This is a genomic window from Niallia sp. M35, from assembly GCF_050971705.1.
Lineage (GTDB): Bacteria > Bacillota > Bacilli > Bacillales > Cytobacillaceae > Niallia > Niallia circulans_A.
In genome coordinates, this window is the sequence record NZ_JBPCEP010000020.1 from 1 (window position 1) to 57,671 (window position 57,671).

A 57,671-nucleotide genomic window follows, 5' to 3' on the forward strand; every position below is an offset into this window, starting at 1 on the left:
TCTCGTAAGAGACAACTTTTAAATGATAACATATTTCTAGTTGTTTAGTCAATATATTTTTTAAAATCATTTAATGTTCTCTTGCTGACTTGTATTATTATAGCAACGTTTATATTTATATGCAATAGTTTTTTAAAATTTATTTTATAAAAAAATAATATTTTTATTACAATTGGTTATTTGCTGTCTATCTTCTTACTTACTATCATTCCTCTAAAATTTCCTCAATAAACAAATGTCTATTTTTCTCTAAATCAAGAATCATTTCACTTTCCACTATTTTCACTAACGGTCTAGTGGAAGCATTCCCTTCCTTAAATAAAACCTCAGCTTTTTCGCCATTGGATAATCTAATTTTACTCCCAATTGTATATTGAGTAATAGCATTACTTAATGCTTGTAATATCGTTAAATCAAATTTACCAAAGTGATCTTGCCGCATTTGTTCGATTACTCGAAAAGGAGATTGTTTCTTTCTATACAAACGTTCTGATGTCATTGCATGAAAAGTATCGGCAACTCCAATTATTTTAGCAAACGCATGTATCTTCGTATCTATATTTCCCAGCGGATATCCACTTCCGTCAATTCTTTCATGATGTTGGTAAATCGCAAGACGTGTTTCTTTCTTCAATAAGCTATGCTCAGGAATCATTTCAAAACTGTATCTTGTATGTTTTTTGACTTCATCAAACTCTTCCTCTGTTAAAGGCTCAGTCTTGTATAATAACCGTTGATCAATCTTAGCCATTCCCGCGTCACTTAAACAACCTGCTAATGCTACTTGGATCGTATCTCTGTAGCTGTAATTCATTTTCCTAGCAATAAATGCGCTAATAATTGCAACTGCAATAGAATGCTGATGTATATATTCTTTCTTATTCGATAAATGATAAAGAGAAAATATTTCTTTTGAGACATGCTCTAACTCTTCTAACAATGGTAAAATTATATTTCTAATATTGGCTATATTTACAGAGAATCCAGACTGCCAAGAAATAAATTCTTTTTTGTACAATTGAACTGTATGTAAAAAAAGATCTATAAAGCCACTTTCCACATCCTTTCTCTCTCCTTTAGGAAAAGATGAAGATGACTGAATAATTTGTGTACCATCTAATTGTGTATTTTCAATTGCTACTTCTTCTACTAAAAAAGCTTTTAATATCCTGATATGCTCCTCGGCTAAAACCGTTTTTGCAGTAATTATTGGTCTGTTTGTTCGTATAAAAATGTCTTCTGCTAAAATACTGCCTGGCTTTAATGCTCTAACTTTAACAATCATTGGAAACCACCCTTTAAAAAACGGACTTTTTTACTATTTTAAAGTATTTTTTTTGAATTGTAACCCATTAATTTCATCCTTTACTCCTAAAATTAACTATATATTTAAATTATATGAATTGATTTTCATAAAAAAAGAGATGTCTCTAGGGTTTTCCTTTAAGACATCTCTCCACCATATTATTCATTATTCGTTTGAATCCGTGTCATTCTCTGAAGATGCTTGTTGACCTTCTTCAGTCATTTCCACATCTTCCACTTCTTCATCTTCTTTTTCTACCTTCGCAACAGTTGCAACAAATTCATTGTCACTTTCATTTAATTTAATCAGTCGGACTCCTTGAGTGCTTCTACCCATTGTAGAAATATCGCTTACTGCCATTCTGATTAAAACGCCACCTGTTGTGATAATCATTACATCTTCTTCACCGGTAACGACTTTCATCGATACAAGATTTCCGTTTTTATCGGTAATGTTGCATGTCTTAATACCTTTTCCGCCTCTACCTTGAACTCTATATTCATCTATCGGTGTTCTTTTTCCGTAACCTTTCTTAGTTACAATCAGTATTTCTGAATTTTCTTCAAGAACTTCCATACCTACCACTTCATCTTCAGATGATAGAGTAATACCTTTTACGCCAGTTGCTGTTCTACCCATAGAACGTACATCTGTCTCTGGGAAGCGAATAAGCAAGCCGTTTTTCGTACCAATAATAATTTCCTTTGAACCATCTGTTAAACGTACAGAGATTAACTCATCGCCTTCTCTTAAGTTAACAGCAATTAGTCCATTATTTCTTATATTAGCAAAAGATGATAATGGAGAACGTTTAGATATTCCTTCTTTTGTAGTGAAGAATAAATACCAATCATCTACAAATTCTGAAACAGGAATAATTGCATTGACCCACTCATCCTTTTCCACACCTAAAAGGTTAATGATTGGAATACCTTTAGCAGTACGGCTGAATTCCGGTATTTCATACCCTTTTAATCTGTATACTTTCCCTTTATTAGTAAAGAATAGAATAGTGTCATGAGTAGATGTTGAGCTTAACTGTTCAACGAAGTCATCCTCATTCGTACCCATGCCCTGAATTCCTCTTCCTCCACGTCTTTGTGCTCGATAAGTAGATGCTGGCAGTCTCTTAATATAACCATTATGAGTTAAGGTTATAATGATATTTTCTTCTGGAATCAAATCTTCATCTTCGATGTTTTCAATTCCACCAGCAATAATTTCCGTACGACGTGTATCGTTAAATCGCTCTTTTACTTCTAGAAGCTCTTCGCGAATAATTTCTAAGATTTTTTCTTCATCCGCTAGAATAGCTTTTAATTCAGCAATTAACTTAACTAATTCTTGATATTCATCTTCGATTTTTTCTCTTTCTAATCCAGTTAATCTTTGTAAACGCATATCCAGAATAGCTTGAGCTTGTTTTTCCGAAAGATTAAAGTTCGTCATTAATCCTTCACGCGCTATATCCGTGGTTCGGGAACTACGAATTAAGCTAATTACTTCATCTAAGTGATCTAAAGCGATGCGCAGCCCTTCTAGTATATGAGCTCTAGCTTCAGCTTTTCTTAATTCAAATTCTGTTCTTCTGCGAATAATAACTTTTTGATGATCCAGATAATGAGCTAAACATTGTTTTAAGTTAAGTACCTTTGGCTGCCCATCAACCAGTGCAAGGAGATTAATACCAAAGCTCGTCTGCATAGCCGTATGCTTATATAGATTATTTAATAAAACATTGGCATTTGCGTCTTTTCGCACTTCAATTACAATGCGCATTCCATTACGATCCGATTCATCTCGTAAATCAGTGATTCCATCAATTTTTTTATCGCGGACTAATTCAGCAATACGCTCTACTAGTCTTGCTTTATTGACTTGATAAGGAATCTCTTTCACAATAATAACTTCCTTACCACTAGGCTTCACTTCAATTTCCACTCGTGCTCTTAATATAATGGAACCTCTGCCAGTCTCATAGGCCTTTCTAATTCCGCTTCTACCTACGATCATTCCGTAAGTTGGAAAATCGGGTCCTGGAATAATTTCCATTAATTCAGGAATGGTAATATCAGCATTCTTACTTACAGCAAGGACTCCATCTATTACTTCTCCTAATTGATGTGGAGGGATGTTTGTAGCCATTCCGACCGCTATCCCACTTGTACCATTCACTAGTAAGTTAGGGAATCGAGAAGGTAATACTACTGGTTCCTTTTCTTCTCCATCAAAGTTTGGCTTGTAATCAATTGTATCTTTATTAATATCACGTAATAGCTCCATTGCTATTTTTGACATTCTTGCTTCCGTATAACGCATCGCTGCGGCAGAGTCACCATCTACAGATCCAAAGTTACCATGCCCATCAACAAGCATATAGCGATAGTTAAAATCCTGAGCCATACGAACCATTGTCTCATAAACAGCACTATCACCATGTGGATGATACTTCCCGATAACTTCCCCAACAATACGGGCCGATTTCTTAAACGGCTTGTCAGAATGCATTCCAAGATCATGCATCGCATATAAAATACGTCGGTGTACAGGTTTTAGTCCATCTCGTACATCTGGAAGAGCACGAGAAACAATAACGCTCATCGCGTAATCTAAAAAGGAATCACGCATTTCTTTACTTATATTTCTATCTTTAATTTGAGAATTTGGCATATCAGCCATGTAAAGGAACCTCCTTAAGAAACAATTAGATCATCTTCTTCCTGACAAAAAGTGTTTTTAGAAAAAGAATATCTAATCGAATTCCTTATGATTAATAGGAATAACTAACTTCTAAAGAAACACACAAGGTGCCAATCTAATCAGCACCAAATTTCTTTTCCTATCTTTAAACATCTAGGTTTTTAACGTAGGTCGCATTTTCTTCAATAAAGTTTCTGCGTGGCTCTACTTTATCACCCATTAGCATTTCAAATGTTTCATCTGCCTCAATGGCGTCATCTAAACTTACTTGTAAAAGTACTCGGTGTTCAGGATCCATTGTTGTATCCCATAACTGCTCTGCATTCATTTCTCCTAATCCTTTATAACGCTGTATATTCGGTTTAGGGGTAGCTGGTAATGTAGCTAGAACTTCTTGTAATTGTTTATCACTATATGCATATTCTAGCTTTTTCCCTTGTTTAATGCTGTATAGTGGCGGTTGCGCGATATAAATATAACCAGCTTCTACAATCTTTCTCATATAACGGTAGAAAAAGGTTAATAATAATGTTCGAATATGAGCACCATCAACATCGGCATCTGTCATAATAACAATTTTATGATATCTCGCTTTGGATATATCATAATCATCCCCAATTCCTGTTCCAATTGCAGTAATCATGGAACGAACCTCATTGTTAGATAAAATCCGATCTAGTCTAGCTTTTTCAACATTAAGTATTTTACCTCTTAGCGGCAGGATTGCTTGGAAATGACGATCTCTACCTGATTTTGCAGAACCACCAGCAGAATCTCCCTCTACTATGAATAGTTCACTAATTTTCGGGTCTCTTGAAGAACAATCCGCCAATTTTCCTGGTAAGCTCGAAACTTCGAGAGCACTTTTACGACGAGTTAATTCTCTTGCTTTTTTCGCAGCAATCCTTGCTCTTAAAGCCATTTGACCTTTGTCAACAATTTTACGAGCCACCGTAGGATTTTCTAAAAGGAACTTCTCAAGGTGTTCAGAAAAAACAGTATCTGTAATGGTACGAACTTCTGAATTTCCTAGTTTGGTTTTTGTTTGTCCTTCAAACTGTGGATCTGGATGTTTAACAGAGACGATTGCAACAAGACCTTCTCTTACGTCTTCACCCGAAAGATTCGTATCTGATTCCTTTAATAAGTTATTCTTTCTTGCATAATCATTAATTACACGGGTGAGGGCTGTCTTAAAGCCAGCTTCATGAGTTCCACCTTCATGCGTATTAATATTATTTGCAAATGAATGAATATTACCGGTATACCCGTCATTATACTGGAAAGAGATTTCAACTGTTATCCCGTCTTTTTCTCCTTCAATATAAATTGGTTCTTCAAAAAGGACCTCTTTATTACGATTTAGATGCTCTACGTATGATTTTATACCACCTTCATAATGGTATTCTTTTCTTTTTTCCAATCCTTCACGTTTATCTTCAATCGTAATACGAATATCACGATTTAAGAAAGCAAGCTCTCTAACGCGATTAGCTAATGTTTCATAGTCATATTCTAATGTTTCCTTGAAAATTTCGCCGTCTGGCTTAAAGTGTGTAGTGGTTCCAGTAGTATCCGTTTCACCAATAATTTCTAAATCAGCAGCAGGAACCCCTTTTTGGTATTTTTGGTAATAAATATTTCCATCCCGATGTACAAAAACTTCTAATTCTGTCGAAAGTGCGTTTACTACCGAAGCACCTACCCCATGAAGTCCACCAGACACTTTATAACCGCCGCCGCCGAACTTTCCTCCGGCATGGAGAACTGTCATGATTACTTCTACAGCTGGTCTTCCCATTTTTTCCTGAATACCAACGGGAATACCACGACCATTATCTTTAACCGTAATACTATTATCTTGTTCGATAATAATATTTATTTCATTACAGAAACCAGCTAACGCTTCATCAATACTGTTATCGACAATTTCCCACACTAAGTGATGCAGACCTCGGCCACTTGTTGACCCGATATACATTCCTGGTCTTTTTCTAACAGCCTCTAAGCCTTCTAAAACCTGTATCTGACTCTCATCATAAGATTGTTGTTCAACTGGATTTTGTTCCGTTGACATATCGATCACCTAACTTTCTATTGACATCAAAAAATTTTTTCATTTAATTTTGCATCATTAGTACTCTTGAATAGTTAACTGGACTATTCTTTTTTTTAACGTATTAGAAGCAATCGGCGAAAAATAGATAGTATCCTTCGTTATCACAATAGATTTATAAGTGGAACTTTTCCCATTGGTCATTGCTTTTTGTCGTTCTAGAAATTCCTTTGAGATAGGAGAGGACTCAACTGTCTGTTTATCTAATATAGTTAAAATTTCTGAAGTTCGCACAAGAATATTTTCTCCAATATGAACGTACACTTTTTCACCTCAAAGTTATTGAATCTTTTTAATCGTTCCGGATTCAACCTGAAAAGTAGCAGCTTCTTTTAACGTTTGATGGTCAATTCCATCAACATTGGTTGTTGTCACAAAAGTTTGCACTTTCCCTTGAATGGTATTTAATAAATGAGATTGCCGGTAGTCATCTAATTCAGAAAGGACATCATCTAGCAGGAGTATTGGATACTCACGAATCTCAGAATAAATTAATTCAATTTCCGCCATCTTTATTGATAATGCAGTCGTTCGTTGCTGTCCTTGTGAACCAAAGGTTTGTACATCTCTATTATTCACATAAAACATCATATCATCACGATGAGGTCCGAATAACGTCATCCCTCGATCAATCTCCCGTTTTTTTAAATGTTGGAATTTTTCTTCGTATATGCTCTTCATTTTCGACAAATCTTGGTCTTCTGATACATCGACGGAAGGTTTATAGCGAATTTCTAGTGTTTCCAACCCGCGAGATATTCCTTTATGAATCGGAACCGCCCATTTTTCCAGCAGATGCAGGAATTCAAAACGCTTTGCGACAATTTTAACTGCCATATCTATAAATTGTTCGGTTAGTATTTCAAGCATTGTATGGTCTGTTTGTTTATTTGTTTGTAATTGTTTTAGGTAGGTATTTCGCTGGTGTAAAATTTTTTGATACTGGCTCATATCATGCAAATATACTGGTGATATTTGCCCTATTTCCATATCAATAAATCTTCTTCTAATTTGCGGGCTGCCTTTTACTAGATTTAAATCTTCAGGTGCGAACATAACTACGTTCATATTACCGATATATTGACTTAGTTTTCGCTGCTCTATATGATTAAACTTTGCCTTTTTCCCTTTTTTAGCCACGACTAACTGCATGGGAATTTTCCCATGTGCCTTAACTAATCTACCTTCTATTTTAGCATATTCTTTGTCCCAACGAATAAGTTCTTTATCATTAGAGGTTCGGTGAGATTTAGCCATAGCTAGAACATAGATAGATTCCATCACATTGGTTTTTCCTTGTGCGTTCTCTCCTAAAATTACATTTACTTTATTTTCGAAAGAAATATTCAGTTCCTCATAATTCCGGTAATTTCTCAAAAGCAACTCATCAATATACATTTGGTTTCACCCTTTTATAAAACAGTGTACTTGCCAAATGAAGGAATATTTATTTCGTCACCACTTCTTAATTTTCTTCCTCTGCGCTGATCCTGTTCCCCATTCACAAATACCTCGTATTCTCCTAGGAACCATTTTGCCATTCCACCTGATTGTATTAACTCTGCTACTTTTAGAAATTGACCTAATGTAATATAATCCGTGTCAATTTTAATTTGATTATTCATCTTTTCACTCTCTCAACTTTAATCGTATCTTTCTATTCTACTAAATAATTTATTGATACACAAAGAAAAGTGTAATATTTCTATAAATAAGTCGTGAATAGTCGAAATGAGCAGGTTAAAACACACTCACAACTTACTTATTAATCGTTTTGTATATTCATGCAACCTCTCTGTAAAAAGAAAAATTGGGTGTTCATTAAACAGAACACCCAAAACTTTTAATAGGTTCTAACCGGTAATATAAGCTGCAATGTAGAATCATCATTTGTTGGATGAATAACAAATGGTCGCATCGCTCCAGTAAAACTAATTTTCACTTCTGATCCTTCAAGAACTTTCAACGCATCCATCATAAATTTAGCACTGAAAGAAATTTTTAATTCTTCCCCACTAACCGATTCACTCACTAATTCCTCCATTACTTTTCCAATTTCCGGAGTAAAAGAAGAAATTTCTATCACATTATCACTCATGGTTGAAAATTTAACAACATTATTTCGGCCTTCACGTGCAAGTAAGGAAGCACGATCAATGGATTGCAAAAATTCTTTAGAGTTTACAACAATATCCGTCTTGCTTTCAGTAGGTATTAAGCGATTGGTGTCAGGATAATTCCCTTCTAACAAGCGTGAGAAAAATAGAATATGTTTCGTTTTAAATAGAATCTGGTTTTCCGTAACAAAAATTTCAACAGGCTCATCATGATCATCTAAAATTCTATTCAACTCATTTAAACTTTTTCCTGGAATAACAATATTAAATGATTGTTCTTCCTCTGTTTCTATTTTTGCTTTTCTTAAAGCTAGTCGATGACTATCTGTTGCAATACAGATTAAATCATTGTTTTCTATTTTCCAGTTTACACCTGTCAACACTGGACGTGTTTCTGAGGTGGACACTGCAAAAACAGTTTGTTTAATAATATTTTTTAGTAAATCTGTAGGAACTTTAATAGAATTTTGTTCCGAAATTTGTGGTAAATGCGGGTATTCCTCAGAATCAAGTCCATTTAAATTGAACTCTGATTTACCAGAACGGATTGTTGTTTGTAAATTATCAACCATAATTTCAACTTGGCTGGTAGGGAGTTTTTTTACAATTTCACTAAAAAACTTAGCTTGTAAAACAATAGAACCAGGCTGTTGGATATCAACTATTTCTTGATCTCCTTCTTCTTTAGGAATAAAAGATTCAATGGAAATATCAGAATCACTTCCAGTTAATGTTACTCCTTCTTCACTCGCAACAATTTTTATCCCAGTTAGAATAGGAATTGTTGTTCTACTAGTAATTGCTTTCATTACATCTTGAACACTTTGAACAAGATGGTCTTTTTGGATGATGAATTTCATTAATTAATCCTCCGATTTAAATAATTTTTGAATGTAAGTTCTAAATGCTTATTTTAATAATATATTTTAAAAAAAATAGTAGTACAAGTAGTAGGTCCTGTTAGTATGTGGATAACTATATTTAAGCAAGGAAACACAGTCTATCAACATGTGGATAGACTGTGTTTAAAGTAAGGCGAGTTATACACATTATTCTATCTAAACTTTTAAGAGTTCATTTATTTCTTTTAATTGTTTTTGAAGAAGAGAGTCTGTTAAAAGCAATTTTGATATTTTTTCATGGGCATGAATAACAGTTGTATGATCACGACCGCCGAACTCTTCCCCGATTTTTGGTAAGGAGAAATCCGTCAATTCTCTTGATAAGTACATAGCAATTTGTCTTGGGAATGCAATGGATTTCGTTCGTTTTTTGGCTTTGAAATCTTCTAACTTGATATGAAAATGCTCTCCTACTACTTTTTGAATATCATGAATGGTTATTACTCGCGGTTTAGAGCTTGGGACTATATCTTTTAATGCTTCAGCTGCTAAATCAGCATTTATATCTTTATTAATTAAAGAAGAATATGCAACAACACGAATAAGTGCACCTTCTAGCTCGCGAATATTTGAATCTATTTGATTAGCAATATAAAGCATTACTTCATTTGGGATGTCTAACCCATCTGCTTTTGCTTTTTTTCTTAAGATAGCAATCCGTGTTTCTAAATCTGGTGGCGTAATATCTGTAATAAGTCCCCATTCAAAACGAGAACGCAGGCGATCCTCTAGTGTTGGAATTTCCTTTGGAGGACGATCACTAGAGATAATAATTTGTTTGCTTTCTTCATGCAACGTGTTAAATGTATGGAAAAATTCTTCTTGTGTTGATTCTTTTCCAGCAAGAAATTGAATATCATCTATTAAAAGAACGTCAACATTTCGATATTTATCACGGAATTCAGCACCTTTATTATCACGGATACTATTAATAAATTCGTTTGTGAATTTCTCAGAAGATAAATAAACCACTTTAGCAGATGGATTATGATCAAGAACATAGTGACCAATTGCATGCATTAAGTGAGTTTTTCCAAGTCCAACTCCTCCATAAATAAATAGAGGGTTATATGCCTTTGCAGGTGCTTCGGCAACAGCAAGGGAAGCTGCATGAGCAAAGCGATTTCCAGATCCAATTACAAAAGTGTCAAACGTATATTTGGAATTTAAAATAGTTTGTTCCGTAACTTCTTCTTCTTTTTTCTTTTGTTTGGTAGAAATTTGCTGATCGAATTCCTCTTCTTTTTGATTTTGAGGAATAATAAATTTTACAAGAAGTTCCTCTCCTGTAATTTCATAAAGTATTTCAGCAATCAGTTGAGAGTACCGTTCTTCTAACCAATCTCGGGCAAATTCATTAGGTGCTGTTACAACTAGAAGATCTCCTTGCAAGGAATTAGCCTTTGTAGGCTTAAGCCATGTATCAAAACTAGGTTTACTAATCTTTGTTTCGATTGTACTTAGGGCATTATTCCAGAGATCCGTTATATTCTTCAAGTATCCTCGCCTCCTTTTCTCAAAGTTAATTGTATTAGCTCTGTTCATCCTAGCAGATGATCTATCTTAAAACGTATAGAAAAAGATAATTTTCAATAGGAATGGTTAAAATTACTCAATTTATCGTTTCTGAAAAAATATTAAAAACAAAAAAAGAGCCTTAAAGCCTTAAGATAAAATCGCTCAGAAATACTTTTGCTAAAAAATTTAAAATCAATGGATGCGATAAGCAGCAATCGTAAACAGGTGTTAAATATTTTTTTTGCAAAAGTTGATATTTTTTTCTTTGCTTCCTGTATTTAGTCGTCAAATTCCTGCAAAAGGAATCATCTAATCGTGACTTTGGACAAAATCTTGCGCTATATTGATATAAATAGGCAAGATAACAGGAAAGTTGTCCTTTTCTAATGTGGAAAAATATATTATAAGGAAGATTAGTGGTATTTCGACAGTATCCACCATCTGTGGAAAACTCTGTTCAGTCACAAAGAATAAGATGTCCACAACTTATCCACAGATTGTGGATAATGTAGTTATGCACAGATTTTATTCAGATGTGAAAACAAAACTATAATAACAAAAATTTATAAGAACTGCAATGCTTTTTAATATCTTATCCACAAGTCAATTAGGTTGTTAGTAATAAATGTCCACAAGGTATTAGTTTGTTGAAAAGTTGTAAATAACTATTGTGGAAAAAATATTACCGTCGAAATTTATCCACAATCGTCGAAAGGATAGTTAAAAATGCTCAAAATTAGATAAATGAAATTTTTGTTGAATATCCAAATTGGTAAAAATTATTCGTTAAGAAATAGAAATGTTGGGAAGGATTATGAAGTAGAATAGAAAAATATGTGGTATACTATTGCAATGGCCTAAAAAGATAGGAACATCACTAAATAAAGTGATCCATAAAATTAGATAAATAAAATGAATAGTTGACAATTAATTGCCTATGTTTATATAATTGTAAGGACTGTCTATAACAGCTATTCCTCAGGGAGGTGTCATATACAATGAAAAGAACTTATCAACCAAATAAACGTAAAAGAAGTAAAGTTCACGGATTCCGTAGCCGCATGAGCAGCTCAAATGGACGTAATGTCTTAGCGCGCCGTCGACGCAAAGGAAGAAAAGTATTATCAGCTTAGGCCACTGAAAAGTCAGTGGTCTTTTTTCAATTAAAAGGAGAAGGGAATGATCTTGCATAAAAGGACAGACCCTTCCTTTTTTTACAATAGATTGGTTTACTTCACGTTAAGATGCCTATCTAATTCTTTCTTTTATTGGGAAATTAGGTAAGTTGGAGGATTGAAGGAGTTATAAACGTTGAAAAAAGAATTTAGAATCAAGAAAAATAAAGAATTTCAGTCTGTTTTTAAAAAAGGGCAATCTTTTGCCAATCGACAGTTTGTTATTTATAAATTGAAAAAAGAAGAACAAGTGCATTTTCGTATTGGCTTATCTGTTAGTAAAAAAATCGGCAATGCCGTAAAAAGAAACCAGATAAAACGCTATGTAAGACAAGCATTTCTTGAATTAGATGACATGTTGGAAAATAAGTATGATTATGTCATAATTGTAAGAAAGCCTGTTGCTGATATGTCTTTTGAAGAAGTAAAAAAGAGTCTTATCCATATTTTGAAAATAGCAAAAGTTCTTTCAAAAAAGAATTAAGGGGAAAATCCTATTAAAGCGTTTCCTACCATTCGTTTATCGGTTACAATACTTATTAAGTAATATTCGAAAATTATATTACAGGAGGATTTGCAGCTTGAATAAGAAATTTTTATTGATAGTTGGTCTACTTTTTTTAATGACCATTCTAACAGGATGTACAGAGTTTAATCAACCAATAACTTCTGAAAGTGAAGGGATTTGGAATGAATACATTGTATATCCATTATCTCAATTGATTATTAAAACAGCAGCATTCGCTGGGGGTAGTTATGGTATCTCTATTATTATCGTAACTATTTTAGTTCGACTGGTTATTTTACCGCTTATGATTAAACAAACAAGAAACAGTAAGGCAATGCAGGCAATCCAGCCACAGATGAAAGAGCTGCAGCAAAAATATAGCTCGAAAGACCAAAAGACACAACAAAAGCTTCAAGAAGAAACAATGAAGTTATTCCAAGAGAATAAAGTAAATCCATTAGCGGGTTGTTTCCCTCTAATCGTACAAATGCCTATATTGATTGGATTTTATCATGCAATTTCTCGTACAAGAGAAATTGCTTCCCATGATTTCTTATGGTTCAGTTTAGGACAGCCTGATCCAATCTATTTACTACCGATTATAGCTGGGGTAACAACATTTATTCAAACAAGATTATCAATGGCTGGAGCACCGCCAAATCCGCAAATGCAAATGATGGTTTGGATTATGCCAGTGATGATTTTAGTATTTGCTATTAATTTTCCGGCAGCATTATCTCTTTACTGGGTAGTAGGGAATATCTTTACAATTGTTCAAACGTATTTTATCAAAGGTCCTGAAATTAAAACTGCTGGACAAACTAGCAAAGCAGGAGGAGCGAAGAAGTGAAAGAAGTTACTGCCGTAGGACAAACAGTCGACGCAGCAGTGGAGTCAGCTTTAGCTCAGCTTAAGACAACAAAGAATCAAGTTGAAATCATTGTTGTTGAGGAAGGAAAAAAGGGATTTCTTGGTTTTGGTTCTAGAACAGCAAAGGTAATTGTAAAGAAAAAAGTAAATCCAGTGGAATTAGTAGAGGAATTTCTCAAAGATGTTTGCGAAAAAATGGGCGTTCCGGTTAAGATTCAAGTAAAGCAAAATGGCAGAAATATATTGTATGAATTATCTGGTGAAAAAATTGCTCTATTAATCGGTAAAAGAGGGCAGACCCTTAATTCTATTCAATATCTAGCACAATTGGTCATTAATAGAGAATCAAAAGAATACTTAAAAGTATTATTAGATGCAGAAGGCTACCGTGAACGAAGAAAACAGGCGTTAATTCAGTTAGCGGAAAGAATTGCTTATAAAGCGGTTAAAATAGGCAAAGAGATTCCGCTCGAACCGATGCCCGCTGATGAAAGAAAAACAATTCATACTGCTTTGGTATCTTTCAAAGGAATAAAAACTTACTCTTCGGGAGAAGATGCGAAAAGGCATATAATTATTGCACCGATTAAGATGAAAAATAGATAGAAAAAGAGATTGTCTCTCAAGAAAGAGGCAATCTCTTTTTTTGCCTTTAAAAGAAGTTAGTGGTTATTTCCCATTATGGATGGTTCGTTGGTTATTTAGTTTTGGAGGCAGAGCCATGAAAGAAGGAACAAAAGGAGTTATCGATTAAAAGTGATTTAGAAAAAAGTAATAGGAGCTAATAAACTGGATCTAAGCATCCATAAAATTAGTAAGAAGAAGGGCATTGCTTTTGTAATTTTATTTTTCGTTTTATTGTTATTCACATGTGGATAAGATAAAATGGTAAGTAATGATAAAAATGAATGTGGATAAGTGTGCGGATTTTTTTCTTTTTTTACATTTGTGGATATGTTAATCTAATCTATTGTAATCATGTCAAAGGTGAATACAATCATTTAAATAGATATTATTTTTTTGAATTGAGGTGAAAAAGATGGAATTAGATACAATTGCTGCGATATCGACGCCAATGGGCGAGGGAGCGATCGCAATCGTTCGATTAAGTGGACCGGATTCAATAAAAATCGCAGACAAGCTCTTTAAGAGTATAGGAAATAAAAAGTTAAGTGAGGTAGCAACTCATACGATACATTATGGACATATCATGGATCCAGCAACAAATGAGGTTGTGGAAGAAGTAATGGTATCGTTGATGAGAGGGCCGAAAACTTTTACAAAAGAAGATGTTGTCGAAATTAATTGCCATGGTGGACTTGCCTCGGTGAATCGCTTATTGCAGTTGACTACTTCTCATGGTGCAAGAATTGCCGAACCAGGTGAATTTACAAAAAGAGCCTTTTTGAATGGAAGAATCGATCTTTCTCAGGCAGAAGCGGTAATGGATTTAATAAGAGCCAAAACAGATCGAGCGATGAATGTAGCACTTGGACAAATGGAAGGAAGATTATCGAAATTAATCAAGCATTTGCGCCAAGAAATTTTAGAGACATTAGCTCAAGTAGAGGTTAATATAGATTATCCAGAGTATGATGATGTGGAAGAGATGACACAGCAAGTGATGTTCGAGAAATCGAAGTATATTAAGACGGAGATTGAAAAATTACTGCAAACATCACAACAAGGAAAGATTCTGCGAGAAGGTCTAGCAACCGTTATTGTGGGAAGACCAAATGTAGGGAAATCCTCTTTATTAAATAGTTTAGTGCAAGAAAATAAAGCAATCGTTACAGATATCCCTGGTACAACAAGAGATGTCATTGAAGAATATGTAAATGTGCGCGGAGTTCCTCTTCGTTTGCTGGATACTGCCGGTATTCGAGAAACAGAAGATATTGTAGAGCGAATAGGGGTAGAGAAATCTCGGAAGGTACTACGAGAAGCAGATTTAATTTTGCTTGTCTTAAATTATGCGGATGATTTAACAGAAGAAGATAAGAATATTTTTAAGGCAACAGAAGGTATGGATTTTATTGTAATAGTTAATAAAACAGACTTACCACAAAAGATTGATTTAGAAAAAGTAAAAGAACTTGCCGGTAATCGAAAAGTCATTACGACTTCTTTAGTAGAAGAAAATGGTGTAGATCAATTAGAAGAGGCAATATCCAGCCTATTCTTTGAAGGTTCCATTGAAGCAAGTGATATGACTTATGTTTCTAACTCTAGACATATTTCCTTATTGAATCAAGCATTAAATGCTATTAGTGATGCAATAGTAGGCGCAGAAACTGGAACACCAATCGATATTGTACAAATTGATTTGACAAGAACGTGGGAAATACTTGGTGAGATTATTGGTGAAAGTGTTCATGAAAGCTTAATTAATCAGTTGTTCTCGCAATTTTGTTTGGGGAAATAAAAGAATTAACATAAATAGTACAGAGCCTCGAAATCAAGCTAAAAGAAAGACTTAGAAAGAAGGAGGCATCATGATGCAGTACGAAGCTGGAAATTATGATGTAATTGTTATTGGTGCAGGCCATGCAGGTTGTGAAGCAGGACTTGCTGCAGCAAGACTAGGCGCCAAAACATTAATGTTAACAATTAATTTAGATATGGTTGCTTTTATGCCCTGTAATCCATCTGTGGGAGGACCAGCAAAAGGGATTGTTGTTAGAGAAATTGATGCCCTTGGCGGCGAAATGGGTAAAAATATTGATAAGACCTATATTCAGATGAGAATGTTGAATACAGGAAAAGGACCTGCAGTCCGTGCACTAAGAGCTCAGGCAGATAAATATATGTATCAACATGAAATGAAAAAGACATTAGAAAATGAACCTAATCTGACATTAATTCAAGGGATGGTAGAAGAATTAATAGTAGAGGATCAAGCTGCAAAAGGTGTCATTACGAAAACGGGTGCTACGTATCGTGCAAAAACAATTGTCGTCACTACTGGAACATATCTTCGCGGCGAAATTATTTTAGGGGAGCTTAAATATTCAAGCGGTCCGAATAACCAGCAGCCATCCATTCGATTATCAGAGCATTTACAGGAGCTAGGTTTTGACTTAGTTCGCTTTAAAACAGGAACACCTCCTCGTGTAAATAGTCATACTATCGACTACTCTAAAACAGAAATACAGCCAGGAGATGATGTTCCAAGAGCATTTTCTTATGAAACAACGAAATTTATTACAGAACAGCTTCCTTGCTGGTTAACATATACAAATGAAACAACACACCAAATTATTGATGCAAACTTACATCGTTCTCCGATGTACTCAGGGATGATTAAAGGAACTGGACCACGTTATTGCCCATCAATTGAAGATAAAGTGGTTCGATTTAACGATAAACCGAGACATCAAATTTTCTTAGAGCCAGAGGGAAAAAACACTCAAGAAGTTTATGTGCAAGGATTATCCACAAGCTTGCCTGAAGATGTTCAACAGGAAATTCTAAGAACGATACCAGGATTAGAAAATGTGCAAATGATGCGTGCGGGATATGCAATTGAGTATGATGCAATTGTGCCAACACAGCTATGGCCAACATTGGAAACAAAGAAAATCAAAAATCTTTATACTGCTGGTCAAATTAATGGAACTTCAGGATACGAAGAGGCAGCAGGGCAAGGATTAATGGCTGGGATAAATGCAGGCTTAAATGCTTTAGAAAAAGAAGAAGTTATTTTAAGTCGTTCTGATGCATATATTGGCGTTTTAATTGATGATTTAGTTACAAAGGGTACAAATGAACCTTACCGTCTTTTAACTTCTCGAGCAGAATATCGTTTATTACTTCGCCATGATAATGCAGATTTGCGTTTAACGGATATTGGCTATAGAATTGGTCTTATTTCTGAAGAACGTTACGCAAAATTCTCGGAGAAAAAGCAATTAATTGAAAAAGAAAAGCAACGTTTAAGCGAAGTCATGCTAAAGCCAAATGAACAAGTTCAAAACGTTATTAAAGAACAAGGCGGCAGTGAATTAAAAGATGGCATAAGAGCAGGAGACTTATTAAAGCGACCTGAAATGAATTATAGTCATATTGAAGGACTGGCACCTAGTGAGATAGAATTAACGGAAGATATAAAAGAGCAAGTAGAAATTCAGATAAAGTATGAAGGCTATATTGAGAAATCCTTACAGCAAGTAGAAAGACTAAAGAAAATGGAGAATAAAAAAATTCCTGAGAACATTGATTATGATGCTATCTCTAGTCTTGCAACAGAAGCAGTACAGAAATTAAAAAAAGTTCGACCATTGTCCATTGCGCAGGCATCAAGAATATCTGGGGTAAATCCAGCAGATATATCCATTTTATTAGTTTATTTAGAACAAGGGAAAATTGCTCGAGTTTAATCTCTGGATAGAAAGGGTTCATGCATGAATACGGAAGAATTTATTCAAATGCTCTCCGATAAAGGAATCACTTTATCGGAAAAGCAAATAAATCAGTTTGAGCTCTACTATGAAACATTGGTAGAGTGGAATGAAAAAATGAATTTAACAGCTATTACGGAAAAATCAGATGTTTATTTGAAGCATTTTTATGATTCCATTACTGCTGGATTTTACTATGAAGGGTTTCATCATCCTGCACAGCTATGTGATGTGGGAGCTGGGGCTGGCTTTCCAAGTATTCCTTTAAAAATTGTCTTTCCTGATTTAAAGGTAACAATTGTTGACTCCTTGAAGAAAAGAATTCACTTTCTTGAGCATCTAGCGTCCGTTTTAGAGTTAGAAGAGGTTAACTTTATTCATGACCGAGCAGAAACCTTTGGCCAAAATAAAGAGTATCGTGAAACATTTGATATTGTTACGGCCAGAGCTGTAGCAAGACTTTCCGTCTTAAGTGAACTTTGTCTACCACTAGTAAAGGTTGGAGGTACTTTTGTTGCTATGAAAGCAGCAAGTGCCAAAGAAGAACTGGAAGCTGGAAAAAAGGCTGTAAACCTATTAGGAGGAAAGGTGAATGCAACACACGCCTTTTTGTTGCCAATTGAAGAAAGCGAAAGAAATATCATCACAATCGCAAAGGAAAAGCCAACACCTAAAAAGTATCCTAGAAAACCAGGAACTCCTAATAAGGAACCAATCGAATAGGGAAAGCCTAAGCAATTTAGCGGGATGAAATGTTAGCTGTCTTAAAGCTAATTTCACGTCTTTCGAAGATACTCTTTTTTCCACCCCTCTTTAAAGTGAAGTTTGTCGAATGATAAGGGGTGGAATCTTACTATGAAGACAGTAAAAATAGGCGATTAATTTTAAGCTATTACGAAAGAGAAAAGAGAATGATATAATCATTCATAGGATTAGGACTATATCAATTATCATATCTACTATATAATATACCTATAATTGTCATATTCTATTAAATTTCGAGAAGTTTCTTTCTATAAGTTAGATGACTTTGCAGGGATTAATGTTTCATATAGAGAATAATTAATAGGGAGTTTTGTAAAGGTGGTGCAGGGTGATGAAGCCTTCTTTCTCACGATTTTTTGGACTAGGCGAAAAAGGAGATCCAATAGAAGATGCTAGTCAATTAGGTGCAGATGCTGCTCAAGAGGAGATCGAGAATATGGGAAACAGTGAAGAAGTTAGAAAAATCCCAATTCATCAGATTGTTCCTAACCGTTTTCAACCAAGAACGGTATTTGATGATGAAAAAATTGAAGAATTAGCTCGTACAATCCATACCCATGGTATTATTCAACCAATAGTAATTAGAGAGTATGAGCAAGATAAATTTGAAATCATTGCTGGAGAACGAAGATGGAGAGCAATGAAAAAGCTTGGTTGGGAAGAAGCGCCAGCTATCATAAAAAACTTGAGTGATACAGAAACTGCGTCTGTTGCACTTATTGAAAATCTTCAAAGAGAAGAGCTTTCTCCAATTGAAGAAGCAATTGCATATGGAAAATTATTAGAGCTGCACAATCTTACCCAGGAGGCCCTTGCGCAAAGATTAGGGAAAGGGCAATCGACTGTTGCGAATAAATTGAGACTTCTTAAATTGCCAGAAGAAATTCAAGAAGCTTTATTAAATAAAGAGATTTCTGAGCGTCATGCTCGTTCGATGATTCCATTAAAAGAACGCGAAAAACAAATTCAGCTTTTACAAGAAATCATTGAAAAGGGCTTAAACGTAAAGCAAACAGAAGAGCGTGTAGTGAGAATGCTCGAACAGACGAAGCAGAAGCCAAAGCCAAAAAGAAAGGCTTTTAGTAAAGATATGCGGATAGCTGTAAATACAATCCGCCAATCATTAAATATGGTTTCTGATAGTGGTATTAATCTGAATGCTCAAGAAGAAGAATTTGAAGATTTTTACCAATTTACGATTAAAATACCAAAAAAGAAATAATAGGTTAATAGATTTTATATAGCATAATTATTTATATTTCCTTGAAGATTTTGAGCTCTGTTAAATTCCATTTGTATTAAGAATTCCTTTTCGTCATTATATTTATTTAACAGAGCATATTTTTTGTGAGAATAATAGCCATTTATGCTGATTCTCACTTTTTTATAGGATGATTTTTTCCTCAAAGGACACCACAAATAAAAATTTAAAACCTCCATTGCTTATTTACGATGATTATTTTTAGGCCAATCAAATAGAGAAATTCTCCAAAAATACTTGTAATAATAAGGTTTTATCCCTTATTTTATTGTAGGAGTTTCTTTTCATTTTCCATCATTAATCGAGATTAAAAGAAAAAATAACGAAATTTAGAAGTTTTCATGATAAAATAATATACGTGATTACAATAGGTAGGAAATGAGCCATGTTGTAGTCTATTCTGTTTTTTTACTAATAAATTGTTTTATAGTTTTAAATGAGCTATAAACGGTTCAATCATTTTATATTAAGTAGCCATCTTGCGTCGATTTATATTTCGTAGCTAGTATGGAATAAAAGGTAGGTGACATCATGGGTAAAATTATTACTGTTGCTAACCAAAAAGGTGGAGTTGGAAAAACAACTACATCAGTCAATCTTGGCTCTTGTTTAGCATATATCGGGAAAAGTGTATTATTAGTAGATATTGATCCACAAGGAAATGCTACTAGTGGTGTAGGTATTGAAAAAGCTGATGTTGATCATTGTATCTATGATGTGTTAGTCGATGATCTAGAAGCAAGTATGGTGATTAAACAGACAAATGTAGAGAATTTGGATGTTATTCCGGCTACTATTCAGTTAGCTGGGGCAGAAATCGAACTTGTTTCTACTATTTCGAGAGAAGTTAGATTAAAAAGGGCATTAGATGAAGTCAAACATAACTATGACTACGTATTAATAGATTGTCCTCCTTCTTTAGGGTTATTAACGATTAATGCATTAACTGCTTCAGATGCGGTATTAATTCCAGTTCAATGTGAATATTATGCGTTAGAGGGATTAAGTCAATTATTAAATACAGTTCGACTTGTTCAAAAACATTTAAATCATGATTTGGCCATAGAGGGTGTGCTGCTAACAATGTTAGATGCTAGAACAAATCTAGGTTTACAAGTTATTGAAGAGGTTAAAAAGTATTTCCAAGACAAAGTCTATAAAACAATTATTCCAAGAAATATTCGATTATCAGAAGCACCGAGTCATGGGGAACCAATTATCATTTACGATCCAAAGTCACGTGGTGCAGAAGTATATTTGGACCTTGCGAAGGAAGTGGTTACTAGTGGCTAAAGGACTTGGAAAAGGATTAGATGCCTTTTTTCCTAAAATAGATGTTGAGAAGGAAGAAAATGTTCAAGAAATAAGTCTAAATGAATTACGTCCGAATCCTTATCAGCCAAGAAAATTCTTTGATGAGGAAGCGATTGAAGAATTGAAGCTTTCTATACTAGAACATGGAATTCTTCAACCGATAATCGTTAGAAAGAGTATTAAAGGCTATGAAATAGTTGTTGGTGAACGTAGATATCGAGCAGCTAAAGAAGCTAAGCTAGAGACAGTTCCAGCAGTTGTCCGTCAATTAACAGAGCAACAAATGATGGAATTAGCAGTACTAGAGAATCTTCAAAGAGAAGATTTATCACCTATTGAAGAAGGACATGCCTATCAGACTTTAATGAAGAAGCTAAAGCTTACTCAAGAGGAACTTGCAAAGCGTTTAGGTAAAAGCAGACCCCATATTGCCAACCATGTTCGCTTATTGACTCTTCCAAAGGCTGTTCAAAATTATATTTCTGATGGTAAAATATCCATGGGACATGGAAGAACTTTATTAGGACTGAAAAATAAAGATAAGCTTCCAGCAATAGTTGATAAAATTATTAAAGACGGATTAAACGTGCGTCAGCTGGAACAATTAATTCAGCAACTAAATGAGAATGTTCCACGTGAAACAAAAAAAGAAAAAGCGCCTGTGAAAAATGTCTTTTTAAAAGAGCAAGAATCATTTCTGCGTGAAAGATTTGGTACTACTGTTCATATTAAACAGAAGAAAAATAAAGGGAAAATTGAAATTGAATTTTTCTCTGAAGACGACTTAGCGCGTATTCTTCAATTATTTGAATTAGAAAATGAAAAGTAAAAAAGCCACCTAAGAAAGGGGAGTTTACAGAGGATGTGAACTACGCCTTTTTTAGGGGGCTTTTATATTAGAAAAGATAGAAGGCGATTAAACGGGTTCCTCCTTCACCTGATATTCTCTAGTATGCATATAGCGAAGGCTAGTATGATAAATGCCTTTTGAAATGATTTTGGCCATATTTAATACTAAGCTTAATCTAGTATTCTGAAGAACCAAGAATTCCATAAAACCACTAATATTTACTATCCCTGTAATATGAATATTTCCTACAGGAGGAAGCTCTTTATTGACACCACTACCCGGTTTTACAGGCCCATCACCAATTTGTACGATACCTACACTTTTCATTCTACCAAGACAAGCATCAATCCCTATTATATAAGGATTTTTATGTTTTTCATGCACTTCTTTTAATTTTTCCTCTAAATTAAGAGCGTGTATTGGATCATCTAGTGTTCCATAAACATGAAAAGGAGAAATATTCTTTTCACTTAACAAGGTACCAATAAGCGGACCTAATGAATCTCCAGTAGAACGATCAGTTCCAATACAAATAAAGACAATTGGCTGATTGATTGAAATGGATGGCAAATGTTTAGCTAATGAATCTGCAATCTTAAAGGCGGCTAATTGTTCATCATATGCTATTCTAACGGGAAGTTCATTTTTTTCGAAAAGGCTGGAATATAAGGTCATTGAATCTACTCCTTTTATTTAGGATTCGATAATATCTATAGGAGAAAGCAATTATTAAGTTAATGGATGTTTTGACCAACCATCAAAGATGGAAATCTATCGAACCATTAGTTGTTTTTAGCAAAGTTATTGTAGTATTCAGTATATGGAAAAGAGACATATTCTATACATATCCATCAAAATAAAGGAAAAAAGAGTGAGACAAATAGGAGGGGAATTTATGGTAATAAGGGCAAAAGTCCTTTGTTTTAGGAAATATCGTACTACAAAGCAAATAGAAAAACTGTTAAAATAAACTTACCCAATATGAAGGCTTTTGAAGAGTAAAATAGAAAAATAGTTAGCATTATTTTTTATTTGATGTAACTTTATAGAAATTGTTTCATCCATTACGTTGCATGAATAGAGGATAAAAGGAAAATAATCTAGTAGAAGTTTATATTTAGAGGTGTTCTAAATGGATAAAAATATAAAAGAAGGTATAGATAGTCTTATGAATGAGAATTTGTGGAGGGATGTCGGCTTTGGCGCACTAAAACTTGTCCTTATTTTTCTAATAAGCGGAATTATCATCAGGATAGGGAAGGCTGCGGTACGGAATATATTTAAAGTAAGAACACATTCTGCCTTACGCGTATCTGAAAGAAGAGAAGCAACATTAATTAAGCTGTTAGAAAACACGATTACTTATGTTGTTTATTTCATAGCTATCATGATGGCATTATCTGTCTTTCATATTGATGTTAAAGCATTATTAGCAGGAGCAGGAATTGTCGGCCTAGCTATTGGTTTTGGAGCTCAAAGTCTTGTGAAAGATATTATTACTGGGTTTTTTATAATTTTTGAAGACCAGTTTTCTGTAGGAGACCAAGTACGTATAGGTACTTACGAGGGCGTAGTCGAGGAAATTGGATTACGTACAACAAAAATAAAAGGATTTACTGGAGAGGTAAACATTATCCCGAATGGAAGTATTGTGGATGTCACGAATTTCTCCATCAATAATAGTAAAGCGATTGTCGATGTAAGTATTGCTTATCAAGGTGATATTAATCGAGCAGAAAAAGTAATACAGGAACTAATCGAAAAATTACCAGAGCAATATGAAGATATTGTTGGTGTTCCTGAATTATTAGGGGTACAAAATATTCAAGCAGCAGAAGTAACCATTCGTGTTGTCGCTGAAACATTGCCAACGAAGCATCATGCTATTGCAAGGATATTAAGGAAAGAAATAAAAAATGTTTTAGATGAAAATGGAATTGAAAGTCCTGTCCCAAAATTAGTTATGTATTCGCAACCACAGTAATTCATTTTTTAGGAGGTATTATGGAACAGAAAGAATTTGCTCTAAATGATGTAGTTGAGATGAAAAAAGCCCATCCTTGCGGTACAAACCGCTGGAAAATAATACGATTAGGAATGGATATTCGCATTAAATGCGAGGGATGCGGGCATAGTGTTCTTATTCCGCGAAGAGAATTTGCAAGGAAAATGAAAAAGGTATTAGTAAAGCATGAACAAGAATAGACTATTTTTCTCAGAAAAGACTGCAAATAATATTTGTGGTCTTTTTATTGATGAGAAAGGAACACTACTTGTCTTTTTCTCTCGTTAAAACTATAATTGTTAGAGGTTTATAATAATAATGAAATTACTTTCTATTTTGTACGATAGAGGTAGAAAGTTTATATAAGGGAGTGGCATAATGGCGTTAACTGCTGGAATAGTTGGTTTACCCAATGTTGGTAAGTCTACATTATTTAATGCAATTACACAAGCAGGTGCAGAATCAGCAAACTATCCGTTCTGTACAATTGATCCAAATGTTGGAATTGTAGAAGTACCTGATCATCGTTTAACAAAATTAACAGAATTAGTACAACCGAAAAAAACAGTACCTACTACTTTTGAATTTACAGATATTGCCGGAATTGTAAAAGGGGCAAGTAAAGGAGAAGGGCTTGGTAATAAATTCTTATCTCATATTCGTGAAGTAGATGCAATTTGCCAAGTAGTACGTTGTTTTGCTGATGATAATATTACCCATGTCTCAGGAAAAGTAGATCCAATTTCTGATATAGAAACAATCAACCTAGAGTTAATTCTTGCTGATTTAGAATCGGTAGAAAAAAGAATTGCCCGAGTTGGGAAAATGGCGAAACAAAAAGATAAAGAAGCAGTTGCGGAATTAGAAGTATTAGAACTATTAAAAGCTGCTTTTGAAGAAGAAAAACCAGCAAGAACCGTAGAATTTACAGAAGAACAAGCAAAAATTGCTAAGGGGCTACACCTCTTAACCATTAAGCCGGTATTATATGTTGCGAATGTAGGCGAAGATGAAATTGCTGATGCAGCAAATAATGAATATGTAAAGCGAGTAAAAGAATTTGCTGCAAATGAAAATGCAGAAGTTATTATTATTTGTGCAAAAATTGAAGAAGAAATTGCGGAGCTTGAAGGGGAAGAAAAAGAAATGTTCTTACAAGAGCTTGGCATTGAAGAATCTGGTTTAGATCAGTTAATTCGTGCGGCTTATCATCTTCTTGGGCTAGCAACATACTTTACTGCTGGTGTGCAAGAAGTACGTGCTTGGACATTTGTACAAGGAATGAAAGCACCACAATGTGCAGGAATTATTCATTCCGATTTTGAAAGAGGCTTTATTCGTGCCGAAACCGTTTCTTATGAGGATTTATTAGCGAGCGGTAATATGGTTGCAGCAAAGGAAGCTGGTAAAGTTCGCTTGGAAGGTAAAGAATATGTTGTGAGAGATGGAGATATTATCCACTTCCGTTTCAACGTTTAATACAATAAATAGGAAAATCACTCCTGCTAAGGAATAGCGGGAGTGATTTTTTATATGGAAGAAGATAACTGTACAATCTTTTTACAATTCTTTAAAACTCTTCAAGCATTCGATTGTTAAAATAAATATAACATAAAATAGTTTGCTAAAAAGGGAGTGGGGCTTTTGAAAATTGCCATTTTTTCAGACACTTATTTTCCTCAAGTAAATGGTGTTGCTCAGACTTTAAAAAGACTTACTAATCATTTTGACAACAGACAAATAGCTTATCAAGTTTATTCTCCTGAAAATAAAACTTCTACTACATACCCTAATATAAACCAATTTCCAAGTCTTCCGTTTTTTCTTTATCCTGAGTGCCGAACTGTTATCACCAATCCAAAGAAAATAGAAAATAGTTTAAAAAAATTCCAACCAGACCTTATTCATCTAGCAACACCATACATGATGGGATTATACGGGTTATTTGCTGCTAAGAAATTAAATATTCCAGTGGTATCCTCCTATCACACCAACTTTGATCAATATCTTAAATACTACCATGCCTCCTTGCTAGAACCATTTTTATGGAAATATTTAAAATGGTTTCATCAAGCAACGGAAAAAATATTTGTTCCCAGTAAAGAAACACAAAGAAAGTTAGAGTCCTTACATTTTGATGGCTTAAAAGTTTGGGGAAGAGGGATTGATTCAAAGCTTTTTGCGCCTAATCATGATGCTAAAGAACAACTAAGAAAGAAATACCATATAAAAGAAAAATATATTTTATTGTATGTAGGTAGATTAGCTCCAGAGAAAGATTTAGATACATTAAATAAAATTATTCATTTTCCTTCTGATATCAAAGATTCGGTCCATTGGCTAATTGTTGGAGATGGACCAAACAAAGAAGCCTGGAGGGAAAAAGAGAGAGTACAAAAAAATATTACCTTAACTGGTTATATAAAGGGGGAAGAGTTGGCAAGGATATATGCAGGAGCAGATCTTTTTGTTTTCCCTTCCTTTACAGAAACTTTTGGGAATGTCGTATTAGAAGCCATGTCTAGCGGTACTCCGGCTGTGGTTGCGAATGCAGGAGGGGTAAAAGAGTTTGTAATAAACGATGTGAATGGAAGAATATGTGAACAGCAAAATGCTGAGAGTTTTGTTCATGCAATAAGTGAGCTATTGGAAGATAAAACGATGCGATTGAGAATGGGAGTAGAAGCTAGAAATTATGCTTTAACTCAATCATGGGATACTATTTTTGATGGGTTAATAAGTGATTACTATGATGTTTTACAATCCAGTCGTAATATTAATGAAAAGTACGCTTAAAAGAGCTAGTACTTTTCATTATTTGTATAATAAAAAAGAAAAGATATCAGCTCATTTTCCTGCATTGCTATTTAGTATGAAGTATGCTATACTTTTACATTGTGAGTAATGTATAGTTGCTCCTTGCCCAATATGGGCCGTCTAGACCAAAAGGAGGTGAAAGTGATGAAAAAGTACGAAATTATGTACATCATCCGTCCAAATATTGAAGATGAGGCTAAGAAAGCTCTTGTTGAGCGTTTCAACTCTATTCTTACAGATAATGGAGCGGAATTAGCAGAATCAAAAGAGTGGGGTAAACGTCGCCTTGCATATGAAATCAATGATTTCCGCGATGGTTACTATCAATTAGTAAAAGTTAACGCTGCACCAGTAGCGGTTGAAGAATTCTCTCGTTTAGCTAAGATCAACGAAGATATCATTCGCCACATCGTAGTTAAAGATGAAGCAAAATAATAATAGATAAGTGATGTTTCACGTGAAACATTTAAAATGGAAGGGAGTTGAAACTGATGATGAATCGGGTAGTTCTTGTTGGCCGTCTAACGAAGGATCCTGACTTGCGTTATACACCGAGTGGAGTTGCTGTGGCATCTTTTACACTTGCGGTTAACCGTACTTTTACGAACCAGCAAGGGGAAAGAGAAGCAGACTTCATTAACTGTGTTATTTGGAGAAAACCAGCAGAAAACGTTGCTAATTTCTTGAAAAAAGGAAGTTTAGCAGGTGTTGATGGTCGTATTCAAACTCGTAGCTATGATGGACAAGACGGAAAACGCGTGTATGTAACAGAAGTATTAGCAGAAAGTGTTCAGTTCTTAGAACCTAGAAACAGCTCTGGTAATAATAGAAGTGACAACATGAATTATGGGGCCCCAAGAGAACAAGATAATCCTTTTGGAGGATCAAATAATTATCAGAATCAGCGACCTCAAACAAATAGAAACAATCAAGATTATACAAAAGTGGATGAAGATCCATTTGCAAATAGCGGTCAAATCGATATTTCAGATGATGATCTACCGTTCTAAACAGTAATTTTGATAATAAAAAGGAGGTTAATCTCATGGCAATGGGTGGACGCAGAGGTGGCCGTGCAAAGCGTCGTAAAGTATGTTACTTTACAGCTAACGGTATCACTCACATCGATTATAAAGATGTAGATTTACTTAAAAAATTCATCTCAGAACGTGGTAAAATTTTACCTCGTCGTGTAACTGGTACAAGCGCTAAATATCAACGTAAATTAACGATTGCTATTAAACGTGCTCGTACTATGGCTTTACTACCATACGTAAGTGGAGAATAATTAGCCTATAAAAAACCCTATTAGACATTTGTTTAATAGGGTTTTTATATTATCTATATGAAAACACTTGCATTTTATTTTTTTGTTCTCTATACTCACGTTGTCACTAAATTGAAGAAGTAGATAAATGATAGTAAAATATTAGATGAAGATGCAAACCCAAACCCAAACCCAAACCCTTTTTTCTGGTAGAATCCCTTTTTCTAATGCCATAATAAGAAATTAATTATGTGGAAAATCTTATTCATCCATCATGGAGTAAACGAACAGAGATAGACCTTTTTATATTTTAATTTAGTATTATGGGGTATAATAGTATCAGGTTTAATGAATACATAGTAAGGATTATGTGAAAATCTCACGAGTTTTAGGAGGAGAAAAATTGCCTACTTTTTTAGAGAAAGGATCCATACGGTATCCATTAATAAGTTTAATCGGTATTACCATTATCATGCTTGGAATCCTCTCTTTTTATAATTGGTTCTTTTCCTTAATTGGGTTATTTCTTTTTGTTATTCCTTTTTATTTTATTTTACGAATAGATAGTCGTCAGAGAAAGGAAACGGAAGAATATATAACCACTCTTTCCTACCGTGTTAAAAAAGTAGGGGAAGAGGCATTAATGGAAATGCCAATAGGAATCATGCTTATAAATGATGATTATTATATCGAATGGACAAATCCCTTTTTAGCATCTTGTTTTACAGAGGATACACTTGTTGGAAGGTCTTTATATGATGTTTCTCCATCCATTATCCCATTAATTAAACAAGAGGTAGAAACAGAAATCATTACATTACATGAAAGAAAGTTCCGAGTCATTCATAAAGTGGAAGAACGACTATTATACTTTTTCGATGTGACAGAGCAAACGGAAATTGAAAAGCTGTATGAAGACGAACGTACGGCAATTGCCATTATCTTTCTAGATAATTATGATGACTTAACGCAAGGTATGGATGATCAGACAAGAAGTAGCATTAATAATACAGTCACAGCCATTTTAAATAAATGGGCTACAGATAATGGAGTCTTATTAAAACGGATTTCCTCTGATCGTTTTATTGCTATTTTCAATGAACATATTCTACAAAATTTGGAAAAGGGCAAGTTTACAATATTAGATGATGTTCGAGAATTAACTACGAAGCAAAATGTACCCTTAACACTTAGTATTGGAGTTGGATCTGGTGTATCTTCCTTGCCTGAGCTGGGAAATATTGCACAATCCAGTCTTGATTTAGCCTTAGGAAGAGGGGGAGATCAAGTAGCGATAAAGCAGCCAAATGGAAAAGTGAAGTTTTTTGGAGGTAAAACAAATCCTGTAGAAAAACGAACTAGGGTTAGAGCACGTGTAATTTCTCATGCTTTAAAGGAATTAGTTTTAGAGAGTGATAAAGTCATTATTATGGGACATAAGAACCCGGATATGGATGCAATTGGCGCAGCGATTGGGATACATAAAGTAGCCCAGATGAACCAAAAGGAAGCATATATAGTCATTAATTTTCAAGAGATAGATACAGCTGTTCGAAGGTTGATGGAAGAAATAAAAAAACAAGAGACCTTGTTTACGAAATTTATCACACCTGATCAAGCATTAGAAATCGCAACAGGCGATACACTTCTAGTAGTAGTTGATACCCATAAGCCTTCTTTAGTGATTGAAGAGCATTTATTGAATAAAATAGAAGATGTAGTAGTAATTGACCATCATCGTCGTGGAGAGGAATTTATAGAGAATCCGATTCTTGTCTATATGGAACCATATGCTTCCTCTACTGCCGAACTAGTAACAGAATTACTAGAATATCAGCCGAAAACTGTTAAAATTGAAATGTTAGAAGCAACAGCCCTTTTAGCAGGAATTATTGTGGATACAAAAAGCTTTACCCTTAGAACAGGGGCACGAACATTTGATGCTGCTTCTTATTTAAGAGGGCAGGGAGCAGACACTGTACTTGTTCAAAAATTCCTAAAAGAGGATATTGAAAACTATGTGAAAAGAGCAAGAATTATTGAAAATGTTCAATTTTATAAAGAGGGAATTGCAATAGCAATAGCGAAGGAAGAAGAAGCAGTAGATGGTGTTTTAATTGCACAAACAGCTGATACACTATTAACAATGGATGGTATCATTGCCTCCTTTGTTATAGCACCTAGAGGGGAAACGATGATAGGAATTAGCGCACGCTCCTTAGGAGAAATCAATGTCCAAATTATTATGGAAAGTCTCCATGGTGGTGGCCATTTGACCAATGCTGCTACACAGCTATCCAATATGCCGATGGAAGAAGTAGAGGCAAGGCTTAAGTTAGCGATTGATGAGTATTTTGAAGGGAGAAGAAAAGAATGAAAGTTATTTTTCTAAAAGATGTAAAAGGAAAAGGGAAAAAAGGGGAAGTTAAAAACGTAGCAGATGGCTATGCACATAACTTTCTTTTGAAACAAGGTTTGGCTGTAGAGGCGAATGCTTCAGCTGTTAGTACATTAAATGCACAAAAGAAAAAAGAAGAGAAAGAAGCTATTGAAGAGCTTAATAGAGCAAAAGAATTAAAAGAAAAGCTAGAAAAGGTAACAGTGGAGCTGCATGCTAAATCAGGTGAAGGCGGCAGATTGTTTGGGTCGATTACAAGTAAGCAAATTGCTGAAGAGCTAAATAAAAAGCATCAAATTAAAATCGATAAACGAAAAATTGAATTAAATGATGCTATTCGTTCATTAGGTGTGACAAAGGTTCCAGTAAAGCTTCATCATGAAGTGTCTGCAACATTAAATGTACATGTAAAAGAATTAAGCTAATATTGGAAGTTCCATTTGCCGCTAAACATGTTAAAATAGAATAAGCTTAAGAAAATGTGATACAGGTTGAGCTGGTCACATTTTTTGTTTGACTGTTTTTAATAGAAAATATTTAAAAGAAATGAAAAGGGCACAGCGGATACAAAAATCTCTTTCGGCAAATGAAAGAATCTTTTTGTATAGATTGTTGCTTTTTTTCACCTAGGCTATGTTTATTATCATATCCTCTCATTTAAGGAGGTTTTATAGATTGAGTGAAATGTTAAATGATCGAATGCCCCCTCAAAATATCGAAGCTGAACAGGCCGTATTAGGGGCCATATTTCTTGAACCACAAAGCTTAACACTAGCTTCTGAAATATTAATACCGGAAGACTTTTATCGTGGCGCACATCAAAGAATATATTCAACGATGCTTAAATTAAATGATGAAGGAAAAGCAGTCGATTTAATAACTGTGACGTCTGAATTAGCAGCTACTAATAACTTAGAAGATACAGGTGGAGTTAGCTATTTGAGCGAGCTGGCAGCATCTGTGCCAACTGCTGCCAATATAGAATATTATGCGAAGATCGTAGAAGAGAAGTCATTGCTGCGCCGATTAATTCGAACAGCAACAAATATTGCCCAAGACGGATATTCCCGCGAGGATGAAGTAGAAGCACTTCTAAGTGAAGCGGAAAAGAATATTTTAGAAGTAGCACAGCGGAAAAATGCCGGTGCGTTTCATAATATCAAAGATGTTCTCGTGCGAACATACGATAATATTGAAGAGATGCATAATCGTAAAGGAGATATAACAGGGATAGCAACAGGGTTTGCTGAGCTTGATAAAATGACGGCTGGATTCCAGCGCAATGATCTAATTATCGTTGGAGCAAGACCATCTGTTGGTAAAACGGCCTTTGCCTTAAATATTGCTCAGAATGTTGCCGTAAAAACAGGAGAAAATGTAGCAATCTTCAGTTTGGAGATGGGAGCAGAGCAACTTGTTATGCGTATGCTTTGTGCAGAAGGTAATATAGATGCACAGCGTCTTCGTACAGGGTCATTAACGGACGAGGACTGGGGCAAGCTGACAATGGCAATGGGGAGTCTATCCAATGCTGGTATTTTCATTGATGATACACCAGGGGTGAAGATTACCGATATAAGAGCTAAATGTCGCCGCTTAAAGCAGGAGCATGGCTTAGGAATGATATTAATTGATTATCTTCAGCTTATTTTAGGAAGTGGGCGAGCAGGCGAAAATAGACAGCAAGAGGTTTCGGAAATTTCCCGTTCCTTAAAACAGCTTGCACGTGAGCTTCAAGTGCCTGTAATCGCCTTGTCGCAGCTATCACGTGGGGTAGAGCAAAGACAAGATAAGCGTCCGATGATGTCTGATATCCGGGAATCAGGAAGTATTGAGCAGGATGCCGATATTGTAGCATTCTTGTACCGTGATGATTACTATGACAAGGAATCAGAAAGCAAGAATATTATAGAGATCATTATTGCGAAACAGCGTAATGGACCAACAGGAACAGTACAATTAGCTTTTGTTAAAGAATATAATAAATTCGTCAATTTAGAACGGCGCTTTGAAGATGGGGCAATGCCGACAGGCGCTTAAGGAAAAAAGATTAGTAGCTAAAAAACTATATCTATTTATTAAAATTACATGCACCTGATAAAGAAGTAACTTTTGATATGTTATTAAGTATGTACAATAATTCCCAATTAGTACGACATATACACGTTAAAATGATATTGGAGCTAACATCTTAATTAGAAGAGTTTTATTCGGAAAATCTAATTTCTCTTTTGATGAGCACCTTGAAAAAAACCATAACCATCTTAACCCAAAAAATTAAGATGGTTATGGTTTTTTCTTATCTTTACCTTAGTAACACTGATTGATTTCTTCCCTAATTTCCCAAATTGTTTTAAAAGATCCTTCGGAATTTTTTCTCCCCTTAAAATCGATTTAGTCATATATTATCCTCCTACCTTATGTAAATATTCGTCTAGTTAAAGTTTGTCCAGATTTCTAGATTATATACATTCTAATCCACTCTCCCCTCTCATACTCTAGCAATATAACAATTTGACACTGAGATAAAAGACCAAAATAAAGAAGCAGAGGGGGAAGAGGAAGAGATGAAACAAATGGAACTACTAAATCCTATATTCAATAGCAGCAACCGTCCAAAAGAAATTCCATCTATTAAAGAGAATGTTCAGAAACGGTCTATAACCAAAGAAGAAGGTAGACAAACAAGGAGTGATAAAAAGAAAGATGTGAAGATCCCTCTTTCGGAAGAGGAAAGGCAAATGGTAAAAAGAGTAGCAAGAAGAATGGGTGGAGCCTGATAATGAATTTGTTGTGGAAGATATTTTACGGTTACTTTACAGTGATTTTATACAGCAGTATAAGTCTGGAAATTTAAAAAACAGCATTCCAAATATAATTAGAAGGTTAAATCAACGAGGACTGATAAACCGTTTTTAAAAAGTTTATATTCTATGAGTATGTTATTATTAAAATGGAAAAATGTCTCCATTTAATTTTGGTTTTTAAACAAATATCTATAGAAAAGCAGTAGACTAAAAGAAATTTTATTAATGCAAAGATCCATTAAATATTCATAATAAAATAACGAGGGGAATTTTAATGAGTTCAATTAACAATAAAATTGCTAAACTGTCTCCCAAAAAGTTAAAAGTAAGGAACAGGTTAAAAAATAAATCCATAAAAGATTATGAATTTCCCCCTGTTTCTAGATTAATTTTATTATACTTGACAAGTTTAATTTTTTATTTTTTTAATATCATCTCGGGATTTATTTATGTTATTGCTTTACTATTTTTGTTTATATTTTTAATAATTCACTATTCTAATTTAAGAAAAAGAAGTAATTCCAACCGGGTATTTGTTATGCCATTTTTACTCCCATTTTTGATAGTCTTATATGAATTTCCGATTATATTCTTTGACGAGTACAAATTCCTAGTTACGAGTTTCAATCAACCAGAAGAAATAATTAGTGGTACCAATATATATTTTTTATCGGTTAAAGAAGATACGGTAAGTAATATACAAAATGAGAAAGAAGTTAGAAATATTTATGCTACTAATCATCAAGAGATTTATGAAATAGTTCCTGTTACCAACTTTATTCGATATACCAGTAAAAACCAATTCATTTATGAGTTAGTAGGTTTAAAAAATCCCGAATTTGAACAATATTATCAGGACATTTCAGCATATATAGGATCAGATAATACTTTTATTAAAGAATTTTTGTCACGAAAAAATTCACAAGGAAACAGTGCTGGCCTAGCATTAGTCTTATCTAGTTATCTAATTGAACAAAATTTCCAGAATGATATCTTAATCGGAGTTACTGGATCCGTTAATAAAAGTGGAAAGGTCGAAGAGGTAGGTTATATAAAAGAAAAGATATTAAGTGCAGAGAGAAGTGGTCTCACGTTTATAATAGTTCCAAATAAGAACATTATCGAAGCAAATGAAATAAAAGACGATTTAAACCTCTCGATAAATATAATTGGTGTTAGTAAAATTGACGAAGCGATTCAACTTATAGAAGATTTGCATAATGGTAAAAATTAAATTTGAAAGCATTACTGATTTATTAAAGAACACTTAAGTTAAAACTTTAAAACTTAATATAGTGAAAGGGTCTCAAAAAAGTGTCATATACTCGAAAAATTGTAGTTATGACACTTTTGCGACCCTTAAGTATAGCTAAATTGACCAATTTACCACTTAGCTTAAAGGAAAAGTTCCTTTTTCCAGTGTAGAACGCTTTTTAAATTACTCTCTTGCTATTGATGGAGAACCCATTCCTACCCTCATTGAAGAAAAGGAAGTAGACAAAAAACAGAAATAGAAAAAGTCCCCAAAGAAAAAAACAGCGTTCAAAAGGTAGTGTAAAAAAATGTCATTAAAAGAAAATATTCCTTTCACGTACATAACGCACCAACAGAAAAAGTAATCGGGGTGTCAGTAACGATGAGTGGAGCTACTATGTCATAATCCTACAATGTCAGAGATATTAAATAGACTGCTAGCTACTAGTCTTTTTTTACCTTTTCAGATGGATAGAAGCCTTAATCGGAGCAAATACTTCAACTTATATCTTTTTTTATTAATCTCTTTTCACGAACATAATATTAAAATATCAAAAAGATTGTTCGTGTTTTATTGACTTTTATCTTGAAAAATTGATAAAATAGGAATGTTGATTAAGGATATAATAAAAAGATATAGAAACCTGTGGAGGTGCTCTAGGATATGTCATCAGTAGTGGTCGTAGGAACGCAATGGGGAGACGAAGGAAAAGGTAAAATTACCGATTTCCTATCTGAAAATGCAGAAGTGATTGCACGTTATCAAGGCGGTAACAATGCAGGTCATACAATTAAGTTTAATGGAGAAACTTATAAGTTACACTTAATTCCATCTGGGATATTTTATAAAGAAAAAATTAGTGTGGTTGGAAACGGAATGGTCGTTGATCCAAAAGCGATCATTGAAGAATTAAAATATTTACATGACCGTAATATCAATACAGATAATTTGAGAATTAGTAATCGTGCACATGTTATTCTTCCCTATCATCTAAAATTAGATGAGGTTGAGGAAGAAAGCAAAGGTGCTAATAAAATTGGAACAACGAAAAAAGGAATTGGACCAGCTTATATGGATAAAGCGGCGCGTACTGGTATCCGTATTGCTGACTTATTAGATAAAGAAGTATTTGAAGAAAAGCTTGCAAGAAATTTAATTGAAAAAAACCGTTTATTAGAGCGTATTTATGAAACGGAAGGCTTTAAATTAGAAGATATTTTAGATGAATATTATGAGTATGGGCAGCAAATTAAGAAATATGTTTGTGACACTTCTGTTGTATTGAATGATGCATTAGATGAAGGCCGCAGAGTATTATTTGAAGGTGCTCAAGGGGTAATGCTTGATATCGATCAAGGTACGTATCCGTTTGTTACATCTTCTAATCCAGTGGCTGGAGGGGTAACAATTGGTTCAGGTGTTGGTCCAACGAAAATTAAACATGTAGTTGGTGTATCCAAAGCCTATACATCAAGAGTAGGGGATGGACCTTTCCCAACAGAACTAAATGACGAAATTGGACATCATATTAGAGAAGTTGGCCGTGAATATGGAACAACAACTGGTAGACCACGCCGTGTCGGCTGGTTTGATAGTGTCGTTGTACGTCATGCACGTCGTGTTAGCGGTATTACTGATCTTTCTCTGAATTCCATTGATGTTTTAACAGGAATTGAAACAGTAAAGATTTGTGTTGCTTATAAATACAAAGGGGAAGTAATGGAAGAGTTCCCAGCAAGCCTTAAAGTACTAGCTGATTGTGAGCCAGTATATGAAGAATTACCAGGCTGGTCAGAGGACATTACTGGATGTAAAACATTAAGTGAGCTTCCTGAAAATGCCCGTCATTATTTAGAAAGAGTTTCACAGTTAACAGGGATCCCATTATCCATGTTCTCAGTTGGTCCAGATCGTACACAAACAAATGTGATACACAGCCCTTGGAGACAAATCTAAACATGGTAAGAGGTCGTTCTAAACGTGTTAGAACGACCTTTTCTTTTCTAAATAGATAATAGAAGCAGGCTGGCTTGATTCGTTTACAGAAATGGCATGAGGGTATGATAAGTATACAGCATTCTTTATGTTGGGTATTTAATTTTAGTAACCTTGCGGAGGAAAAATAGTTACGTAGGAGTTAAAAAATATTTTTAAAAAAAACTTTTAAAAAAAGTATTGCTTTTTATTTTAATAATATGCTAATATAAAAAGCGTCGCAAATGACAAAAAATACGAGCCATTAGCTCAGTCGGTAGAGCATCTGACTTTTAATCAGAGGGTCGGAGGTTCGAATCCTCCATGGCTCACCATTTCTTGTAATAATTCACGGCCCATTGGTCAAGCGGTTAAGACACCGCCCTTTCACGGCGGTAACACGGGTTCGAATCCCGTATGGGTCATAATATCTTTTTAAAGGTATTAATAGTAAAAATGGTCCGGTAGTTCAGTTGGTTAGAATGCCTGCCTGTCACGCAGGAGGTCGCGGGTTCGAGTCCCGTCCGGACCGCCATTTTTTCTTCCTATGCATTTGCATATTTAATATATATTTTTATCTAATACATATTGAAGACAAGTAAGAATTTCGACCTGTGCTGCTAGTAAGCATCTGTCACAATAGTTTGGCTCAGTAGCTCAGTCGGTAGAGCAAAGGACTGAAAATCCTTGTGTCGGCGGTTCGATTCCGTCCTGAGCCACCTTGATTTATCATTACAACGACTGTTCGTTGTTTTTTTTATGCCAAATTATTTCCCCGTAAATAAATGTGAAGAAATCCGCGATTATTACAAATCCCCACAGAACATATAAATTTAACAACAATTTTATTACAATATAATAGCAAACCATTTTTCTTTATAAAAGTATGATAAAGTTAATGTATATGTCTTCTTTGAAAGGAACTTTATAAAATAATGAAGTGAATGGAGTAGAGACAGAAGAGTTTTATTTAATTTAGAAAAAACGTATGTAAGAGGATGCTATAGACAAAAAAGGACAAGGGATCCATTCTATTAAAAAGGATATCCTTGCCAAAATTAAGGGAAAATGAAACTCATATATATAGACGATTAACTCGTCTAAAAGGTTTCAATAATTTATCCATCTATCTATGTATTTTTTCTTATTGTAAAATAATGCTCTCATTAATCTTTTTCTACAGAAAGAAGACATATAGAAGCCTAGTATGTATTGATGATGTATACTTTTAGTTCCCATGCATATGAATAAAACACTAATAAGGAAAAATAAGTAATTCTCTCTTTAATAGAGAGATTTTTTATTCGGGGATGGAAGGAATGGTCAGTGGGCTAATGAAAAGCTTCACTGTTTTTTTATGTGGGACTATTTAGTGAATAGCCGTTCTTTATAGACTTTTGTCTTCCTGTTAACTATTTTTGGTTTCGCTTGGTAAAGGGAGATGAAAGCGGGATAAACTTATAATAGAAAAAAAGTGATTATATAAATTTAAAATGGTAAAGTAGACATTAGAAGTAAACAATAAAAGAATGAAATAACCATAGATAAAACTTGATATAAGGAGAATAGCGGAATGAACAAAAAGATTCTAGTTGTAGATGATGAAAAACCAATTGCGGATATTTTGCAATTTAATTTAAAGAAAGAAGGATTTGAAGTTTATTGTGCTTATGATGGCAACGAGGCGTTAGAGAAGGTAGAAGAACTTCAGCCGGATTTAGTATTATTAGATATTATGCTGCCACAAAGAGATGGAATGGAAGTATGTCGTGAGGTTAGAAAGAAATATGAGATGCCGATTATTATGTTAACGGCTAAGGACTCGGAGATAGATAAGGTATTAGGCCTTGAATTAGGGGCTGACGATTATGTAACAAAGCCTTTCAGTACGAGAGAGCTGATTGCACGTGTTAAAGCAAATCTTCGTAGACACCAGCAAGTTTCTTCTGCTGCAGAAGAGGAGAAAGAAACAAATGAAATTGAAGTGGGTTCCCTTATAATTCACCCAGATGCTTATATCGTATCAAAAAGAGGTGAAATGATTGAGCTGACTCATCGTGAATTTGAATTGCTTTACTATTTAGCAAAACATATCGGACAAGTTATGACGAGAGAGCACTTGCTTCAAACTGTATGGGGTTACGACTACTATGGAGACGTAAGAACAGTAGATGTAACAGTAAGAAGGTTAAGAGAAAAAATTGAAGATAATCCTAGTCATCCAACTTGGATTGTGACAAGAAGAGGCGTTGGATACTATTTGAGAAATCCTGAGCAGGAGTAAATTTATTAATGAAAAAAGTGAGTTTTTTTCGTTCTATTCATTTGAAGCTTGTGGTAGTAATTGTTTTGCTTATTCTAATTTCTATTCAGATTATTGGAGTCTATTTTGTAAAGACTTTACAGACAACCTTATTGGATAGTTTTAAAGTATCGATTCAAGAGAAAGTAAATATCTTATCGATTTATTTAGAAGAGCAGCTTGTAAAGGAAAGAGTCGTCGAAAATGGGGATTCAACGTTAGAAGATGATATTAGAAGAATTCTAAGTGATAATAATTCTTCTGATATTAAGGAAATTAGAGTAGTTAATAGTAATGGTATTATAGTTGGAACTTCGGACCCGGAAAATCAAAATTTAGTTGGCCAGAGAATGGTCGACTATTCGGTAAGACGAGTTTTATCTAATTCTTCCCAGCCAGATAATCCGATCAAGCAGAAAAATGGCGAGAAAATCTATGAGCTGATTACTCCTATAAAGACAAATGGAGATGAAATAGTCGGAGCCATTTATTTGGTAGGGAAAATTGAGAATGTGTATAAACAAATTGATAAGATCAATCAAATCTTCCAAAAAGGAACCATTATTACATTGGTTGTTACCGCTATTTTGGGAGTCCTGTTAGCAAGAACGATCACTAAGCCAATCTCTGATATGCAAAAGCATGCCTTTGCTTTATCCAAGGGGAATTTCTCTCGAAAGGTAAAAGTGTATGGATTTGATGAAATTGGCCAGCTGGCGATCACTTTTAATAATTTGACTAAGAAGCTTCAAGAGTCACAGGCTACAACAGAAAGTGAAAGAAGAAAACTATCTTCAGTATTAGCCTATATGACAGACGGAGTAATTGCGACAGATAGAAAAGGACGGATTATTCTTATTAATGAGCCAGCTGCAAAAATGCTGGATGTTTCACGTGAAACAGTCCTTTCTGAACCAATTGTTAATCTTCTTGATCTTAATGGAAAGTATACATTTGAGGAACTTCTCGAGGAAAGAGAATCGGTTATTTTGGATTATAGTACCCATTATGAGCCATATGTATTACGGGCGAATTTTTCGGTTATCCAAAAAGAAACAGGATTTGTAAATGGTTTAATTACGGTTCTCCACGATATTACCGAACAAGAAAAGATTGATATGGAAAGAAAAGAGTTTGTGGCAAATGTTTCCCATGAATTGCGCACGCCGTTAACAACAATGCGCAGTTATGTAGAGGCTCTATATGATGGGGCATGGAAAGATGACGAATTAGCTCCGAAATTCCTTAATGTTACACAAACGGAAACAGAGCGTATGATACGTCTTGTAAATGACTTATTACAGCTTTCTAAATTGGATAGTCGTGATTATCAGTTAAATAAAGAACTTGTTGATTTCATCGTATTTTATAATCGTATTATTGATCGTTTTGAATTGACGAAGGAACAAAATGTTATTTTTATAAGAAAATTGCCTAAGAAAGCAGCCTTTGTGGAAATTGATGAAGATAAATTGACACAGGTTCTTGATAATATAATTTCTAATGCCTTGAAATACTCTCCTGAAGGTGGGAAAATTACTTTTTCTATAAAGGAGCAAGAACAGCAAATTATCGTAAGTGTATCGGATAATGGCGTAGGTATTCCAAAAGAAAACATTGATAAAATATTTGATCGTTTCTACCGTGTTGATAAAGCGAGAACACGTAAGCTTGGCGGAACAGGACTTGGCCTTGCTATTGCGAAAGAAATGGTAGAGGCACATGGGGGAAGAATTTGGGCATCCAGTAAAGAAGGAAAAGGAACAAAAATATCTTTCACCCTACCGTATATTCAATCGGAAGAGGATGATTGGGGATGAAATATGAGAACGTAAAAAGTGGCATTTTAATCTTGCTGGTAGCATTAAGCGTGTTATTATATTATCTCCTTTGGACAGACCAAGGTGCAGAGTTTGATGCGATGGATACTAGTGGTTCTACTATGAAGCAAGAGGCATTAGGGGCTAAAAAGGAAGTCAGTGAAGTAATAAAACCTGATGAAATTTACCAACACATCGATGGGCAGCATTATGGTACAATTTCCAAGGAGGAAGTAGATCATATTCTAAATAGATTGAAAGAATTTGATTATGGGAATTTCCGTAATATATCTTCCACCATTCCTAGTATAGCTACTTTTTTAGAAGCGCAGAATAATGGTCTAGAAATAAGGTTTCCAGGGCAAGTTCCTTTTCGTATTTACAAAGATATTTTAAGAATTGATCAAGATAATTCCTTTGATTTTGATACGATCTTGTTTTCTTATAAAGATGGAAAGGTTTATTTTCTGTCTAAAGAAACAGGGAAAGTATATGAAACATCGATAAATGCAACCTATATAGAGCAGCTTAATAAATTGAAAGAAAATGTTTATGCGGAAAAGACAGTGTACTCCACTTATTTTTCTTATAAACCTAATGACCAGTATTTAATTTACTTGCCTAATGGTAAGCAGGAAGTAAATAAATATAAATACTTTACAAGACAAATTGAATCTATTCGCTTAAGCAGAGCATTATTTGAAGAGCCTAGTATTGCTCAAAAAGAAATTCTGACAAATTGGGAAGAGTATACGGATGATTCAGGTTTATTACGAATATATAAAGATACCCATATAGTTAGTTTCTTTAAACCTGCAGGCATTTCGAATGAAATGACTCAGAACCATATAATAAATAATAGTATTGAATTGATTAATGAACGTGGCGGCTGGATTAATGACTATCTTTATGTAGGACGAGATGAAGATAGAAAGGTTACCTTTCGTTTATACAATACAAATGGGATGCCTGTGTTCAATCTAAATACGGAGTTGTCCGATATTCGATTATACTGGGAAGATAATAAGGCAAAGCGCCTGTTAACGAGTAATTTAATTATTATTAATACAACCACTCCGTTTGATTTTTCGAAAGAGACTGTCTCATCAGGAGAGGATGTTCTAAAATATCTTAAAAGCAATAAAAAACTGAAGATGGAAAAACTCCAGAAGATCGTACTGGGATACGATATGCAGGTTGATTCGCAAAGTATCGTTTCTTTACAGCCAACTTGGTTTTACCAATATGATCATAAATGGTATTCCCTATATTCGGAAGGAACAGGGGGCAGCTTAGATGGACTGGAGTAAGATAAAGACGATATTTATCATTGCCTTTTTACTATTAGATGTTTATTTAATTTATGAATATGTAAAAATTAAGGAGTACCAGCGGGCCGATGATTTACCAACAGAACCACCAACACACACATTGTCACGGCTAGGAATTGATTACGATAAAGAGAAACTGCCAGTGAATAATGTGAAGGATCAATATTTATCTGCCAAATCGAAGAAATTTACCGATGATGAGATTAAGAAGTTGGAAAAGGGATTATTAAGCGGTCAAGAAATTACGGTAAGAGATAGCATATATCTTCAAGCAGTCCTAGAGAAACCGATCAGTATAGATAAAGAATTCGATCCCGATGAGTTGTCTGATTTTCTGCTTAATTCCGTACTTAACGGTGCAGAGTATCGCTTTTTGGAAAAGAAGGGGAACACGATAAAGTTCTATCAGCAGCATGCAGGAAAGACATTGTATCGTAATCCTAAAGCGGAGCTTACCTTTAATGTCAATGAAGAAAACAAAATTGTTTCTTATAACCAGACGTATTTAGAAAACATTAAAGAGATGGATAAAGAAGAGGTCATTATGCAGCCGCCTGATGCTATTCTTAACTTATTTAAGAATAATTTCATTGAAAGTGGTTCATATGTAAGTCATATAGAACTAGGGTATTATACACAGCTTGATACTTCGGCACAGCTGCTTGCGCCAACTTGGAAAGTAACAGTGAACGAAGAAGATTTTTATGTGAACGCGCTAGATGGACAAGTTATTCAGCCAGAAACAGAGGAAATGAAAGTGGAGTGAGAGAAAATGCGGTTTAGTGTTCTCGCAAGTGGCAGTACAGGAAATGCCATTTTTGTTGAATCAGGAGAACATTCCTTTTTAGTGGATGCCGGATTAAGCGGAAAGCAAATGGAAGGCTTATTCCAAGGCATTGAACGAAAAATGAGTGATCTAACAGGCATATTAGTAACACATGAGCATAGTGACCATATTAAAGGGGTAGGTATTGTTGCAAGAAAGTATAAACTGCCGATCTATGCGAATGAAAAAACATGGAAAGCAATGGATCCACTCATTGGGGAAATTCCCGTCGAGCAGAAATTTCATTTTGATATGGAAACAGTAAAGACATTCGGCAATGTCTCCATTGAATCCTTTGGTGTATCTCATGATGCAGCAGAGCCAATGTTTTATGTATTTCATGAAGGGGAGAAAAAGCTCGTTCTTATCACAGATACTGGGTACGTAAGTGATCGAATGAAAGGAATTATTTCCAATGCAGATTCGTATGTATTTGAAAGCAATCATGATGTGCAGATGCTGCGGATGGGAAAATATCCATGGAATATTAAAAGACGTATCTTAAGTGATGTGGGACATGTCTGTAACGAGGATGCTGCGATAGCCATGAGTGAAGTGATTGGAGATCGTACAAAGCATATATACCTTGCGCACTTAAGCTTAGATAATAATATGAAGGATCTAGCAAGGATGTCAGTTGGACAGACATTAGAAAGCCGAGGCGTTGGATTGGGGGAACAAGTTCATTTATTTGATACCGATCCAAGAATACCAACAAAGCTAATGGCTATATAGCAGGATCGAAAAAAGCGGATAGTCAGATATTCGCTTTTTTTACTAGAGAAATAAAAGTATGGCAGGAAGGCTTTTGGGCATGATAGGGAGAAAACTTCTTGAAGTATTTCGTTTGTTTTTTTGAAAAACAGGAAAAATAATAAGGATATAGGTTAAGGATGATTTTTAGATTATGTCTTTAGAAAGGAATGAAGCTTGTGGAGTATGATTACGGTAATCGGGGAGATGGGCCAAAGAGAGGCTCAAGAAGAGGCTATTTCTTCTCTGGATTTATAGGTGCGGTGATAGGAGCATTACTAGTATTATTATTAAGCCCCCGTTTGACGGACTTAGCAATTTTTCAGAACGGAAATGAAAATGAGCAAATCGTAACTAATTCTGATGGAATAAAAACACAGAATATTTCATTGAACGTGGAAACGGATATTACTAAGGCAGTGGATAAAGCAGCGGACTCAGTTGTCGGTATTACCAATCTGCAGTCCTCTAATTTCTGGGCAGATGAAACAACAGCCCAAGAAGCGGGCACAGGTTCTGGAGTTATTTATAAGAAAAGTGGCGGCAAAGCATTTATTGTCACAAATAATCATGTAGTCCAAGGAGCAACGGAACTTGAGGTCACGTTATCCGATGGAAAAAAAATTAACGCTAAGCTAATAGGTGCCGATATTTGGACAGATTTAGCCGTAGTTGAAGTAGCTGCAAAAGAGATAACAAAAGTAGCAGAGTTTGGCAATTCCGACAGCTTAAAGGCAGGAGAACCAGTCATTGCAATTGGGAATCCTCTCGGATTAACGTTTTCTGGTTCTGTCACGCAAGGAATCATATCTGGCTTACAGCGAACTATCCCTGTCGATATAAATGAAGATGGGACACCTGATTGGCAATCAGAAGTTATTCAAACAGATGCAGCGATTAATCCAGGAAATAGTGGTGGTGCACTGGTTAATATCGAAGGACAGCTTATCGGCATTAATAGCATGAAGATTGCTGAATCTGCGGTAGAGGGAATTGGACTTGCGATTCCAATTAACTCAGCGATTCCAATTATTGAGGATTTAGAACAACATGGAGAAGTGCAGCGCCCTTATATGGGGGTAGAACTGCAATCTGTTAGTGATATTCCAGGCTATTATCAGCAGGAAGCTTTGAAATTACCGAATGATGTTACAACAGGCGTTGCGGTAAAAGATGTTTCACGAAATTCTCCAGCGCAAAAAGCAGGATTAAAAGAGCTAGATGTTATCGTAGAACTAGATGGGGAAGAAATAGTCGATTTAATTGCATTAAGAAAGCATTTATATACGGAGAAGAAAATCGGCGATAAAATGGAAGTGAAATATTATCGAAACGGTAAACTAGAAACAACAGAGCTTACGTTATCAGAGGAAGAAATGTAGTTAAGAAAGTAGAGCGAAGCCTTATTTAGGTATCGCTCTACTTTTTTTATGTGTACGTATTTTTTGAATGGAGATACTATTGCTGAATAGATGTAATGGAGCGAAATAGTTTCTGAAAAAAATAAAGAAATGCTTGTGGATAAGGTTTTATCGAAAAAAGCAGAGGAATTTCATTAGAGTAGTTGCAGTTTTTAGGTAGAATGATAAGATGGAATGTGGATAACTAATAATAAGGTCAAGAAGAAATATTATCCACAATTATTTTTAGAAAAATGAAAACAGTAAGAGGTAAAAGGAGAAGAAGATATGATTTATAGTTGTGCTGAACACGTTGATATAGCAATAGATTCCGTTGTAAATGAGTATGAAACCTTTCCGATTTTAGAACAAATTTCAGAAGAAAAAAAGTTATCAACAACCTGTGAATATTGTAAAAATAATGCCATATATATGGTGGCGAACAAGTGATTCCATACTATATGTGGATTAAAATTGTGGATATGTGGATAAGTATTGTGGATATCTTGTTTGTAAAGTGAGGAAAGCATGTGAATATCTCAATTATTACAGTAGGAAAGTTAAAAGAAAAATATTTAAAGCTTGGAATCGAAGAATATACAAAAAGACTTTCAAGCTATTCTAAAATAGAAATTATTGAGGTGCCAGACGAAAAGGCACCCGAAATCTTAAGCGATGCCGAGATGCTGCAAGTGAAGAAAAAAGAAGGAGAAAGAATCCTTGCCAAAGTTCAAGCTGATGCACACGTTATTGCACTTGCGATAGAGGGCAAGCAAAAGTCATCCGAGGAGTTAGCCGACACACTCGATAAGTTAGGTACATACGGGAAGAGCAAAGTGACATTTATAATTGGTGGATCTTTGGGATTAAGCGATGAAGTGTTAAGGCGAGCAGATGATAAGTTGTCGTTTGGCAAGATGACATTTCCCCATCAGCTGATGCGGTTGATTTTGGTGGAGCAGGTTTATCGGGCTTTTCGGATTATGAGGGGGGAACCTTATCATAAGTAAGTGCGGTTTTTTATTAGATAAAATAGATTTACGGTTTCTCCCTGATTTATTTATTCTTTATATTTTACAGTTCATAAATAAGACCCCTACTATTTGAAGTAGGGGTTAATAAGTTATTATGCATTTGGTTCTGAAGTCGAAGCAACCTGTGAAATAATGATTTCACTTCCCAAGATTGGGGATTCCTGTTCAGTGTTGGTTGGGCCTGTATGTGCTTCCTTAAAAGCAGTGCTGTTTTTCCAAAGGGTAAAATCTTCAATAGTATTCCAATACATATTTACATTTAGCTCATCATATTCTGTTAGATTCTTTGTAATTAAAACCTCCACTTTTATAAACCCATCCATTTTTTGTAGGGGTCCTGGTTTTGTGAACATGGGAGCCATCTTTTCAGCAAAACCCAATTTTGTTTTAAGTCTGTTCGTTACTATAATCATTGGTTATACCTCCATAGTTTTCTATGAAAATGTTATCCTTTTGTAAAAATTGTCTTCACTTTTCAAGACTGAAAGAATCGTCATGTTGAAGTCTGCCATCTTCCATTCGATACACTTTATCACAGTATTCCAGCATTCGTTCGTCATGGGTAACCATAATTGCTGCTTTGTTTCTTGTTTTCGTTTCTTTGGCTATGAGTTGAACCACTTCATGAGCCCTTTTTGAATCCAGACTTGCTGTTGGCTCATCTGCCAGAATAATAGATGGGTTGTTTATAAAAGCACGAGCAATTGCCGTACGCTGTCGTTCTCCTCCAGATAACTGTTCAGGTAATTTTTCCAGTTTTGCTGCTAAACCGAGACTGTGTAATAATTCCTTTGCATATTCCTTATCTTGTTTCACAGGTTTCCCTGCCATTCTTTTCACTACAAGTAATTGTTCCAGAACATTTAAATAAGGGACAAGGTTACTGGTTTGTAAGATAAATCCGATTTCATCCAACCGCATTCGTACTAAATCTTTAGATTTTAATTCATTAAGGTTTTTACTGTTAACAATGACCTCACCTTTAGTAGGTTGGAGTAAGGCACCTGCGATCGCCAAAAATGTACTTTTTCCAGAACCTGAGGGGCCAATGACGGCAATAAACTCACCTTGTTCCACAGTTAAGGAGACATCATCAAGGGCAAGAACTTGATTTTCACCCTGTTGATACAGTTTAGAGACATTTTTAAATTGTATTCCTGACATTATTCTATCCTCCCAATCGCTTGAAGTGGGTCTATTTTTGCTATTTTTCGAACGGAAGCCAATGAACTTAAAATCGAAATGATAAGTAGTAAAAGAGCATAAAGGACAACTAATTTCAGATCAAGTGAAAATGGCATTTCATCCGGAAGAATAAGGGCTGTCCCATAGGTTAACAAGATTGCTAAGACAATGCTAATGAATGATAATAAAAATACTTGCGATACAATAGCTCTTCCAAGGAAACGATTGCTGGCGCCGATGGCTTTCAATATCCCAAACTGATTTGATTTTTGCAACGTAAGTACGTAGAAGAATACCCCCAAAACAAATGCCGAAATGGCCAAAAGGAAAGCGAGCATCATTGTAATTGTGCCATTCTCTTCTTTATAACCGGGCATTCCCTGTATGGCTGTGGCCTTAGTGACTGTTTCAGTATTCTTAAATAAATGATTTAGTTCCGCTGAGTCGATTTTTTTTCCTTGCAGCATAATGGCATTCACAGGTTTCTTAATACCTTTATCAGAACCAGGTGCTGCAAATTGAATAGAGCGCCATTTATCTAGAGTAGTAAAAATAGCTGGCAAATGATTGTATGTTTCATTTTTGACAAACCCAACAATTTTTATTTTTTCTAATGATCCTTCAATCTTCAGCGTATCACCAATCTTAAAGCCCTTTTTCTTTAAAGTATCATTAGCGATAACCTCCAAAGGGAGGTTAGTATGAAGGGGCTTTCCTTCAATTACTTTAGGTTCCAGAAAACTACCGGGATTGATTCCTAGCATGGCAATGTCTACTTTTTCACTTTCATTCAAATCTGAATTAATTATTACTGTTCCCATGGTTGCACCCATTACTGATGCAGCTGAGACATTAGGTTGGCTTTCTAGTTTTTCTGCCAATGATTCATTCAACAACGATCGGCTCATAGAGGCTCTTGCCCCCTCTTCAAACGTCACATAATCGGCATCCATATTTTTAAATGTCGCCGCACTAAGAGTGGATAGGCCATTACCTAATCCAGATAGAATGAATACAAGCCAAGCAATCAGGACAGTTATAACCCCAATCATCAGAAACCGCAATTTACCATGCTTTAATTCTCTAATAGCAAGAAACAATGAATGTCACTCCTTTATTGTAAATAATAATAGTCACGTTTGACTAATAAAAGTATATTAGTATTTTCATGATTAGTCAATTGTGACTAATTATGAAAACTTATTATTAAGATTTAAATAAAAAAGGAACCCTCTATCGGCTCCTTTGAATCTTTTGGATATAAAATTTTAATTCGATTGAATAAGATGTTGAATTGTATTTTCAAGAAAGGAAATTTCTGCTTCTAACATGGTGATCTTATGTTTGACTGCAAGGTTAACACCGGTTCGTATACCATGTTCAGGAGTTTGTTTAAATAGATCTATGAGCTTTTTATTTTTCTTTAATCTTTCATTCAAGGCCGGTATTACTTGATTCATCGGAAGGAAATCAATAAACATTAACCCAATATCCCCTTGGTAATTTACACTTTCCGCAGAAGAAAGATTATCTAATAGTAATTGATAAAAATATACTCGGCCGCTTTCATTTATAGAGTACACTTTTCGGGTGGGCCTATTTCCTTCTTGTACTAAATGAATATCTATATAACCTTTTTGATTTAGTTTATCCAGAGTAGCATAAGCAGTGGGTTTTTTCATATCTGTCACAGTACTTAAGTTTCTTTCGATGAATTCATTAATTTGATATCCATGTTGACTTTGTCCCATTAGTAACCCAAGCAGAATTAGAGAGCGATGTTCCACAGAGATCCTCCTTTCAGCATTCTTTTTTATATTCTATTTTCTCGTAAATTTTACTTGTAGTCAATTGAGTGGTTTATTAGTTAGTAGGACTATAACATAATTAATGGAGGAAAAACCTCATGTAGAGTAGCGGCGATGAACCGTACCACAAGTAAAAAAGCTAAGCAAAAATAAAAACAGCACCTCTATTTTTATGAAGGGGTGCTGCTTTACTAACGTTAATATTCTCCTTTAATAACAAAAAACGAGCCTCGGATTGTTCCGGCTAACTTAGATTTCTGCCTAGCAAACTTAAATTTCCCTTCTAATTCCTTTGGTACTTCCATCCCATCAGAAAGCTTAAAACCAACGGCGCGCTTTTTCGGGTTATCTACTGTATACAGAACGTTAATTGCAAGACCATCCTCATAAAAGACGTAGGTCCATTTAATATTTTCTACTTGAAAGGTTGAAGTTTCTAAAGGCTTGGCTGCAAATTCAATACCACGTTCTTCCTTTAAAATCCGGTTCACATAATCTAGAGTTTCGCAGGACTCATTAGCTGGTACAACCGTAAATTCATGCTTATATTTGTTCATAAAGTACCGGGCCTCGTTAGCTCGTAAGCCAGCAAGTGCTTCTGCTACAGGTGAAGATTCTAAACCAATCGTAGACACATTTTTAAAATCAACGATATAGGCCATTCCTATCCCTCCATCCTTCTTATTTCCTTACAACAGGAATCCACATCTCACCAAGTAATAAGCCGTTTTGCTGTCCCATTTCTACCACTGTATTTGGTCCACCAACATAGGCGAAATTCTTTGCTTCAGGCAAGACTTGACCAAATGCAATGCCAGTAAGCATATTCTGCAATTCATCAGCGGTCTTACTTTCCCCTTTAACTACTAAGTATTCTCCTTTAGGAAATTGAATCATTCTGTCCGCTTCTGGTAATGATTGCTCTGTCATGACCCCGACATAATGCATCATCTTGTTGTTTACCGCTTCGTTTACGATAAAAATATAGTCATTTGTGGCAATGGCTTTTAAGGCGTCAAGCTTTCCTTCTTGTTTGACTACTTGCCAAAAGTCTGCTTTTTCCTTTGCTATGCCCGCATAGTCTGTATAATCACTCTTAAGTTCAGTTCCAATCCCTAAAACGATAAAGCTGTCTTTTTCTTCTAGCATATAGCCTGCCATATTCAACACTTCCTCTTTAAAAAATTAATCAAATGATTCTTCTTTTCACTTGATAGATATATAATAAACTTAAACCATGTCAAAAAATGATACTGTTTAGGGGGACGGGATGAAAAAGGTTGAACGAATTAATACCATTATGCGGTATATTAACAACCGCGCCAACTTTACAATTTCTGAAATCATGAGAGAATTTAACATCTCTCGTTCGACAGCAATTAGAGACATCAGAGAAATTGAAGCGATGGGGATGCCACTTGTCGCAGAAGTTGGAAGGGACGGGGGATATTTTGTTATGAACAACTCTGTCTTGCCGACTGTTCGCTTTACCGATAATGAAATTAAGGCTCTTTTTATTGCCTTTATGGCTACGAGAAACCAACAGCTCCCTTATTTAAAGAGTCGCCAGTCACTAGCTGAAAAATTACTAGGACTCATCTCAGAAACCCAGCAAGATGACCTTGTTCTTTTAAATCGCATCTTGCTATTTGAAGGGACCAACCCGAATAATCCTGATCTGCTTGATTTGTCAGATCTTCCTCATCCCATGTTAGAAAAATTAATCCAATTACTTATTATGGATAGATATTTACTGATTACCATTAGAGAGGAGAAAGTTATAAAGTCCTATCCTATTTACCTCTTGAACCTTTATCGTGAGAAAAGCCTGTGGCTGATTGAAGGCTTTGATTTAAAGGAAGAGAAGAAACGGATTTTGCCTGTTGACAATCTCACAGATGTAGAACCATGCACTATCAATAATAGATTAAGCAGGAAAAAGATTTTAGAAAAACTAAGTAAGCAGGAGGAAGTAATCAACCTTGTCCTTGAACTTGGTCCAAAGGCAATTGCACAGTATAAGAAATACCATCCGTTAAGAATGTCACTTTCTTATACGAATCCTTACCAAACTACAGCCATTCTAAAGACCTTTATTAATGTTAATCATTCCGAAGAATTAACGGAAATAATAAGTTGGCTATTATTCCTAGGTGAGGATATCAAGGTCAGGGAAATGCCTGTAGAAATCTTGGAAGGTTTACAAGGGAGACTATCTCTATATTGTCCATAATCATTGCTTGTTAGACCCCATTTATATAGATTACGTTGAACCAGTAAATAAGGTATTGGTTTATGCTTTTGACGAGTGAGAGACGAATCATTCTAAGCATTTCCGTTGTAACTGTATGATGATCATGGTGTCATGCTCAATATACTCCTGCTTTCATAAATCGATTGTCAATTGCTTTACCAATATCTTCCCTCCTTCCATTAAAAAGGGATTTCTTCAAATCAGCTATTATTGGATTATTTAGTAGTGTTGTTTAATTTTTCTGTCCTGACTCTGCTTCTATCACATTTCTTAAGAGCTTTACTCCTTCTGCTAATTCCGTATCAGTTAAATTACCATATCCGAAAATAAGCTTGTTGTTGTGTTTTCCTTTAATTAAAGCATGTTTCTCTACGGAAAAGATATTAACTCCTTTATTTTTGATTTCATCTAAGATATTTTGTGGGAACTTAAAATTAAATTTAACAACTAGGTGAATGCCTGTTGAAGCACCAAGGATTTCAATTAGGTCTCCAAATTCCTTTTTTAGACATCCTATTAAGAAATCTCTCTTTTTTTTATATAGTTTCCTCATTTTAACTACATGTTTCTCTAAGTGTCCATCCTTTATAAAACGTGCTAAAATTACTTGCTCAATAGTTGGAGAGTGATAATCAGTGTATCTTTTAAGATTTTTGGCTTCTTCTACCAGTGCATTTGGCAAAATGACATAACCAATTCGCAGACTAGGTGATAAGATTTTACTAAAAGTCCCTATGTAAATAACTCGTTCAGGAAATAATCCTTGCAGTGAACTTACTGGATGACCAGAATAGCGAAATTCACTATCATAATCGTCCTCTAGAATATAACTATTTGTTTCCTTAGCAAAATTAATAAGTTGAATTCTTCTTTGAATGGGTAATATTCCACCTAAAGGGAATTGATGAGAGGGAGTAACGAAAATAATGTTTTCTTTTTTTTTCGTTGTAAGCCATTCTGTTTGCATTCCAAATTCATCGACTGGAATAGGAGTAATATTAGCCCCTCTTTCAATAAAAATTTCAGGAATTTCTTTCGTTACTGGATCCTCTATTAATACTTCGGAGTTAGTCTTTACTAATAGTTTAGCTAGAAGTGTGAATGCTTGAGTAGCTCCAGAGGTGATAATAATTTGACTAGGATGACAGTTTATTCCTCTAGTTCTATAAAGGTAGCTTGATAATACCACCCGTAACTCTTCACTTCCTTCAGGTGAACTATAACCAAATAATGAGTCTTCAATCGTTTCAAAAACGTCTTTTCCTATACTGGCCCACTTTTTTCGAGGAAACTTTTTTAAACAAGGTACGCCTGAACGAAAGTCAATGAAATTATTTGTCTTTACCTTACTTATTGAATCAGTACTTTTTTCAGAGATAGGCCGTTCCTCATTCGTAGGAAAACCCTCTAGTGATATTCCAGATTCCACGAAAGTTCCAGCTCCTTGTTTAGATTTAATGTATCCCTCAGCCATTAATTGATCATAGGCTTCGAGAACGACACTTCGAGACACGTCTAAAATGGTAGCTAAATCACGACTCGAGGGAAGTCGGTCCCTCTCAAGAAGTTCTCCTCGTAAAATCTGTTCTTTAATTTTCACGTATATTTGTTGAAATATTGGTTTTTCTGAAGTTCTATCTAATTCAATCCAAATCATCATTATCACCTAAAGTGTTCATATTGGTTTTAAAAATAAATGATAATTGGTTCTTTAATAAACCAATTTATAATGTTAATTTTACTGTAACACCAGTTTAAATGGAATAATTACTTGAGATGGAGTTGGTTATATTGAGTGAAAGGATAGTAGCATACCTTAAAGTTATTGCGGCAATGACCATTGTAGGTAGTTCGGTGGTTGCAGGAAAAATATTAATTCAAACGATGCCGATATTTTTAGCATCTGAGCTAAGGTTTTTAGTAGCCTCCCTAATATTAGTCCCTTTACTGATTTACAAGGAGGGGATTCCTTCATTAAGTAGAAGGGATATTGTCATTCTCTTTTTTCAATCTCTGACGGGAGTATTTTTATTTAGTATCTTTATGCTGTATGGTTTAAAATATACTACTGCAATGGAGGCAGGAATAGTTACTAGTACTTTACCAGCAATGGTTGCTCTTCTTGCTTACTTTATAATTAAAGAGAAACTTACAAGAAATAAAATAGCGGGTATAATAGCTGCTATTTTAGGAGTCATCATTCTTAACGTTTCAGGAGTGATGCAAGAGATATCGGGCAGTCATGTAGAAATAGTAGGTAACTTCCTTGTTTTGGGGGCAGTGATGGGAGAAGCATTGTTTATCATTTTAGGTAAGTCTATATCAAAAAAAGTAAGTCCATTAACTATAACAACAGGAGTGTCTGTTATAGGGGGATTGTTATTTTTACCAATGGCTATTTATGATAGCATAACTGCTAATTATTCATTCGGTTCTGGTTATGATTGGCTTTTGATTTTTTATTTCGGAATGGTTGTTACTGTTTTGGCTTTTTTGCTTATGTATCAAGGCCTTGCTGTATTATCTGCTGCGACAGTAGGTATATTAACAAGCGTTTTGCCACTAAGCACAGTAGTTCTATCATTTTTCCTTTTGAAAGAACCACTTTATTATTACCATCTAATAGGACTATGCCTAATCTTTATGGCTATTTATTTTAGCTCGAGAGAAGAGAAAATACAGATGGATCAAGGGATTGGAAATAATTAAATCAAGTGCTAATCAGGCCACTAAGAGACAAATAATAGAAAAATAATCGGAAGATAGTGGAAAATCTAGAGACAAAAGCATCTTTTAGCCAAATCCACTAAAAGATGCTTTTTAATGTCATAATCAAGGCCATTCTTTAGAAATCTGGTTTATGGCAGAGCAAGTATGGATTGATAGCAGGCTGAGATGGGGTGGTAATCTGTTTTGGGAGGTGTAGTTTTTACATTGCTATATTTTACATTCTCCTGGTTAAGCAGTGTATACCAACCACCATGTTCATGATCCATGAAATACTGGGCGGAATAAGTGAATAACTGATTATAATAATCCCAGTATTGTTGATTCTTTGTTTTTGCAGCTAGTAAGGCTGCGGCAGCGATTGCTTCTGACATAACCCAGTAATTTTTATCCGTATCAATGACTTCTAAGCTTGGCGATAGGGCAAAATAAATACCTCCATATTTTACATCCCAACCTTGTTCCCATCCTTTTGCGAACAATTTCTCTGCAGTCTCCTGCATCCAAGGTTCTGATTGATGTTTGTCAAGCCACATTAAGAGTTTACTCCATTCAAATTGATGACCAGAGATAAATCCATATGGGCGGAATTCATCTTTTGTGTTGTTTTTATTGAATTGATAATCAGGCAGCCAGTCCGGTGTATAGTTTTCCCAAATCATTCCACTTGCACGGTCTGCTAATTCTTGGGTAACGCCCTCTGCTAGCTGGTAGGCCTTCTTTAAGTATTTTTCTTCATTTGTTGCTTCATATGCAGTCAGCATGGCTTCACACATATGCATGTTTGGGTTTTGGCCTCTATAAGAGGAAAGAGTGGTCCACCCAGCATCCCATTGGTCTTTGTAATATCCATGTTTCGGATCCCAAAAGTGGTTTTCCACCACATTAAAGACGTTTTCCATCACTTCTTTGGCTTCTTTTATGCCAGCTTGGTACGCAATAGAGGATGCTAATAATGCAAAGGCATGACCATAGGCCATTTTAGCAGCATCTTTTACATCCGTTCCCTTCATCTCAAAATAGTATCCATTATACTGTTTATCTAAATGATGTTCATGCAAAAATTGGATTCCATGTCGTGCTGCTTTTAAACACCAATCTGGACCATCTAAAATCGCACCAATACTAAAAATATAAATATACCTGCTAGTCGCTACTAAATGTTTAGTATCTGTGTCATTAATAGTACCATCATCTAAAAACCCATTAATATATCCGCCCTTTTCCTCATCGATACAGGCCGGATAATAAAAATGAAGTGTCTTAAATATATGTTTTTTCAATTCTTCCTTATCCTGATAATGATCAAACTGGATGTGGCTTGAACCTTCCATATTGGCAACCCTCCTCCATTAGGTGATACCTTAAATAGATGGCAGCAATCAAGACAGTATTTCCTTTTCATGAAGAAAATACTGCTTGATTTTTTTAGCTGTCCGAATGACTTATTTATCTAATCAAGAAGACATATATTGTCCACCATTCACATGGATGAATTGGCCGGTCATATAGGCAGAACCTTCAGAAGCAAGCAGGATGTATGGTTCTACAAGATCTGCTGGTTGACCAGGACGACCAATAGGGGTAGAAACGCCAAATGATTCTTGCAGGTCGGTTGTCATGGTTGCTGGAATAAGTGGTGTCCAAATCGGTCCAGGTGCTACACCGTTAACTCGAATTCCTTTTGAGGAGAGTTCTTGAGCAATGGAACGAGTAAAGGATACAATAGCCCCTTTAGTAGATGTGTAATCAATCAACGCTTTATTGCCAACATATGCATTAATAGAAGCGGTATAGATTAAGCTATCACCAACTGATAAATGGGGAATGGCAGCTTTAGTTAAATACACCATTGAAAAAAAGTTTACGTCAAATGTACGTTTCAATTGTTCAGCAGAGATTTCTAGCACGCTGTTTTTTACTTCCTGACGTGCTGCGTTATTAACAAGGATATTCAGTTTTCCATGCTGCTGAATGACATCTTCAACTAGTTGATTACAAAATGCTTCATCCGCCACATCTCCAGCATGCAACGTACATTTTACGCCTTCTTGCTCAATACGCTTTTTCGTATTTTCCGCATCCTCTTGTTCATTTAAGTAGGCGATAGCAATATCCGCGCCTTCCTTTGCATACCCAATCGCTACTGCCTTACCAATTCCGCTGTCTCCTCCAGTAATCAAGGCCACTTTACCTTTCAACTTTCCAGAACCAACATGGGTTTCTAGCTCATAAATCGGGATAGGATCCATTTCCTTTTCAACCCCCGGCTGCTCGGATTGTTTTTGAGGAGTGACTCCATTTGATAATATGGTTTGTTCATCTAATTTACTCAATTATAACGCCTCCTAAATTATTTATGTGTTATTTAACATTCCACCCTGTCTTGAGACTAAACTCCTTTTTGACATGCAACCGCTTAGTGGATTTTTTTACCTAGGCGGAGTGTTATAGCACTATCTGTCATATCGGGAATACTAGAGAATGAGTGGAATAGTTGATATATACCTTTTATAATTCGAGTGGCTCATATATTAATCGGATAATAGAGTGATGAAGTTATCATAAATAGTGGCAGATCAAGGGATGAAATGAGAGAATAGTAGGTTTCCAATTCTATGAGCTCTTGCACAAGTTTGTAGCACATTATATGGATGAAGAAGATAGGGGGATCATAATAAAAAGGGAGTAATGAAACTCCCTCGGCTTGTTGAAAAAAGGAATTTAGGAAATGTAAATGGAATTATTATGCATTGATTGGAGTGAAAGGGGTGAGACTCCTGTGGGATCTGCGAGACAGTCTGAGCCCCTGCAGGCCTTTAGGCCGAAGCGGCTCAGCGCAATCCCCACGGAAAGCGAACCCCTGCAACGGAAATCAACTCTTATTTAAAAGAATGTATATTTATAAACTAAGACAAACTCCTAATTACCGAATTAGGAGTTTGTCGACAGTCTGAGGGAGTAATGAAACTCCCTTTTTTCACAAACATTAACTCTTTATTGATAATTAATAATCGCAGGGCTAGGATCCAGCTTCAAGACCTCTTCAGGACTTAGCACAGGTTTATCTTTGTTATAAAAGATTTTAAATCCACCGTATTGCACTGCTTCATTGCGCACGAATTTGCGATAGAGTGCCATTTTAGTATTAGAATCGCCCCAACCGTCATAATTTAAGGCTACTTCTACATTCTCGGTTGGCTTGATGGCTTCTTTGTTCGTTAATGCTTCGTCCATAAATTGATGGACAAGGACAATTTTATCGGGCAAATTATTTTCTTTTACCATTTCCGTTAAGTACTGCACTGCTTCTTGTACTTCAGCTCCGTCTACTTGACCAAGATTGACACCTGGAGTTTGTCCTTCTTTTACATGAAATTCCGTATCAATCGCTAGGTGGACATGAGGGAGCTTTAGCCATTTCTCAAGTAATTTCACCTGATTTAGAACGGAATCTGTTCCAAGTTGAACATCCAGCATAAGCAGGGCATCGTTTTCTTCCGCGAGAGTAGAATATTCATCAATTTGCTCTGGTGAAGTTGGATGGTAGTACTTCCCATCAGTCCCTGGATCACGCTGTGCTACGGTAGAAATGAGTTCAATCATTGGTACGGCAGGGCGTGAAGGGTCTGCATCTGAATATGCTTGGGTTTGCTCTTTTAATTTTGCCATTAATTCATCTGGCTCCATTTCTCCCAATATTCCCATTTTGGTAGAGTTTGGATGTCCGTAATACGCTATAAGTCTATGATTCTTTAAGGGACCATCTGTTTGATCAACGGCATCTTTTACTAATGTTTCTCCAAGTGGAATCATTCTAGTGGGATCTTCTCCACGGGCTTCTGCACTCGGCATCTTCTCTATTTCCTCATCAGCAACCTTTTTGTCTAGAGAAGAAGCACCTTC

53 protein-coding genes, 4 tRNA genes and 1 pseudogene (1 of these 58 running past the window's edge) are annotated in these 57,671 nt (G+C 35.1%); 38 read left to right on the forward strand and 20 right to left on the reverse strand.

Annotated elements, in window-relative coordinates:
- Positions 1-205: 205 nt before the first annotated feature.
- The 8 genes from NiCM35_RS22860 to dnaA all read right to left on the reverse strand — a co-directional run bounded on the left by NiCM35_RS22860 (position 206) and on the right by dnaA (position 10,638).
- Complete coding sequence (locus NiCM35_RS22860; protein ID WP_095333217.1) at positions 206-1,285, reverse strand: HD-GYP domain-containing protein; 1,080 nt, start codon at positions 1,283-1,285, stop codon at positions 206-208.
- Between the two features lie 186 nt (positions 1,286-1,471).
- A complete protein-coding gene (gyrA, locus tag NiCM35_RS22865; RefSeq protein ID WP_163185949.1) occupies positions 1,472-3,985 on the reverse strand; it encodes a DNA gyrase subunit A in 2,514 nt (837 codons plus the stop codon).
- A gap of 166 nt (positions 3,986-4,151) precedes the next feature.
- The gene (gene gyrB, locus NiCM35_RS22870; protein WP_095333220.1) at positions 4,152-6,083 is read right to left on the reverse strand and encodes a DNA topoisomerase (ATP-hydrolyzing) subunit B; all 1,932 of its coding nucleotides are present in this window, start codon (positions 6,081-6,083) and stop codon (positions 4,152-4,154) included.
- Between the two features lie 57 nt (positions 6,084-6,140).
- On the reverse strand, positions 6,141-6,386 hold the full coding sequence (gene remB / locus NiCM35_RS22875) for an extracellular matrix regulator RemB (protein ID WP_047944610.1): 246 nt from the start codon (positions 6,384-6,386) through the stop codon (positions 6,141-6,143).
- Positions 6,387-6,401: 15 nt separating this feature from the next.
- Positions 6,402-7,520 carry a DNA replication/repair protein RecF gene (gene recF / locus NiCM35_RS22880; RefSeq protein WP_095333221.1) on the reverse strand — a complete coding sequence of 373 codons (1,119 nt, stop codon included), beginning with the start codon at positions 7,518-7,520 and terminating at the stop codon, positions 6,402-6,404.
- A 14-nt stretch (positions 7,521-7,534) separates the two neighbouring features.
- A complete protein-coding gene (yaaA, locus tag NiCM35_RS22885) occupies positions 7,535-7,747 on the reverse strand; it encodes a S4 domain-containing protein YaaA (RefSeq protein ID WP_047944608.1) in 213 nt (70 codons plus the stop codon).
- 218 nt (positions 7,748-7,965) lie between these two features.
- Entirely contained in the window at positions 7,966-9,099 is a 1,134-nt protein-coding gene (gene dnaN / locus NiCM35_RS22890) for a DNA polymerase III subunit beta (protein WP_095333223.1), read from the reverse strand.
- Positions 9,100-9,297: 198 nt separating this feature from the next.
- On the reverse strand, positions 9,298-10,638 hold the full coding sequence (gene dnaA, locus NiCM35_RS22895; RefSeq protein WP_095333224.1) for a chromosomal replication initiator protein DnaA: 1,341 nt from the start codon (positions 10,636-10,638) through the stop codon (positions 9,298-9,300).
- 1,019 nt (positions 10,639-11,657) lie between these two features.
- On the opposite strand from dnaA, the gene rpmH reads away from it, so the two are divergent.
- The 10 genes from rpmH to NiCM35_RS22945 all read left to right on the forward strand — a co-directional run bounded on the left by rpmH (position 11,658) and on the right by NiCM35_RS22945 (position 21,781).
- On the forward strand, positions 11,658-11,792 hold the full coding sequence (gene rpmH / locus NiCM35_RS22900) for a 50S ribosomal protein L34 (protein ID WP_016201470.1): 135 nt from the start codon (positions 11,658-11,660) through the stop codon (positions 11,790-11,792).
- A 178-nt stretch (positions 11,793-11,970) separates the two neighbouring features.
- A complete protein-coding gene (gene rnpA, locus NiCM35_RS22905; protein WP_047944605.1) occupies positions 11,971-12,318 on the forward strand; it encodes a ribonuclease P protein component in 348 nt (115 codons plus the stop codon).
- 139 nt (positions 12,319-12,457) lie between these two features.
- The gene (gene spoIIIJ / locus NiCM35_RS22910; protein WP_433780815.1) at positions 12,458-13,192 is read left to right on the forward strand and encodes a YidC family membrane integrase SpoIIIJ; all 735 of its coding nucleotides are present in this window, start codon (positions 12,458-12,460) and stop codon (positions 13,190-13,192) included.
- Positions 13,189-13,818 carry an RNA-binding cell elongation regulator Jag/EloR gene (gene jag / locus NiCM35_RS22915; RefSeq protein ID WP_095333227.1) on the forward strand — a complete coding sequence of 210 codons (630 nt, stop codon included), beginning with the start codon at positions 13,189-13,191 and terminating at the stop codon, positions 13,816-13,818. Before spoIIIJ ends, jag begins: the two co-directional genes overlap by 4 nt.
- A gap of 433 nt (positions 13,819-14,251) precedes the next feature.
- Positions 14,252-15,637 (forward strand): tRNA uridine-5-carboxymethylaminomethyl(34) synthesis GTPase MnmE, encoded by a 1,386-nt coding sequence (mnmE, locus tag NiCM35_RS22920; protein WP_095333229.1) that lies wholly within the window; start codon positions 14,252-14,254, stop codon positions 15,635-15,637.
- A 73-nt stretch (positions 15,638-15,710) separates the two neighbouring features.
- Positions 15,711-17,591: a tRNA uridine-5-carboxymethylaminomethyl(34) synthesis enzyme MnmG gene (gene mnmG, locus NiCM35_RS22925; protein WP_095333231.1), complete on the forward strand. Its 1,881-nt coding sequence runs from the start codon at positions 15,711-15,713 to the stop codon at positions 17,589-17,591.
- A 24-nt stretch (positions 17,592-17,615) separates the two neighbouring features.
- A complete protein-coding gene (gene rsmG / locus NiCM35_RS22930; protein WP_095333233.1) occupies positions 17,616-18,335 on the forward strand; it encodes a 16S rRNA (guanine(527)-N(7))-methyltransferase RsmG in 720 nt (239 codons plus the stop codon).
- A gap of 373 nt (positions 18,336-18,708) precedes the next feature.
- Positions 18,709-19,599: a nucleoid occlusion protein gene (noc, locus tag NiCM35_RS22935; protein ID WP_095333235.1), complete on the forward strand. Its 891-nt coding sequence runs from the start codon at positions 18,709-18,711 to the stop codon at positions 19,597-19,599.
- A 570-nt stretch (positions 19,600-20,169) separates the two neighbouring features.
- Positions 20,170-20,931: a ParA family protein gene (locus tag NiCM35_RS22940; RefSeq protein WP_047944597.1), complete on the forward strand. Its 762-nt coding sequence runs from the start codon at positions 20,170-20,172 to the stop codon at positions 20,929-20,931.
- A complete protein-coding gene (locus tag NiCM35_RS22945; protein WP_123260161.1) occupies positions 20,924-21,781 on the forward strand; it encodes a ParB/RepB/Spo0J family partition protein in 858 nt (285 codons plus the stop codon). Before NiCM35_RS22940 ends, NiCM35_RS22945 begins: the two co-directional genes overlap by 8 nt.
- Before the next feature lie 87 nt (positions 21,782-21,868).
- On the opposite strand, the gene yyaC is transcribed toward NiCM35_RS22945, so the two are convergent.
- Positions 21,869-22,477 (reverse strand): spore protease YyaC, encoded by a 609-nt coding sequence (gene yyaC / locus NiCM35_RS22950; protein ID WP_123260162.1) that lies wholly within the window; start codon positions 22,475-22,477, stop codon positions 21,869-21,871.
- A 457-nt stretch (positions 22,478-22,934) separates the two neighbouring features.
- Between yyaC and NiCM35_RS22955 the strand changes: the two genes are divergently transcribed.
- The 11 genes and pseudogenes from NiCM35_RS22955 to NiCM35_RS23005 all read left to right on the forward strand — a co-directional run.
- A complete protein-coding gene (locus tag NiCM35_RS22955; RefSeq protein WP_095333241.1) occupies positions 22,935-23,786 on the forward strand; it encodes a mechanosensitive ion channel family protein in 852 nt (283 codons plus the stop codon).
- A gap of 20 nt (positions 23,787-23,806) precedes the next feature.
- Entirely contained in the window at positions 23,807-24,007 is a 201-nt protein-coding gene (locus tag NiCM35_RS22960; protein ID WP_095333243.1) for a DUF951 domain-containing protein, read from the forward strand.
- A gap of 178 nt (positions 24,008-24,185) precedes the next feature.
- On the forward strand, positions 24,186-25,286 hold the full coding sequence (gene ychF, locus NiCM35_RS22965; RefSeq protein WP_095333245.1) for a redox-regulated ATPase YchF: 1,101 nt from the start codon (positions 24,186-24,188) through the stop codon (positions 25,284-25,286).
- A gap of 165 nt (positions 25,287-25,451) precedes the next feature.
- Entirely contained in the window at positions 25,452-26,603 is a 1,152-nt protein-coding gene (locus NiCM35_RS22970; protein WP_433780798.1) for a glycosyltransferase family 4 protein, read from the forward strand.
- Between the two features lie 165 nt (positions 26,604-26,768).
- On the forward strand, positions 26,769-27,059 hold the full coding sequence (gene rpsF, locus NiCM35_RS22975) for a 30S ribosomal protein S6 (protein ID WP_047944590.1): 291 nt from the start codon (positions 26,769-26,771) through the stop codon (positions 27,057-27,059).
- Between the two features lie 56 nt (positions 27,060-27,115).
- On the forward strand, positions 27,116-27,634 hold the full coding sequence (ssb, locus tag NiCM35_RS22980) for a single-stranded DNA-binding protein (protein WP_047944589.1): 519 nt from the start codon (positions 27,116-27,118) through the stop codon (positions 27,632-27,634).
- 41 nt (positions 27,635-27,675) lie between these two features.
- Positions 27,676-27,912: a 30S ribosomal protein S18 gene (gene rpsR / locus NiCM35_RS22985; protein ID WP_047944615.1), complete on the forward strand. Its 237-nt coding sequence runs from the start codon at positions 27,676-27,678 to the stop codon at positions 27,910-27,912.
- A gap of 382 nt (positions 27,913-28,294) precedes the next feature.
- Positions 28,295-30,268 carry a DHH family phosphoesterase gene (locus NiCM35_RS22990; RefSeq protein WP_123258646.1) on the forward strand — a complete coding sequence of 658 codons (1,974 nt, stop codon included), beginning with the start codon at positions 28,295-28,297 and terminating at the stop codon, positions 30,266-30,268.
- Positions 30,265-30,714, forward strand: a complete 450-nt coding sequence (gene rplI / locus NiCM35_RS22995) for a 50S ribosomal protein L9 (RefSeq protein WP_095333249.1) — start codon at positions 30,265-30,267, stop codon at positions 30,712-30,714. The genes NiCM35_RS22990 and rplI overlap by 4 nt, the downstream gene beginning before the upstream one ends.
- 250 nt (positions 30,715-30,964) lie before the next feature.
- Entirely contained in the window at positions 30,965-32,329 is a 1,365-nt protein-coding gene (gene dnaB / locus NiCM35_RS23000) for a replicative DNA helicase (protein WP_047944586.1), read from the forward strand.
- 17 nt (positions 32,330-32,346) lie between these two features.
- Positions 32,347-32,540: pseudogene (locus NiCM35_RS23005) on the forward strand (hypothetical protein); the annotation flags it as partial.
- Between the two features lie 13 nt (positions 32,541-32,553).
- Here the strand turns inward: NiCM35_RS23005 and NiCM35_RS23010 are convergent.
- A complete protein-coding gene (locus NiCM35_RS23010; RefSeq protein WP_164464008.1) occupies positions 32,554-32,691 on the reverse strand; it encodes a hypothetical protein in 138 nt (45 codons plus the stop codon).
- A gap of 165 nt (positions 32,692-32,856) precedes the next feature.
- Here NiCM35_RS23010 and NiCM35_RS23015 point away from each other — a divergent pair, with 165 nt between their 5' ends.
- The 15 genes from NiCM35_RS23015 to rlmH all read left to right on the forward strand — a co-directional run bounded on the left by NiCM35_RS23015 (position 32,857) and on the right by rlmH (position 45,767).
- Entirely contained in the window at positions 32,857-33,069 is a 213-nt protein-coding gene (locus NiCM35_RS23015; protein ID WP_433780799.1) for a hypothetical protein, read from the forward strand.
- Positions 33,070-33,370: 301 nt separating this feature from the next.
- The gene (locus tag NiCM35_RS23020) at positions 33,371-34,330 is read left to right on the forward strand and encodes a S16 family serine protease (RefSeq protein WP_433780800.1); all 960 of its coding nucleotides are present in this window, start codon (positions 33,371-33,373) and stop codon (positions 34,328-34,330) included.
- Positions 34,331-35,014: 684 nt separating this feature from the next.
- The gene (locus tag NiCM35_RS23025; protein ID WP_047944584.1) at positions 35,015-36,307 is read left to right on the forward strand and encodes an adenylosuccinate synthase; all 1,293 of its coding nucleotides are present in this window, start codon (positions 35,015-35,017) and stop codon (positions 36,305-36,307) included.
- 277 nt (positions 36,308-36,584) lie between these two features.
- Positions 36,585-36,660: transfer RNA gene (locus NiCM35_RS23030), tRNA-Lys, on the forward strand.
- An 18-nt stretch (positions 36,661-36,678) separates the two neighbouring features.
- Positions 36,679-36,750: transfer RNA gene (locus NiCM35_RS23035), tRNA-Glu, on the forward strand.
- Positions 36,751-36,783: 33 nt separating this feature from the next.
- Positions 36,784-36,860 (forward strand) — tRNA-Asp (locus NiCM35_RS23040).
- Positions 36,861-36,971: 111 nt separating this feature from the next.
- A tRNA-Phe gene (locus NiCM35_RS23045) sits at positions 36,972-37,044 on the forward strand.
- Positions 37,045-37,898: 854 nt separating this feature from the next.
- Positions 37,899-38,609: a response regulator YycF gene (gene yycF / locus NiCM35_RS23050; protein ID WP_047941026.1), complete on the forward strand. Its 711-nt coding sequence runs from the start codon at positions 37,899-37,901 to the stop codon at positions 38,607-38,609.
- Between the two features lie 8 nt (positions 38,610-38,617).
- The gene (gene walK, locus NiCM35_RS23055; protein WP_095333252.1) at positions 38,618-40,447 is read left to right on the forward strand and encodes a cell wall metabolism sensor histidine kinase WalK; all 1,830 of its coding nucleotides are present in this window, start codon (positions 38,618-38,620) and stop codon (positions 40,445-40,447) included.
- Positions 40,444-41,757 carry a YycH family regulatory protein gene (locus tag NiCM35_RS23060; protein WP_249877415.1) on the forward strand — a complete coding sequence of 438 codons (1,314 nt, stop codon included), beginning with the start codon at positions 40,444-40,446 and terminating at the stop codon, positions 41,755-41,757. Before walK ends, NiCM35_RS23060 begins: the two co-directional genes overlap by 4 nt.
- Positions 41,744-42,544, forward strand: coding sequence for a two-component system regulatory protein YycI (locus NiCM35_RS23065; RefSeq protein ID WP_123258643.1), 801 nt, complete (start codon positions 41,744-41,746; stop codon positions 42,542-42,544). The genes NiCM35_RS23060 and NiCM35_RS23065 overlap by 14 nt, the downstream gene beginning before the upstream one ends.
- Positions 42,545-42,550: 6 nt before the next feature.
- On the forward strand, positions 42,551-43,339 hold the full coding sequence (locus tag NiCM35_RS23070) for an MBL fold metallo-hydrolase (protein ID WP_047941022.1): 789 nt from the start codon (positions 42,551-42,553) through the stop codon (positions 43,337-43,339).
- 188 nt (positions 43,340-43,527) lie between these two features.
- The gene (locus NiCM35_RS23075; protein WP_249877416.1) at positions 43,528-44,739 is read left to right on the forward strand and encodes a S1C family serine protease; all 1,212 of its coding nucleotides are present in this window, start codon (positions 43,528-43,530) and stop codon (positions 44,737-44,739) included.
- A gap of 306 nt (positions 44,740-45,045) precedes the next feature.
- Positions 45,046-45,207 (forward strand): CxxH/CxxC protein, encoded by a 162-nt coding sequence (locus NiCM35_RS23080; protein WP_095333260.1) that lies wholly within the window; start codon positions 45,046-45,048, stop codon positions 45,205-45,207.
- A gap of 80 nt (positions 45,208-45,287) precedes the next feature.
- Entirely contained in the window at positions 45,288-45,767 is a 480-nt protein-coding gene (gene rlmH, locus NiCM35_RS23085) for a 23S rRNA (pseudouridine(1915)-N(3))-methyltransferase RlmH (RefSeq protein WP_433780801.1), read from the forward strand.
- Positions 45,768-45,883: 116 nt separating this feature from the next.
- Here the strand turns inward: rlmH and NiCM35_RS23090 are convergent, their stop codons facing one another.
- The 6 genes from NiCM35_RS23090 to NiCM35_RS23115 form a co-directional block, all read right to left on the reverse strand.
- Positions 45,884-46,204, reverse strand: a complete 321-nt coding sequence (locus NiCM35_RS23090) for a heme oxygenase (RefSeq protein ID WP_095333262.1) — start codon at positions 46,202-46,204, stop codon at positions 45,884-45,886.
- 55 nt (positions 46,205-46,259) lie between these two features.
- Positions 46,260-46,955 (reverse strand): ABC transporter ATP-binding protein, encoded by a 696-nt coding sequence (locus tag NiCM35_RS23095; protein ID WP_095333264.1) that lies wholly within the window; start codon positions 46,953-46,955, stop codon positions 46,260-46,262.
- Positions 46,955-48,076, reverse strand: coding sequence for an ABC transporter permease (locus NiCM35_RS23100; protein WP_433780802.1), 1,122 nt, complete (start codon positions 48,074-48,076; stop codon positions 46,955-46,957). Before NiCM35_RS23100 ends, NiCM35_RS23095 begins: the two co-directional genes overlap by 1 nt.
- A 168-nt stretch (positions 48,077-48,244) precedes the next feature.
- Positions 48,245-48,763 (reverse strand): PadR family transcriptional regulator, encoded by a 519-nt coding sequence (locus NiCM35_RS23105; protein ID WP_095333267.1) that lies wholly within the window; start codon positions 48,761-48,763, stop codon positions 48,245-48,247.
- Between the two features lie 218 nt (positions 48,764-48,981).
- Positions 48,982-49,446, reverse strand: a complete 465-nt coding sequence (locus NiCM35_RS23110) for a DUF8821 family protein (protein ID WP_095333269.1) — start codon at positions 49,444-49,446, stop codon at positions 48,982-48,984.
- 19 nt (positions 49,447-49,465) lie between these two features.
- Entirely contained in the window at positions 49,466-49,945 is a 480-nt protein-coding gene (locus NiCM35_RS23115) for a GyrI-like domain-containing protein (RefSeq protein WP_095333270.1), read from the reverse strand.
- A gap of 109 nt (positions 49,946-50,054) precedes the next feature.
- Between NiCM35_RS23115 and NiCM35_RS23120 the strand changes: the two genes are divergently transcribed.
- Positions 50,055-51,017 (forward strand): helix-turn-helix transcriptional regulator, encoded by a 963-nt coding sequence (locus NiCM35_RS23120; protein WP_095333272.1) that lies wholly within the window; start codon positions 50,055-50,057, stop codon positions 51,015-51,017.
- 253 nt (positions 51,018-51,270) lie between these two features.
- Here NiCM35_RS23120 and pdxR read toward each other — a convergent pair whose 3' ends face one another.
- The gene (gene pdxR / locus NiCM35_RS23125) at positions 51,271-52,695 is read right to left on the reverse strand and encodes a MocR-like pyridoxine biosynthesis transcription factor PdxR (RefSeq protein WP_433780816.1); all 1,425 of its coding nucleotides are present in this window, start codon (positions 52,693-52,695) and stop codon (positions 51,271-51,273) included.
- Positions 52,696-52,829: 134 nt separating this feature from the next.
- On the opposite strand from pdxR, the gene NiCM35_RS23130 reads away from it, so the two are divergent.
- The gene (locus NiCM35_RS23130; protein ID WP_433780803.1) at positions 52,830-53,747 is read left to right on the forward strand and encodes a DMT family transporter; all 918 of its coding nucleotides are present in this window, start codon (positions 52,830-52,832) and stop codon (positions 53,745-53,747) included.
- A 149-nt stretch (positions 53,748-53,896) separates the two neighbouring features.
- Here NiCM35_RS23130 and NiCM35_RS23135 read toward each other — a convergent pair whose 3' ends face one another.
- The 3 genes from NiCM35_RS23135 to NiCM35_RS23145 form a co-directional block, all read right to left on the reverse strand.
- Complete coding sequence (locus tag NiCM35_RS23135; protein WP_433780804.1) at positions 53,897-55,099, reverse strand: AGE family epimerase/isomerase; 1,203 nt, start codon at positions 55,097-55,099, stop codon at positions 53,897-53,899.
- Between the two features lie 123 nt (positions 55,100-55,222).
- Positions 55,223-56,101: an SDR family oxidoreductase gene (locus NiCM35_RS23140; protein ID WP_433780805.1), complete on the reverse strand. Its 879-nt coding sequence runs from the start codon at positions 56,099-56,101 to the stop codon at positions 55,223-55,225.
- Positions 56,102-56,762: 661 nt separating this feature from the next.
- Positions 56,763-57,671, reverse strand: partial view of a hypothetical protein gene (locus NiCM35_RS23145; protein WP_433780806.1) — the 3' portion only. The gene runs 195 nt beyond the window's last position; only the last 909 of its 1,104 coding nucleotides appear in the window; its start codon lies beyond the right edge, outside the window; it ends in the stop codon at positions 56,763-56,765.

Bases quoted from the DNA above. Each gene is read 5' to 3' on its own strand.
- NiCM35_RS22860 (WP_095333217.1), bottom strand. From the start codon at position 1,285: ATGATTGTTAAAGTTAGAGCATTAAAGCCAGGCAGTATTTTAGCAGAA.
- gyrA (WP_163185949.1), bottom strand. From the start codon at position 3,985: ATGGCTGATATGCCAAATTCTCAAATTAAAGATAGAAATATAAGTAAA.
- gyrB (WP_095333220.1), bottom strand. From the start codon at position 6,083: ATGTCAACGGAACAAAATCCAGTTGAACAACAATCTTATGATGAGAGT.
- recF (WP_095333221.1), bottom strand. From the start codon at position 7,520: ATGTATATTGATGAGTTGCTTTTGAGAAATTACCGGAATTATGAGGAA.
- yaaA (WP_047944608.1), bottom strand. From the start codon at position 7,747: ATGAATAATCAAATTAAAATTGACACGGATTATATTACATTAGGTCAA.
- dnaN (WP_095333223.1), bottom strand. From the start codon at position 9,099: ATGAAATTCATCATCCAAAAAGACCATCTTGTTCAAAGTGTTCAAGAT.
- rpmH (WP_016201470.1), top strand. From the start codon at position 11,658: ATGAAAAGAACTTATCAACCAAATAAACGTAAAAGAAGTAAAGTTCAC.
- spoIIIJ (WP_433780815.1), top strand. From the start codon at position 12,458: ATGACCATTCTAACAGGATGTACAGAGTTTAATCAACCAATAACTTCT.
- mnmE (WP_095333229.1), top strand. From the start codon at position 14,252: ATGGAATTAGATACAATTGCTGCGATATCGACGCCAATGGGCGAGGGA.
- mnmG (WP_095333231.1), top strand. From the start codon at position 15,711: ATGCAGTACGAAGCTGGAAATTATGATGTAATTGTTATTGGTGCAGGC.
- rsmG (WP_095333233.1), top strand. From the start codon at position 17,616: ATGAATACGGAAGAATTTATTCAAATGCTCTCCGATAAAGGAATCACT.
- noc (WP_095333235.1), top strand. From the start codon at position 18,709: ATGAAGCCTTCTTTCTCACGATTTTTTGGACTAGGCGAAAAAGGAGAT.
- NiCM35_RS22940 (WP_047944597.1), top strand. From the start codon at position 20,170: ATGGGTAAAATTATTACTGTTGCTAACCAAAAAGGTGGAGTTGGAAAA.
- yyaC (WP_123260162.1), bottom strand. From the start codon at position 22,477: ATGACCTTATATTCCAGCCTTTTCGAAAAAAATGAACTTCCCGTTAGA.
- NiCM35_RS22955 (WP_095333241.1), top strand. From the start codon at position 22,935: ATGGATAAAAATATAAAAGAAGGTATAGATAGTCTTATGAATGAGAAT.
- NiCM35_RS22960 (WP_095333243.1), top strand. From the start codon at position 23,807: ATGGAACAGAAAGAATTTGCTCTAAATGATGTAGTTGAGATGAAAAAA.
- ychF (WP_095333245.1), top strand. From the start codon at position 24,186: ATGGCGTTAACTGCTGGAATAGTTGGTTTACCCAATGTTGGTAAGTCT.
- rpsF (WP_047944590.1), top strand. From the start codon at position 26,769: ATGAAAAAGTACGAAATTATGTACATCATCCGTCCAAATATTGAAGAT.
- ssb (WP_047944589.1), top strand. From the start codon at position 27,116: ATGATGAATCGGGTAGTTCTTGTTGGCCGTCTAACGAAGGATCCTGAC.
- rpsR (WP_047944615.1), top strand. From the start codon at position 27,676: ATGGGTGGACGCAGAGGTGGCCGTGCAAAGCGTCGTAAAGTATGTTAC.
- rplI (WP_095333249.1), top strand. From the start codon at position 30,265: ATGAAAGTTATTTTTCTAAAAGATGTAAAAGGAAAAGGGAAAAAAGGG.
- NiCM35_RS23010 (WP_164464008.1), bottom strand. From the start codon at position 32,691: ATGACTAAATCGATTTTAAGGGGAGAAAAAATTCCGAAGGATCTTTTA.
- NiCM35_RS23015 (WP_433780799.1), top strand. From the start codon at position 32,857: ATGAAACAAATGGAACTACTAAATCCTATATTCAATAGCAGCAACCGT.
- NiCM35_RS23020 (WP_433780800.1), top strand. From the start codon at position 33,371: ATGAGTTCAATTAACAATAAAATTGCTAAACTGTCTCCCAAAAAGTTA.
- NiCM35_RS23025 (WP_047944584.1), top strand. From the start codon at position 35,015: ATGTCATCAGTAGTGGTCGTAGGAACGCAATGGGGAGACGAAGGAAAA.
- yycF (WP_047941026.1), top strand. From the start codon at position 37,899: ATGAACAAAAAGATTCTAGTTGTAGATGATGAAAAACCAATTGCGGAT.
- walK (WP_095333252.1), top strand. From the start codon at position 38,618: ATGAAAAAAGTGAGTTTTTTTCGTTCTATTCATTTGAAGCTTGTGGTA.
- NiCM35_RS23060 (WP_249877415.1), top strand. From the start codon at position 40,444: ATGAAATATGAGAACGTAAAAAGTGGCATTTTAATCTTGCTGGTAGCA.
- NiCM35_RS23065 (WP_123258643.1), top strand. From the start codon at position 41,744: ATGGACTGGAGTAAGATAAAGACGATATTTATCATTGCCTTTTTACTA.
- NiCM35_RS23070 (WP_047941022.1), top strand. From the start codon at position 42,551: ATGCGGTTTAGTGTTCTCGCAAGTGGCAGTACAGGAAATGCCATTTTT.
- NiCM35_RS23075 (WP_249877416.1), top strand. From the start codon at position 43,528: ATGAAGCTTGTGGAGTATGATTACGGTAATCGGGGAGATGGGCCAAAG.
- NiCM35_RS23080 (WP_095333260.1), top strand. From the start codon at position 45,046: ATGATTTATAGTTGTGCTGAACACGTTGATATAGCAATAGATTCCGTT.
- NiCM35_RS23090 (WP_095333262.1), bottom strand. From the start codon at position 46,204: ATGATTATAGTAACGAACAGACTTAAAACAAAATTGGGTTTTGCTGAA.
- NiCM35_RS23095 (WP_095333264.1), bottom strand. From the start codon at position 46,955: ATGTCAGGAATACAATTTAAAAATGTCTCTAAACTGTATCAACAGGGT.
- NiCM35_RS23110 (WP_095333269.1), bottom strand. From the start codon at position 49,446: ATGGCCTATATCGTTGATTTTAAAAATGTGTCTACGATTGGTTTAGAA.
- NiCM35_RS23115 (WP_095333270.1), bottom strand. From the start codon at position 49,945: ATGGCAGGCTATATGCTAGAAGAAAAAGACAGCTTTATCGTTTTAGGG.
- NiCM35_RS23120 (WP_095333272.1), top strand. From the start codon at position 50,055: ATGAAAAAGGTTGAACGAATTAATACCATTATGCGGTATATTAACAAC.
- pdxR (WP_433780816.1), bottom strand. From the start codon at position 52,695: ATGATTTGGATTGAATTAGATAGAACTTCAGAAAAACCAATATTTCAA.
- NiCM35_RS23135 (WP_433780804.1), bottom strand. From the start codon at position 55,099: ATGGAAGGTTCAAGCCACATCCAGTTTGATCATTATCAGGATAAGGAA.